Origin of the sequence: Micromonospora sp. NPDC050686, from assembly GCF_040654475.1 — a bacterium.
Classification (GTDB): domain Bacteria; phylum Actinomycetota; class Actinomycetes; order Mycobacteriales; family Micromonosporaceae; genus Micromonospora.
Genome location: NZ_JBFAID010000007.1, coordinates 56,679 through 111,608, shown reverse-complemented (window position 1 = coordinate 111,608; position 54,930 = coordinate 56,679). Strand labels below are relative to the sequence as shown.

The following is a 54,930-nucleotide window of genomic DNA, read 5'->3' as shown; positions in this document are numbered from 1 at the left end:
CTGCATGAACGGGAGGTCGCGCTGATCGGCGCTGACACCCCGCAGGACGTTCAGCCGTCGGAGCACGAAGACGTGTTGATGCCGGTTCACGCCGTGAGCCTCGTTGCGATGGGTCTGTGGCTGCTCGACAACTGCGACCTGGAGGGGTGCGCGACGACGGCTGCCGAGCTCCGCCAGTGGGACTTCCACCTCAGTCTTGGCACCTCTACCGCCCGCGAGTGGGGCAGGTAGACGTGGTGGGCAATTTGATCTCGTAATGCGTAGAGCGTCGCCGCGGGCAGACGACCTTGGAAGCCGTGCACCGGACGGCGTCGCGGTGCCCCTCCCGGTAGGCTGCTCCGCCATGACGTCTGAGGTCACGGCCGGCCCGATCGAGCTTCGTTACACCCTCACCTCGGATGATCTGCTCGATGGCATTGCCGCCCAGCTACGCGGCATCCGGCGCCGCTGGCTGGTCGCCCTGCTGACGATCCCCCCGCTGGTCGGACTTGCCATAGGCTTCGTCCGTGCAGAGGTCTGGGAACTGTCAGCGGCTACCGTCCCAATCCTCGCAGTCGCTTCCCTCGTCTTGTTGCTCGTCACCGTTGGATTCAGCCTGTTGCTGAGCCGGGTTCTCCTCCGCTGGGTCTATCGGTGGCAGGCGCGACTGATCCTGCGCGGAAACCCGTGGCTGTCCCAGTCCATACGGGCCGCGGTTGCTGACACCGGAGTACATGTCGGCAACCCTGCAGCGGAATCAACCTCGGCGTGGTCCCAATTCCCGCTGTACGTCGAGACGGATAGGTCATTCGTCCTGCTTGCATCAGAGAAGATTGGTGCGGTGGCGCTCGTGCTACCGAAGCGTGGGCTGGTCGGGGAGGACGCAGCGCCGCTGCGAGCGTTGCTCGACACCCACAGCAACCGGCGGAGCCGATCGTGGCCGGCAGCTACCTCGGCCGTTAGCGCTGGGGCCCGCACCCCCTGCATGAGGAACGGCGCCAAGCCGACCCAGGCTGAGCCGTAGAAGGTCTGCGCCGTCAATCTGGTCGCCGCATCGCGGCACCGAGGGCGGGTAGCGCCAGTGGATGAACGCAATCCAGCTCCACCCCGATACATGACGCACCGTGCCACCCTCGGCGGCGGAGCCGTCATCCAGCGTGATGATAGGCGAGGAAACGGCACTGGGGGCGAGCCTGCTCATACCAGCCCGCCCCCGAGGCCGCACCCAGCTCAGCCCTGCCGAAGTTCACCCGCAGCTCCCTGTGCCTGCCCCCGTACGTGTTGAGCAGACGACTTGGCCTGGCCCTGAACAGCGGACGCCCCGCGCGCAGCCGTGGACCCCACCGACTGGGCTGCCTGCTTCGCGGGTTCGCGCAGGTTGTCCCGCATGTGGTGGCCGACCTCGCTGGCCTGCTCGCGCAGTTCGCCGGAGTGCTGGCGGGCCATCTCCTTGGCCTGACCGGCCCATTGCCGCTCGGGGCGGCTGGGCGGGATCAGTGTGGAGAGCAGCAGCCCGGCCCCGAAGGCGATCAGGCCGGCCGCGAGCGGGTTGCCTTGAGCCTGCTGCCGGGACTGCTGCCCGAGTTGGCGGGCCTCGTCGCGCATCGAGCCGGCGGCGGAGGACATCTTCTGGCCGGCGCCGTGCCCGTCCGTGGGTGTGCCCATGACCTTCTCCTTGACGCTGGTGAGTGCGCCCCGCGCCTGGCCGACACGGTCGCTGGCGATCCTCCGCGGATCGACCTTGTCGGTGAGCGCGTCGACGTCGTTCATCAGTTCGTTGCGGGTCTGTTCAATTCGTTGCCGGATCTGATCCGGATCGGTCGACATCGTTTGCTCCCTCCCGGTGGTTCATCGCCCACGTAGGGCGTCAGGCATCTGCCGTGCGGTCTGTTGTGTCCGGGGCAGCACCGCCCGGAGCTGCCGCAGCTTCGTCCGCCCGGTGGCGAGGAGGGTGGCGGCGACGATCGCCCACACTCCCGCCACGATCAGCGCGGCCCAGCTCTGGTCCATCACGTTGGACAGGCCCCACCAGGCTGCGTACGAGACGAACAGGACGGTCAGGAGACCGGCGAGCGTGGCACCGGCGAACATGCCGCCGGCCTTGCCGGCTTGGCTCGCCTCCTCGCGCAATTCCGCCTTGGCCAGTTCGATCTCCTGGCGGACCAGCGTCGACATGTCACGGGTCACGTCACCCAACAGCTCACCGACCGACTGGGTGCGCTCCTTTTCCGGGGCGCTCACGGCGCCACCCCACCCGGAATATCTGATTCCCGTCGGCCCGTTGGCGAGACGCTCTGTGCCCGCGCCGCCCCGGTGTAAGGGGTTTCACCCGTGTATGGAGCCTCGACCGCCCGCTCCTGCGGCTGCGGCATCGGCTGGCTAGGCTGTGCAGCCTGACCCATCTGTTCGCTCGCGCGCTGCCCGTTCCCCGAAGTTAGGTTTCGGGTGAGACGGCCGACCAGTACTCCGGCCACCGCTGCGCCGGCGAGGAACATGCCCGGGTGCTGGCCGGCGTACCGGCGCACGTCATCCATCACCTCGCCGGGTTCACGCTCGTCGAGCCACCCGGCGGTCCGATCCGCGACCATCGCCACCCGCCGTACAGCCTCACCGGCCATGCCGTTATCCCCGCCGCGGTCGGCCATGGTGTCGAGCTCGCGACCGAGGCCACGCAACCCATCCGCGGCTCGATGTTGCTGAGTGCGGGCCTGTTCGTGCAGCTGGGAGGTGGTCTCCCCAGTCAGGTTCCGCGCCTGCTGCCGCGCCTGCTCGGCCACCTGCCGGCCCTGCTCGGCAGCGGCGTGACCGACCTGGCCACCCGCGTGCGCGGCCTGCTGGCCCACCTGGGATGCCGCCTGCCGGGCTTGGTCAGTGGTGCCGCCCGGCGGTCTGCTCTGGTTGATCGCCGTCATCGCGCGCTCCTCTCCTCGGCTCCCGGCCACGGTGCAGCCCGGAGCACCACCCGCCTACCCCCCACCGGCCCACCACATTCGCCTGCCGCGGTCGTGGAAGATTGGTGACCCGGCGTGCGGCAAATGAGCCGAAGCGTCTGTGGATGAGCTTGGCGCCTGAGATTGGACACGGCTGAGACGCGCGACGGGGCGGTGCGAAGGGCTGTGGAGCGTCGACATGGCTGCAAATGGGCGATAGCGCATGCGATGGCAGCGGCGACAGATGTGGCCCCGGCGCGAGCTGCACTCTTAAGCCTTGATTGGTGCGGCCGACCTGGCGGCCTGCTCGATCTTCGCGCAGTAGGCTGCACGGGCTTCCTCGTCGATCTGCTTCTCGTGTTCGGCGCGCAACCCGGTCCGGCCGTCGAGGCCCTCGCGCAGGATATCGGCGTGCCCGGCATGCCGGATGGACTCGCCGAGGACATGGACCATGATGGCGAACAGGTTCGTTTCGGCATAAGGCTCCGGCCACCACGGCACGTGGCCGGGGGCGTCGAGGGGAAGCTCGTTGATCGTCGCGTCCGAGTGTTCCCACGTGCGCCGGTAGAACGCGATGATCTGATCGCGGGTCTCGTCCTCGGTCGCCCACAGATCGCTACCGTTGGAGTCCTGCCACCGGGGCAGCGGTTTCGGGGAAGGGCGGTCGAAGACCTCGCCGAAGTACCTGGCCTCGATGGTGGCCACGTGTTTGACCAGGCCGAGGAGGTTGGTCCCGGTCGCTGTCAAAGGTCGGCGGGCGTCGTATTCGGACAAGCCGTCGAGTTTCCAGAGCAGCGCCTTGCGGTCCCGCCGCAGTCTCCCGTGCAGGTTGTCTTTCGCGAAATCATCGATCATGCGGCATGAGCCTGCCATGGGTTGCTCGTGGTCTCAAGATCCGGTACGTGGCCCGCAACGACCGGCAGAGCGGAGGCCTGGCTATGGCCGCCGCCCTGCTACAAGAAGCACGCGAAACTTGCCACGTGAGACAACCTCTTAGTGAGAAATAGTGAACCGGGTGCCGATTGAAGTCGTTTGCGTTCCCCTCCGCCGGGAAGGCGACGGGCGACAGCAGCGCGGAGCCGCCCGCGCCACGGCACCATAGGGAGGCCGACATGGGTAACCGGGAGAAGCTGCACGATCTTCGCCAGCAGGCCCACGACGCGGGCATCGAGGGCAATTCCAAGATGACCGAGGAGCAGCTCCGTGAGGCGCTGCGAAAGGTCGGTAAGGGCGAGCGGCCGCAGATGGCCAAGCACGAGGCCAAGCGGTGACGGGCGCGGGCGGTGCCGGCACCCTCGGGCGCCGGCACCGCCCGCATGTGCTCAGCTGATGGCGGCCAGCAGGTCGCGGCAGGCCCGCTCGCGGGCGCGGCACGCCTCGGCGCAGATCTGGCAGTGCTCGTGCTTGTCGGCGTGGCCGGCGCACTCGTCCCCGCACGACGTACACGCCGTGACGCACGCCTCCAGCAGGGTGCGGCTGATGTTCGCGTCGTAGCCGGTATGTCGGGACAGCACCCCGGCCGTGGTGGCGTAGATGTCGGCGCAGTCGGGCGCCCAGGCCATCGACACCTCCGCGTAGCGGAGGCCGTCGCCACCGCCACGCTGGTAGGCCTGAACCAGGTCGGGCTCGGGCTCGGGCTGTTCGCCACCGCGATCACCGGGCTGGTCCGGCAGGTCGAACACCCGCGCGTGGCTCATCGCAGAAGAAGACCCCCGGCCACACCGCTAGCGTTTAGACCCTGGTAGATGCCGCAATCACCAATCTCCCTTGCCGGCGGCGGTCACCGCATCCGGCGCCTCGTCCGCGTTGACCTGGGCCTCGCCCGCTGTCCCGGTCGCGGATACGTGCCGGAAGGCGACCGCGGCGAGGACGGCGAGGCCGACGAGGGCGGCGACGCCGACCCCGGCGACGGTGGTCAGCCCGGTGGTGAAGGCGGCACGGGCCGCATCGAGCAACTCGGCGCCGAGCGCCCCGGGAAGGTGCTGGGCGGCGCTCTCGGCGTTGGTGATGCCCTGACGGGCGGCCTCGTCGACGGCGGTGGGGGTACCCGCGGGGAGGGTGAGGTGGGCGCGGTAGACGACGGTGGCGAGACTGCCGAGGGCCGCGATACCGAGGGCGACCCCGAACTCGCCACTGGTCTCCGAGATCGCCGCCGCGGATCCGGCCTGCTCGGGCGGGGCGGCGCCGAGGAGCAGGGGCATCGTCAGGGCCATCGCGGGGGAGATACCCAGGCCGGCGAGCGTGAGTCCGACCACCACCGTCGCGACGCCACCGGCGGCCTCGGTACGGGTCTGCACGAGCAGCCCGGCGCCGGCGACCAACAGGCCGCCCGCCATCAGGTAAGCCGGGCGGATGAAGCGGGCCAGCGACGGAGCGACCATCAAGCCGGCGACCATGGCGATGTTCTGCGGTATCAACCAGAGCCCGGCGTTCAGCGGGGACAGCCCGCCGACGGCCTGCAGGTACATGATGGACGTGAACGAGATACCGGCCATGACGATGCCGGTGGCCATGCCGATCGCCAGCGCGCTGCTGAACGTACGGTTGGCGAACAGTCGCAGGTCCAGCAGCGGGCTGGTCAGCCGGTGCTGCCGCCGCACGAAGACCGCACCGACGAGTACGCCGGCCACGACGGCGGCGACGGAAGCGATACCCCAGCCGTTGCGGGCGATCCCCTTGAGCCCGTAGATGACCGGCAGGATCGTAGCGAGGGACAGGGCCACGCTGGTCAGGTCGAGCCGGCCGGCGCTGGCGTCGCGGTACTCGGGCAGCAGTGCCGGCCCGGCCACGAGCAGCAGCGCCATGAACGGCACGCCGAGCAGGAAGGCCGAGCCCCACCAGAAGGAGGTCAGCAGCGCCCCACCGACCAGCGGGCCCAGCGTCATGCCGCCCATGAAGCAGGCGAACCAGATCCCGATCGCGGCGGCCATCTGCTTCGGGTCGCGGAACATGTTGCGGATCAACGCCATCGTCGAGGGCATCAGCGTGGCGCCGAAGATCCCGAGCAGCGCCCGGGCGGCGATCAGCATGCCGGGGCTGGTCGCGTACGCGGCCACGACCGAGGTGACGCCGAACGCGGCGGCGCCGATCAACAGCAACCGGCGGCGGCCGATACGGTCGCCGAGGGTGCCCATGGTGACCAGGAAGCCGGCCAGCATGAACGAGTAGATGTCCAGGATCCACAACTGCTGGGTGCTGTCCGCGCCCAGGTCGGTGCTCAGGTGCGGCAGGGCCAGGAACAGCACGCTGACGTCCAGGGACAGCAGCAGGGTGGGCAGCGCGAGTACTGCCAATCCCAGCCACTCGCGCCGGGTGGCGCTGGTCGTGTCCATCGCGGTTTTCCTCCGGTCGTCCGTCGTCTAGCCTTCCGACGAACGACCGGATCCAGAATCGACAGCCTCGGCGAGGCGGGCCACGAGGAATCGCCGTTCCGCCTCGTTGTCCGCTAGGTCCAACGCCGCGCGGTAGGCCGCCGCGGACTCGTGGTGGCGGCCGAGGCGGCGCAGCAGGTCGGCTCGGACGGCCGGAAGATAGTGGTACCCGGCGAGCCGGCCGCCCTGCTCCAGGATCTCGATCTCGTCGAGGGCGGCGGCCGGTCCCCGCACCATCGACACCGCTACCGCCCTGTTGAGCGCGACGACCGGCGAGGGCCAGACCTTCAGCAGCTCGTCGTAGAGCCCCAGCACCTGGCGCCAGTCGGTCGTGGCGTAGCTTGCGGCCACGGCATGCAGCGAGGCGATGGCGCCCTGGAGGGCGTACCGGCCGACACGTCCGGTCCGGAACGCGCCGACGAGCAGGCGGTTGCCCTCGGCGATGGCGGTCCGGTCCCAGGCGGACCGGTCCTGCTCCGCGAGCACCAGCAGCCGCCCCTCGACGTCGATCCGGGTGGCCCGGCGGGCGTCGGTGAGCAGCAGCAGCGCGAGTAGCCCGCGGACCTCCGGCTCGTCGGGCATGAGGGCCAGTAGCATGCGGGTCAGGTGCAGCGCCCGGTCCGCCAGGTCCGCGCGGACCAGGTCGGAACCGGACGGGGCCGTGTGCCCGGTCGTGAAGAGCAGGTGGATGACGGTCAGCACCGAGTCCAGCCGTTCGGGCAGCTCGGCGGCCTCCGGCACTCGGTACGGGATCCGGGCTGCGGCGATCTTCTTCTTGGCCCGGGTGACCCGTGCGGCCATGGTCGCCTCGGATACCAGGAACGCGCGGGCGATGTCGCCAGTGCTGACGCCACACACCAGGCGCAGGGTCAGCGCCACCTGGGCCTCCCGGGCCAGTGCAGGATGGCAGCAGGTGAAGACCAGACGCAGCCGGTCGTCGGGCACGGCGTCCTCGTCGGGCACCTGCAGGACCTCCTCCTCCGCCGGCTCCACGAGCAGGGGCATCTTCGACCGGAACACCTTCTCCCGGCGCAGGACGTCCAGCGCCTTGCGCTTCGCGGTGGCGGTCAGCCAGGCGCCGGGCCTGTGGGGTACGCCGTCCCGCGCCCAGGCGACCAGCGCGGCGAGGTACGCGTCCTGGACACACTCCTCGGCGAGGTCGAGGTCACCGGCGATGCGAGCCGTCGCGGCGAGCACGAAGGCCCACTCGCGGCGGTGCGCGTCCGCCACGGCGTATTCGGCCGCGATCGTGCCGCCGTCGTCGCCGCCGCTCACTCCATCGGCGGGACGAACAGCGGCCGGACCTCCGCGCCACCGTCCCGGGTGGCCGGGTTGAGCCTGGCGATCTGCAGGGCGATGTCCAGATCGGGCGCCTCCAGGATCATGAACCCGGCGATGACCTCCTTGGCCTCGATGAACGGGCCGTCCGTGATGACGTCGCCGCGAACCGACGTGGCCGTAGTGCTGGATTGCAACGCGAACCCTGTGACGGCTCGGCCGCCCAGCTCCTCGACCTGGGCCGGATACCGTTCGAGCAGCTCGACGTAGTCGGGCGTGAGGTCCATCGGGTCGGCCGGCGCCGGCGAGTAGATCAAAATTGCGTACTGGGGCATCAGATCCTCCTCGAATCAGTGTCCATCCTCTCCCCGACGAACGGGACCGGCCGAATTCAACAGACTTCCGGGAAAGGCTTCCCGCGAGCCGGTACCGGGCCCCACCGCCAGCGGTGCGGCCAGGTCTGTTCATCCGGCCCGCGGGCCGGCGAAAGGTGGTCGATGGTGGCGGGCACGGCGGTGTCCGCCCTCGTGTTGGGTGGCGGCTATCGGTAGCCCTGCTGGTCCGCCACAGCGGGACCAGCTCGGCACGTGACGCGTCCTTGAGCAGGTAGCCGGTGGCGCTGGCGGCGACCGCGCGCAGGATGTCGGCGGCGGACTGGTGGGTGGTCAGCACCATCACCCGCGACGGCGCGGGCCCGGCCAGGATCTCCGCCGTGGCGGCACGGCAGTTGGGCTGTGCGGATGCCTACCCCCGCTCGGGCCACCGCCGATCCGGGAGATGGCCGGGGAGGAGCGGCACGCGACCATCGACCGGTCGCTGCATCTGCTCGGCCTCGGCGTGGACGTGGTGGACCGGCGCCTGCCGGGCCGAAGGGGCGCCATCGGGGCGTCAGGTCCCTGCGGGAGGTGCCGCAGGCCGCTTGCCCCCACCATCGCCTGGCTTCAGGCCGGCAACGGGTGGTGGGCGGCGCGTCCACCGAGACACTGCTCCCACCGCGCAGTGACCTACTTCCCCAGCGACGGTGACACCTACAGCGCCCCGCCCGGCCTCAGCCGAGCAGTGCGAGGAAGCGACGCAGGGCCGGGTTCGTGCTGTCGCGGGGCCAGGCCAGAGCGACGTCCACGGTGGGCACCGGGGCGGTGAACCGGCGCAGCCGGACGCCACGCAGCCGCAGCGCGCGGGCGCGGCCTGCCGGGACGGCCGCGACCACGTCTCCCTGCGCCACCGCCCGTAGCAGTTGCTCGTCGTCCGGCTCCTGCCGGACAAGCTTGAAGCCGCCGTGCGGCCAGACCTGGGCGATCGTGCGGTCGAACATGCCGGGGCCGTTCTCGCGCGGCCACATCACAGCCGGCAGGTCGACCACCTCTGCCCGGCTGATCCGTCGGCGGCCGGCGGCGAGGGGGTGGCCCGCGGGCAAGGCCAGCAGCAGTTCCTCGGTGTCGACGATCCGGCGGGCCAGCGCCGGCTCGTCGACCGGCGGGCGGACGAACGCCGCGTCGAGCCGGCCGGCGAGCAGACCGGCCACGTTCGGCGCCGTCCAGGCCGTTTCCGGGACCACCTCGACTTCCGGGTGGGCGGCCCGGAACCGGGCGACCAGCGCGTCGACCCGGCCGCCACGCGCCGACCGGGTGTACGCCAGCCGGAGCCGGCCGCCCCGCCCGCGTACCACGTCCCAGATGCGCGCGGTCCCCGCGTCCACCTCCGCGAGCAGCCGGGCGGCCTCGCCGGCGACCCGCGTCCCGACCTCGGTCAGCGTGCAGCCCCGGCTGGTGCGGTGCACGAGTGGCACGCCGAGTTGGCGTTCCAGGGCGCGGATCTGCTGGCTGAGCGCGGGCTGGGCGACGCGCAGCCGGGCGGCGGCCCGGGTGAAGTGCAGTTCCTCGGCGAGCACCGTGAAGTAACGCAGCCGCCGTAGGTCCGACCAGGCGGCCCGGGTCGGCGCGTCGGACATGGGCCAATCATAAGCGCCGCTTATCGCCGGCTGCCCGATTCGTCTTGGACGGCGACCTGTCGCGACGGTGACGATCCAAGACCAACGGCACGAGCGAAGGAAGCCGACGGTGACGGCAACGGCGGACGTGGTGGTGATCGGGGGTGGGGTCGTCGGGATGACGGCGGCGCTCACCCTGCAGCGGCGTGGGGCGCGGGTGACCGTGCTGGCCCCCGATGATCCGGCGGACACGGTGTCCACGGTGGCCGCCGCCGTCTGGTATCCGAGCCACGCCGAGCAGGACCCGCGGGTGTTGCGCTGGGCTCGGGAAACCCGCGCCGAGCTGGGCCGCCAGGCGGCGGCCGGGGTGCCGGGGGTGGTCGAGCGGCCGACCCGGATGCTGCTGCGCCGGCCCTACGCCGGGCCGCCGTGGTGGGCGCCGGCGTGCCCGGACCTGGTGGCGGAGCTCGCGCCGCCGCCGTACACGGGTCAGTTGCGGTTCACCGCGCCCACCGTGGAAATGACGCCCTACCTGGCCTGGCTGCGGCAGCGGCTGGCGGCCGGCGGCGGGCGGATCCTGCGCCGCCGGGTGCGGCGGCTGGCCGACGCGTTCGACACCGCGCCGACGCTGGTCAACGCGACCGGCCTGGCCGCCGGGCGGCTCGCCGCCGACCCGGCCGTGCACCCGGTACGCGGACACGTGGTGCTGGTGGCGAACCCGGGCCTGACCGTCTCGGTCCGCGACGAGGACGACCCGGCCGGGATCACGTACGTGCACCCGCGCCGGCGTGACGTGGTGCTCGGCGGCACGTACCAGCCGGGGGTGAGGCACACCGGGCCCGACCCGGACACGGCGGCGGCGATCCGGCGCCGCTGCGTGGCGCTGGTGCCGGAGCTGGCGGCGGCGCCGGTGCTCGGCGAGCGGATCGGCCTGCGTCCGGCCCGGCACGGCGGCCCGCGGGTCGAGGTGGACCCGGCGGGCCCGCCCGGCGGCCGGCTGGTGCACGCCTACGGCCACGGCGGGGCCGGGGTGACCCTGTCCTGGGGGTGCGCCGCCGAGGTGGCGGAGCTGGCCCTGGGCCCCGTCGGCAGGAGGCTGGCAACTCCGACCGAAGGTTGGATCCACCACACCATGTAACGGAGCGTGGCGGCCGGTCGCAGGCAGATCCGTGCATTCGGCCTTGGCTGACGTGCGTCAACCGCGCGCGAGCGGTTGGTCGGCTGGCTGCCGGTAGGGCAGCGCGGCCAAGCCCAGCGCGAGGATCAGCATGAGACCGCCGAGCAGGAACGGCAGCGACATGGTGGGCTGGCCGAGCCATTCCCAGAGTAGATGCCAGCGGACATGCGGCTCGCTCAGGTGGTGCGAAAGCATCAGCGGCATGCTCAGCAGGATCGGTGCCCACCACAGGAACATCGCGAAGCCGCACAGGAACTCCGCCAGTCGTTGGACCAGCGGATGGCGCCCTTCCGTGCGCCGGCTAGCCCAGCCGAATAGCCACCAGCCGCTCAACGTGCCCAGGACGAAGGCGACAACGCCGGCCGGATACGCGCTCCAGGGGGTCGAACGGGTCAGGGTGAAGCCCATCAACGGAGTCGTGTTGTCGGCGTTGATCTCTACTTCAAGGATGTTGTCGCTACGTTGCGCGTAGACGGTGATGTTGGAGGGTATCGAAGCGGGGTCGCATCGCATGTCGCCGGGAATGCAGTCGTACGCGTTGGAGTAGACCGGTTCGGCGTATTCCCATCCGGCGGCATGGAGCCGCTGCCGGAGCTCGGCCAGGACGAGCGGGCGGCTGTCGGCCGGCAGTTGCTCGAAGGACGCGCCAAGCTCGGCCAGCGAATATTCGGCACCGTCACCCAACAGCAGCTCCGAAGCGAAGCTCCAGCTCAGCGGGCTGCCGTAGATGATGAACACGGAGGGCGGGCCGTCCTCGTCGATGTGGCTCACCTCTTTGTCCGGATAAAGTTGGCCGACCGCTGCGGCAAGCTCGTTGTGGTCAAGCGGGCGGGAGCCGAGCCAGGTGAGCCAGGTGCCGAAGGATGCGGCGAACAGACCGCAGGCCACCGCGAAGATCGATGCCCAGACGACCACGGTGCGACTGGCCGGCCGTCCGAGGCGGGCGCGCAGACCGTGGCGTACGAGATCCGCCGCCACACGCGGACCTCGGCCGGTCGGCGCGATGTCGTGCACCGTCTCGAGGATTTCAGCGGCGCGCTTCCGGCGGTAGTCGCGCGGGTAGGACAGCAGTAGCCAGCGATGCATGAATTCTCCCAGGACCTACAACAGTCGGGGTCAGGCGAGGTCAGGCCGTAGGGCGCGCAGCCGGGATTCCGCGGCGGACGCTAGCTGGCGCAGCCGCTCCGTCTGGCGCGCGAGTTCGGCGCGGCCGTCGGTGCATAGCCGGTAGTAGCGGCGCAGCCGGCCGTCAACGACCTGCTCGTGGCTGAGCTCGACCAAGCCCTGCGCGACCAGCCGGTCCAGGGCAGCGTAGAGGGTTCCCGGCAGCAGGGTGACGCGGCCGTCGGACAGGACGCCGACCTCCTGGATGATCCCGTAACCGTGGCGCGGCTCGTCGGCCAGCGCAGTCAGGACCAGAAGGGTGGCCTCGCGCATCTCAGACACGGCGGCAACGTATATTGCTGATCAATCTATCGTCAACGGTTTGGCGCGGGAAGGGCCTCGGCTACGCCCTCGCCCGGTCGCCCTGTTCACCGGTGGTCCCCGGCTCGGCGAGCGCAGGCCGGCCGGAGAATGCCTGGTGAAACTGGACGGGCGTCAGCCCGATGAACCCACTCCGGTGCCTCGCGGTGATCACCTGCACCCTCGTGTCAGCGATGACCGTCCTCAGGCGACGGACGCGGCGGGACGAGACATCCTTCAGGCGCGCAGCTGGTAGTCCCAGTCCAGTTCCCAGCACTGGATGTGGAAGGTGCCGAGGACGGCCAGGAAGGCGCTGCCGTCAGCGGACATCTCTACCGCGTCGATGTCCTGGGTGCACTCGACCGCGGTGACGAGCTCGCCGGTCGGCAGATGCCACAGGCGGATCAAACGCCGGGACGCGGTCAGCAGGAGGTCGCCGTCGGCGCTCAGCGCCAGTGACACCACGGCGTCGTCGGCCACCGTCGCCACGGCCTCGGGCGACCCCGCCACGGACAGCACGACCTGTCCGCCGTTCCAGAAGGGGTGCCGCGCGGTGACTACCACCCGGCCGTCGGCGCTGACCACGACGGGCCCCTCGTCGGCCGTCTCGACCCCGCCGCCCGGGTGGGTTCGCCGCATTCGGACGACCTCCCCGGCGAAAACGAGCGCCTGGCGCACAGTGGTGAGGTCGTGGGCGTCGAGGACGGACGTGCGCCCGTCGTCCTTGACCACGACGGCGACGTCCCCGGACAGCACCACGCGCTCGTCCGGGTGCGCGGACCACCCGCACACCCGCTGGCCCGTCAGCCGGTTACGCAGGACGCTGATGGCATCCCGGCGCACGAACTCGAAGGTGGGGTTCTCCACCTCCAGCGCGGGGTTCCCGCTGGCGTCGCGCACGACCACGCCGACGCGGCGGGCCGTCTTGAGATCCCACAGCACCTCGACGCGCTCGGAATCCTCCACGAGCACGTGCCGGTCGTCGGCGCAGGCGCTCGCGTGCTCGAAATCCCGCTCGTGGTGGTCCTGGCTGTCCACCACCTCACCGGTGCGCAGGTTGAGCACGCGCACACCCCGGCGGCCCTCCGCGAAGGCGTAGCGCAGGTCCCGGGTGACCGCCGTCCGACCGCGCAGAACGTCGTCGAAGCGGCGAGTGGGCCACACGCCCGCGAAGGCGGTCCGCTCGCCGACCGCGCCCACCCGCCGCCACAGCGCCCGAAGCCGCGGATGCCTGCGATAGGCGGGCATCCGGCGCACGATCTGCAGCTGACGCCAGGCGTCGGTGAGCCGGCCGGTCTCGAAGAGGTCACCGGCCAGGTCGAGGTTCACCTCGGCCACCAGCGCGTCCCCCGCGATACGGTCGGTGGGCTGCGGGCGGGCGTAGCTCCACGGGGCGGCAGGCCCCGGCTCGGGAAGGTGAACCACACTGGTGGTGCGGGTCGGAGAACCGGTGCTGAGTTCGACCAGCACGACCCGGCCGTTCCCGCCCAGGGCGACGTGCATCGGGTTACGGGACTCGACCGCCGTGGTGAACGCGCACCGGCGCTGGTCGAGGCGCCACGCCTGGACGACGCTGCCGAACGCGTTCACCGCGCTCCGGCCGTCCTCGCTGACCGCCAGCCAGCTGAAGCCACCGTTCCACCGCCCGGCGCCGCCGAGGTCGGTGACCTCGAACGCCGTGAGGTCCAAAAGACGCATCTCGTTGCCGGGCGTGGCGGACAGGGCGAACCGGGCGGTGGGGCTGATCGCGCAGTGCGCTCGCAGGTCGCCGACTGCCCACAACAGCTCACCGGTGCGGCTGTCCAGCACCCGCAACGCCCACACGTACTCGTCGAAGACGACCACCCGCTGGTTGTCGGCGGTGATCGCGATCGCGCCACCACGCCCGCCGCCATACTCTGCGCCGTATTCGTCGAAGGCATCGCCGATGATGTGGGTGGTTTCGCCCAGCAGCCGCACGGACCCGTCGACCCCGACGGCGGCGACCACCGTCCCATCGGGACTCACTGCGACGGACCGTACCGCGATCGGCGGGAAGTCGTAGATGCGAATGCACCCGCCGCTCGTGGTGTCCCAGACCCGGACCTGCCCGACCTCGTCCGATGACGCCAGGACCTGCCCGTCGGCGCTCAGCGACACCGACCGGATGCGGCCGTCGTGGCCGGGTAGCTGCTGCACCATCCGACCGGTTTCCAGCGACCACACGCGCAGTTCCCGGTCCCGGAACGTCACCGCGGCCAACCGCCCGTCGGCGCTGAGGGCGAACGGGTGCCGCTGGTCGACGTAGATCGGGCTGGGCCCCTGGGAGACGCGGCGTTCCGGTAGGGCGTCCGCCGCCTCGCGGGCGGCGGCGATGTCCGGGCTGTTCGGCAGGTCACGCAACAGACGCACGGCGGCTTCCTTGTCCCCGCGCTCGATGTGGACCAGGGCGAGCAGGTGGTCGGCGACCCGGTCGCCCTTCTGGCCCAGGCGCACCGCGTCCAGCTCGGCGATCAGCTCGCGGTCGGTCTGCTGCCCCGACCGCCATCCGCGCAAACCCCGGTTGTAGGTGGCATGCGGGTGGTGCGGGTCGACCCGCAGGGCTTCCTCCCACAGCTGGTCGGCCTGGTCAGTACGCCCGAGATCAATCAGGGAGAGCGCCCGGTTGGACAAGCCGTCGGCCAGCAGCGGAGCCTCGTCCGGACGCTGACGCGGGTACGGCTCGAACACCGTGTCGCGGTAGATCTCCGCCAACTCGTCGGCGATGACGCCGAATCCGGCCGGGCGGGACGCGGGGTTTTCGGCGAAGCAGCGTCGCAGGAGGTCGCCGACGCCCGGCGGCAGCGGAGGGACGGCCGGGTCCTCGGCACCGACCTCGAGGAACTGCGCGAGTACACCCGCCGCCGCCTGCCCGAACACCGTCGGCGGCCGGCCCACGAACATTTCGAACACGCTCACCGCCCACGACCACACGTCGGTCGCGGGACTGAGGCGCTCACTGCGGGCCTGCTCCGGCGAGCAGTACTCCAGGGTCATGCCGTTGGCCCGGACCAGCGGCTCCTGCCCACCGCCGGGAACCCGGACGTTGGCGAGTCCGAAGTCGGTGACCTTCGCAGCGCCGTCCCGGTCGAGCATGACGTTGGCGGGCTTGACGTCCTGGTGCACCAGGCCCCGGTCGTGCGCGTGCCCAAGGCCCCACGCGCACTGGATCGCCAGGTCGAGGATGCGGCGCAGCACCGAGCGGTGGTCGCCGCGGTAGAGCGCACCGTCGCGGACGGCCTCTGCCAGGTTGCCGCCGTCGACCCACTCGGCGAACACCCGCGGCGTGCCGTCGATGCGCCGGACGTAGGCGCAACTCACCACGTGCGGGTGGGCGCCAAGACCCACCCACGCCTCCGCCTCGGCCTCGAACCGCTGCGCATCGGCCGGGGAGGCGACCAGCTCCTGGCGCGGGGTTTTGACCGCCAGCTCCATCCCCCACTGGCGGTGCCACACCCGGTACACCAGGCCCATACCGCCGGTGCTGACGACGTCGCGAACCTCGTACACTCCGAGCACCACGTCCCCCGGGGACCACATCTAGTCAACCAGCGCCACGTACAGCGGGGTGCCGAGCAACACGTCCACGCCCTCGGTCGTAGGGCTGGGCCCGTGCAGCAGGCGCTTGGCGACGAACTCCAGGTTCTGGTGCGGCCCCGGCATGACATCGTTCGCCCGGTGCACCGCTGCCAGGGCACCGCGCTCCTGCGCCACGTCCTCCTGCTTGATCGTCTCGGCCAGCACGTCGATCTGCGGGTCGGTGCGCAGCCCGGCCAGCAGCGACGGGGTCAGCGACCGGGGGATCGCCGGCGCGGCCGCGGCGGAGGCACCCAGCACGTGGTTGCCCGACCCGCCGAGTCCCATCACGGTGCGCTCGGTGGCGCCGCCGAAGTACACCAGCGTCGGCTCGGTCGGGAAAGGCCCCCAACGCAGCGGCACCAGCCCCCAGAAGAACTGGCCAGGCTCGTCAACGGTCCCGAGGTCGCCGTGTTCCTCCAAGTGGCGCACCACCCGCTGCAGACGCGCCGTGCGTTCGCCACCCGCGGGTGCCTCCGAGGCGCGCTTGCCCGCGAGGATGGTCAGATTCAGGCTCAGCTCAGTGGTGCGCTTACGCGTGAACGCCGGGTCCATCTGGGCGAGCAGCATGTCGACCTTGCTGTCACTGACGTACAAGTAATACCGGAACGACACGGGTGCTCCCATAAACTACGACGCCGCGACGATCATACCGGTGCGGCGGGCGAGATTCCGTGCAGTCGCAGGCGGAGCAGCCCGAGCAGGGCGGCCAGCGGGGTGACCGCCGGCGGGCCGGACGAGCAGATCAGGACACCGGTCGATCATCGAGAACGTTCGACTCCTTCGGTGACGACGAGGGCGGCGACGGAGAGGCCTGAGCCCCAGGGCGATTGCCCCGCTTGCGCCGTAGGGCAATGATCGAAGCTGACAACAACCCCTTGCGGAGGGACGGCTCTCATGGAAGTCACCGGCTTCTTCACCGCGCTCATCATCGGTCTGATCATCGGCGCACTCGGCCGCCTCGTCGTGCCCGGCAGACAGAACATCCCGATCTGGCTCACCCTGCTTATCGGCGTGGTCGCCGCGCTCCTCGGCACCCTCGTCGCTGGCGCGCTCGGTGTCGCCGACACCCGCGGCGTCGACTGGATCGAGTTGGCCCTCCAGGTCGCCTTCGCAGCGATCGGCGTCGCGATCGCCGCGGGCGCCTACGGCCGCCGCCGCGTCCACTGACCGTCGCACCGCCTCTCCCGCCCGCCGACACGACCTGACCGAGGCGTACGGGTTCTTCAACGAACCCGTGCGCGTCGGGAGGCCCTCGCACTGGGAGATTTCGGCTCCCTACCGGGGCATCCTCGACGGCCTGCGGCGGCCGGACCGGTGGCCGGCATCGGCGTCGACTCCTGGGCTGTCGCCTGCGGGCTGCTCGACGCGACCGACGCGCTGCTTGGCAATCCGGTGCGCTACCGCGACGCCCGCACCAACGGAGTCGCCATGCGGAGGCCGAGAAACTGGGGAAGGAGCGGCTGTACGCCACGGAGACATCCATGGCCACCGAAACCGTTCCGGGTCCATCGACGCGGCGAGGATTGCCCGAGTGGCCGATTCGCCGTCGCACCGATCCGCAGGAGGGTGACGGCACGACCATCTTCGATTGAACGACAGTAACGAAGGGAGCCACGATGGACCCACTGAGGAGGACCTCGCTGATCGCGGGCGCGTTTTACCTGCTCACCTTCGTCTCGATTCCGACCCTCGCCCTGTACGGTCCGGTGCACGATGCGGACTACATCGTCGGCACCACGTCGGAAACTCCAGTCGTCATCGGTGGCGTCCTCGAGGTGATCGTTGCCCTCGCCGGCATCGGCACCGCCGTCGTGCTGTATCCCGTGGTCAAGCGGCAGGGCGAAGCCCGAGCGCTGGGATTTGTCAGCGCCCGGGTTCTCGAAGCCGCCAGCATCTTCGTCGGCGTCGCGAGCCTTCTGACAGTCGTGGCCTTGCGGCAGGCCGGAGCCGGAGCAGGTGCGCTTGTCACCGGCCAGGCGCTGGTCGCTTTCTATGACTCGATCTTCCTGCTCAGCCAGGGCTTCATACCGGCCGTGAACGCCCTACTGCTGGGTTCCCTGCTGTACCAGTCACGCCTCGTGCCGCGGATTCTTCCTGTGCTCGGACTCGTCGGGGCGCCCCTGCTCGTCGTTTCCGACGCCGGCACACTGTTCGGCCTCTGGGACCGACTCTCGCCGGTGACGGCGGTCGCGGCCATACCCATCGCTGTGTGGGAGTTCTCGTTGGGCCTCTACCTGATCGTCAAAGGCTTCAGGCCCTCCCCGGTCACCGCAGGAATGGTCGCCGCCAGCACCCGGCCCGTCCAGGGCGCCGCCGTCTGACCGTCGAGGACGGGCCTTCACGGCCGGCCGCTGTTCGCGCAGCAGCCAACCGCCGACCGGGTGGGCGGCGGTTGAGTTGGCCGGCTACAGGTGGGCGATCGGCGGCGGTGCCTGCGGGTCGACGTTGTACCCCGCGGTCCCAGGGAACCGGCCCTGCTGGTCGGGCCACACCAGCTGCTGAAGGTGGATCTGGTGACGGCCGTAGTGGGCGATCGCCATTCCGGGCAGCAGGCCGTCGGTGGGGCCCGTCGATGATGATCGCGTCGTAGCCGGCGATGAGGTTGCTGAGGCGCTGGCCGTGGACAGGCAGGTCACGGCCGGACGGGAGCGTGAGACCGCGCGCCGCGCTACCTGCGGAGTTGCCGGCGTTGGTGGGACAGGTCGGTGTGGTGGTGGCGGCCGGGGTGACTGTGCGGATCGGTGTGAACGGTGGCCGTGGTAAGGCGGGACACGGCATGAGTGAGCTGGTGTTCGGCGTCCGCGGCGATCTCGTGGGCGGCGACGAGGCTGAGGTCGGCGTCGACGACGAGGTCGGCTTCGGCGTGCAGCCGGTGGCCTATCCACCGCAGCCGCACCGCGGCCACTCCGCGCACGCCGTCAACTGCTCGCAGTGCGTTCTCGGCCTGGTCAACGAGGTCGGGGTCAACGGCGTCCATGAGCCGCCGGTAGACCTCGCGGGCGGCGTCCTTGAGCACGAAGGTGATGGCCACCGCGATGGCCAGCCCGACGGCGGGGTCCGCCCAGCGCCAACCGAGGGCGGCGCCGCCTGCGGCGGCTAGCACGGCGAGGGAGGTGTAGCCGTCGGTGCGGGCGTGCAGGCCGTCGGCGACCAGGGCGGCGGAGCCGATGCGCCGGCCGACCCGGATGCGGTACTGCGCGACCAGCTCGTTGCCGATGAACCCGACGAGACCGGCGGCGGCGACCCAGGGAAGGTGGGTCACCTCGGCGGGGTGTAGGAGCCGGTCGACAGCGGTCCAGGCGGCGGCGACGGCGGAGCCGGCGATGACGACGACGATGATGATGCCGGCGAGGTCTTCGGCGCGGCCGTATCCGTAGGTGTAGGCGCGGGTGGCGGCTCGGCGGCCGAGCAGGAAGGCGATGCCCAGCGGTACGGCGGTCAGCGCGTCGGCGACGTTGTGCAGGGTGTCGCCGAGCAGCGCGACCGACCCGGAAAGCACCACGATGACCGCTTGGGCGAGTGCGGTGATCCCGAGGGCGACCAGTGAGATCCATAGGGCCCGTAACCCGTCGCGGGAGGTCTCCAACGTGGGGTCGATCTTCGCGCGGGAGTCGTGGGAGTGCGGCGTGACGGCGTGGGTCAGCCGGTGCCACCAGGTGGCGAGCCGGCCGCCGTGGTCATGCCGGTGGTTGTGCTCGTGGTCGTTCACCGTTCCCCCAGGTTTCCGTCGGTCGCGCCGATGCTCCTACCCGTGACGGCGGCGATAATATGTGCTCATGTACGCACGCGACAACGTTGCAGATGCCAAGGACCTGCAACAACGCCTCCCCGGCGCGCCGGAGGTCGAGGCGGCCACGGACATGCTACGGATGCTGTCCGACCCCACCCGTCTACGGCTGATGGCGCTGCTCCGAGACGGCGAGTACGACGTCACCGCGCTCGTCGGAGCCGTGGCGACCGCTCGGCCAGCGGTGTCGCAGCACCTGGGCAAGCTGCGACTGGCCGGGCTGGTCAGCGCGCGGCGGGAGGGCCGCCGGTCCCTCTACCGGGCCAAGGGAGGACATGTGCGTCGGCTGGTCACGGAGGTGCTGTACGCAGCCTCACACCGGGTAAGTGGCAGTCCGGAGCATGACTGACCGAGCAGACGACCGTGACCCACGCTGTGCGCCTGGTCCAGGCGTCGGTGCAGGATGGACGGCATGGCGAAGCTCTTGGAACACGTCCTTGACGCCTTCTTCGGCCATCCTCGTGGGCTGCCGGGACGCATCGGCGGCGCGATCATGGCCAGAGGAAACGCTGAGCAGGAACGTGAGGCAATCGAACGGCTAGCACCATCAGCGGGCCATCACCTGCTGGTCGTTGGTCACGGGCCGGGCGTCGGCCTCGCTCTTGCCGCCGACCGCGTTGGCCCGACCGGACAGGTGATTGGCGTGGACCCCTCGGCGACCATGCGCCAGCTTGCCGCCGAGCGCTGCACCGCAGCGGTCGCCGCCGGCGTGGTCGACATCCGCGATGGCAGCGCCGAGCACACCGGCTGCGCCGACCAGAGCATCGACGCCGTGGTCTCGGTCAACAACGTGATGCTGTGGGACCGGCAGGCAGGCCTGGCTGAGGCGTACCGGGTGCTGCGGCCCCACGGGCAGCTGACAATCACGGTGCATCGCCACGTACTGAACACCTCACCACAGCAGCTGACCGATGATGTCGAACGAGCCGGGTTCGTCGACGTCAGCCTCCACGTCCGCCCCAGGCGCATGAACAGCCCTGCCGTCGACCTGGTGGCCCGCCGCGCCGTCCCACCGGTTGACCAGCGAGCCCAGCCCGACCGCCGCAAACAACGATCGCAGTATGAACCTGGCGTTCCCCGCACGGCATGCGCTGCCCACAGTGAATCCCACCCACCTCCGGGAGAGCCGGCCGCTGTCCGTTGCGGCCGGATCCGGCGTTGCCAGCCTGGGACCAGGCACATCTTTGCTTGCGAAGGTAGCGGCAGGTGGAAATATTTGACAGTGTGATCTTCACCTGGGTGATCGTGTCACCCGGCGACACGTCCGACGTAAGGGGCTCGCCGTGCATACACCTTCTCGAATCCGATCACTCGCCGTCGCCGGTGCGGTGGTTCTCCTCGCCCTTACGGCATCTCCGGCCCAGGCGCACGAGCCGTGGGACGACGGGTCCGTTCCGCCGCCCCCGCCGAGCAGTCCGGCCGATGGTTACAGCAAGAACATGCACCTGCTCTCCACCGACGCGCACACCGGAGGCGTCAACTCCGACCTCGCCTTCTCCGGCAGCCTCGTCTACGCCGGCCACTACGGCGGCTTCCGCATCATCGACATCTCCGAGCCCGGCGCACCGGTCGCGCTGGCCGACGTGCACTGCAACGGTCCCCAAGGCGACGTCTCGGTTTGGGGGGACCTGCTGTTCCTGTCCGTGGACACGCCGCAGAGCACGCCGGGCTGCGAGGGATCCCGCAACGTCACCGCCGCCGACCCCGGCGCCTGGGAAGGGGTACGCGTCTTCGATGTCAGCGACCCGAGGGCGCCGCGGTTCCTGCAGGCGATCCGGACCGACTGCGGCTCGCACACCCACACCCTCGTGCCCCGCTCCGACGGCGGCACCTACATCTATGTCGCGTCGTACCCGCTGAGCGCCAGCAACATCGGGCCGGACTGCCAGGCCCCGTTCGAGCGGATCTCGGTGATTGACGTGCCGGGTGGCGACGCCGCTGCCGGCCTCGCCGCGAAGGTCGTCGCCGAGCCCACCGTCAAGGGAATCGACCCCTTCTCCGGCGCATCCGGCGACTTCTTCGCCTGCCATGACATCCAGGTCCTGACCCCGCGCAAACTCGCCGCCGCGGCCTGCCTGTCCCAGGGACAGCTCTGGGACATCAGCAACGCCCTGGCACCCCGAGTGATCGCCAACATCGACACACCGGACGTGGACATCTGGCACAGCGCGGCGTTCACCCACGACGGGAAGTACGTCACCTTCGGCGACGAGTACTTCGGGCCCGCGCAGGAGCCGTACGGGGCGCTCTGGACCTACGCCGTCGACGACCCCAGCACGCCGCTGAGCCACCTGCGGATCCCGCGCGCCGAGCCGAGCACCTACCACAACTTCAACTTCGTTCCGGTTGCCGGACGGAACATTCTGGTCTCCTCCGCGTACGGCTCGGGAACCTCGGTGGTCGACCTGACCGACCCGCGCAGCCCCAAGGAGATCGGCTACTACGACATGCAGTCCAACCAGTGGTCGACCTACTGGTACAACGGCCTGATCGTCGCCAACGACATCTCCCGCGGCGTGGACGTGCTCCGCTTCAGCGGCCGCGAAGCGGCAGGCGCCAAGAAACTGCCGATGCTCAACCCACAGACCCAGACGTTCCTGCTCAACTGACGCCGCTTCAGCAGAGCGGGCGGGGCTCCGTCGGCGCCCCGCCCGCTTTCGCGTCGTACCCGCGAACCGCACGTCGCCCACCCACGGCCATGCTCGCCCGGCGACGGCGAGGATGGCGCCCGTGGTGAAGCACTTGTTGTCTCGTCTGGACCTGCCGGCCGCAGCCCGGTTGCAGGGCCGCCTACGGGCGGCTGGACTCGACGGTCAGGGCGTTGAGCACACCGGTGACATCGAGAATCCGGTGGACCTGGGGGCTGGGGTTGACCAGCGAAAGGTGTCGTCCTGTTGTCACCGCCGTGTTCCGTGCCGTGATCAACGCACTGATGACGCTGGAGTCGATGAAGGTCACGGCGGCCGCGTCGACTTCAACGACATCAGCGTCATCGACCGCCGCGTGCAGGAGGTCCTGCAGCCGCGGGGCGCCGTTCATGTCGATTTCGCCGGACAGCACAACGATTCTCCGGTCGCCGTCGGTGTGGATCTGGTGCTGCCACGTCAGCTCCTGAATCATTCCTGCTCACCCTCCATCGCCGGCGCGTCGAGCATACTGTCCGCCCCGGCGGCAGCGGACTGCTTCGCCACGGCGGCGGCCGTCTGCCGGGTCACGCAGACGCTCACTGTCGCGGTGACCCCGCCCGGTCTGCGGGTCAGCATCAGCGCGCCGGTCAACTGGTGGGCAAGCCAGAGCCCCCGGCCGCCCGGCACGTGCGAGGGCGGCAGGTCCACGGGCAGGGTGTCGGCGGCGGTGCCGTGATCGGAGACCTCACACACCAGCACGTCGTCCACCTGCCGAAGTTCCAGGCGTCCTGACCCGCCGCCGTGGCGCACCGCGTTGGTCACCAGTTCGTGAACGGCCAGCACGAAGTCGTCGCCGTCGTGGCTGGACAGGCCGGCGGCCGTGACCCGGGCGGCGAGGAGGTGCCGCAGGGGAGTCACTGTCTCAGCGGTGAAGTGCTGCGACAGCAGCACGACCGGCTGTGCGGCGATGCGCCCGCTCACCCGGTCATCCTCATTGAGCTGCCCGTCGCTCATGACCGGCACGCTACCTACCCCCGACAGTTCCGCCACCGTTGCCCGGAGGCAAGTATCTGCAGGGTGCGAGCCCTCCATTCAAAATATGACACCGGCTCGGGCCAGCGGGCCGAGACGGCCGCGGTGGATGGGCGTGCTCGACGTGTTCACCCGATGACCTCACCTGACGATGGTGCTCGGGTCTCCACCGCAGAAGCGCCAGGGCCGGCGGCTTGACGGCTGCAGCTGCCTGTATCAGGCGGTGCCGGATCGGGTGTGCGGCCTGGGGCCGCCCAGGTCTGCGGGTGCAGCTGAAGATCGGCTCCCTGTACGGGGCCTTGGCCCGCCTCGTCGGCGACGGCTTGGTCGAGCTGGACCGAGAGGAGGCATGGCAAGGGCGGTTACGCCGCTACTACCGATTGACCGAGCGGGGACGCGACGTCCTCACCGCCGAGGCGCAACGGTTGGCTGCGAACGCGCAACTCGCCTCGACCCGGCTACGGAGCCAGCGGAACCCGATCACAGGGCCGACGCCGTCATGAGCCGGCTCGAAGAGCGCTACCGCCTCGTGCTGCGGCTGCTGCCCGCCGCCTATCGGCAGCAATGGGAAGACGACATGGTCGCCGCCTTCCTGGACAGCATGAACACCAGCGACCCGGAAACCGCCGCGTACCTCGCAGACTACGGCCGGCCGAGCCTGCCGGAGGTCGCCAGCATCGTGTCCCTGGCTGTCCGGTTGCGTCTCGGGGGCCCCGACGCGCCAGCCCGTTCCTACGCCTGGGGACAAGCCGTGCGACTGGCGACCCTGATGGCGATGCTGACCCACGCCGTCATGGTCACCGCCAGCGTCGCCGTCACACTGTGGCTGTCCGGGAAGCTCGCCTGGTTGCCGACGCCCGCACCCGAGTGGGCGCTCACACCGCCGGGAAATATCTGGCACACCGCGTGGAACCTGGCCGGCTACGCCTGGCTGCCGGCCTACATCGCGCTCGTCCTCGGACACCGCCGCGTGGCCCAGGCCGTCGGCCTGCTCGCCATCGTGCCCCCCGCCATCACCACCGCCGTGGAACAAGCCACCGGTGGCCTACCGCTGTCCGTGACGCCTTGGGCGCTGCGGCTCACCGACGTCGTCCTGGTACTCGCCATGGCGGTGTTTCACCGCGGCGCCCCACCGGTGCCGCGCCGCCCCTGGCTCCTCGCGATACCGATCGGCATCCTGCTCGTTCCCCTGCCGCTGTTCGCCATCCAGGCCACCATCGAGGCAGCGAGGCTCCTGGACTGGCCTGGCCTGTCCTGCGCCATGGTCGCCGCCGCCATCGCGGTCCACCTGGCCGGACGGGCACCCAGGCAGCCAGCTCGCGCGTTGCCGTGGTCACTGGCGCTCACCCTGCTCGCCGCGACCACCCTCGCCCTACGAATCGTCACCCTGCCTGACTACATCGGCCAGGCACAACGCACCACACTCGTCACGATCGCAGCAACGGAAGTCATCGCCGTCCTGGCGATGGCCCTACCGCTCGCCCGACGAGCCATCCGAGCACTGCGCCGACTTCCACCGATCTCCGCCGACGCCCAATCGCGCACCACACCGGCCGAGTAGCCCCCATCGCGGTGCATCGATCCATTCAACCGCGCACCGGAAAGCCCTGCCGGGAATCAGCGCGCTACGGAACGTCACGACGAGTGGGGCCGTCCAGCTCCCCGGATGTGCCGATGACAGGACACCGGGGTCGGTTCGGGCGGTCACCCGTTGTCGAACCGGCCAAAAGTACGGTCCGAAACGGCGTGGACCGTGCCTCGGACTGATGCCGGGGCCCGACCACGCGAGCATGGTGAACCCATGCCATCTACCCGTCGACGTGGTGTCCTGGTCGCCACTGCATGTCTCCTCGCGCTCGTCACCTTCGCTGTGTCTGCGACGACTCCCTCGGCCTCGGCCGGCGACACCGACGCTGATCGCGCACTGGGGATGCCGTCGAGCACACCGCGGCTGCCCGAGCCGACCGGTCGTCAGCCGGTCGGCATGACGTCGCTGTACCTGAAAGACCTCTCGCGGCCGGATCCCTGGATTCCTACGAGCAAAGCGCGAGAGCTGATGGTCTCGCTGTGGTACCCGGCGAAGAACAAGGACGGCCGGCGGGTGCAGTATTTGACGCCGAAGGAGTCCGAGCTCATCCTCCAGGGCACCGTGGGTACGCCGTCGGATGTGCTCAGCAGAACACGGACCAACGCCATCAGCGACGCCGAGCCGGCGGGAGGCAGGCGCAAGCTGCCCATGGTCGTACTCTCGCCTGGCTTCACCTGGCCACGTAGCTCTCTGTCGGCCCTGGCCGAGGACCTGGCCAGTTGGGGCTACGTGGTGGTGGGCATCGACCACACGTATGAGACCTTCGCTACCACCTTTCCGGACGGACGGGTCACCACGTGTGTCGCGTGCGAGCTGGAAGATGCTGATGACTTCGGCCGGAAGGCGGAAGAGAGCAGAGCAGCGGACGTCTCGTTCGTGCTCGACCAGCTCACCGGCGTTCATTCGAAGTGGAAGGGTGGCAGCCTGCTCGATCCGTACCGGATCGCGATCGCGGGCAGCTCCCTCGGCGGCGCGAGCAGCAGTGAGGTCCTGCTGCGGGACCCGCGGGTGCGGGCCGGGGTCAACATGGACGGCCACATGTTCGCCCCGCTGCCCCCGAGCGGGCTGTCGCGGCCGTTCATGTTGCTCGGTCAGCAGGCGTTCCACAGCCCCGGCAGCGGGGACGACCCGACATGGGACGACAACTGGCCGCTGCTGACAGGCTGGAAGCGCTGGCTCGTGGTGGCCGGGTCGGTGCACGCCTCCTTCACCGACTACGACCTCCTGGCCGAGCAGATCGGCGTCGATCTGGGCAGCGACCTGACCGGCCTTCGGTCCGTGGAGATCACTCGCAGGTATGTCCGCGCGTTCTTCGACCTGCACCTCCGTGGAGTGGCACAACCGCTGCTGGACCGTCCTTCAACGCGCTATCCCGAGGTCAGGTACTGCTCCCCGCCGGCAACGACCTGCCAGTAGGCCTGGTAGCGGAATCCCGGCCCGCGGGCGTCGGACGCCTCGCGGGCCGGGCTCCTGGACACCATCGGCCCGTACAAGACCGCGAGGAGGGGAGCCCGATCGGGCGTTCGCTGAAGTGATCTCCACGGATCCGGGTCTGGACGCGGACCCGCACCACCGCCCGTCGCGACGAGTTCAGCCGCCTGGCCCGGACGGTTTTCCGGCACCCGATCAGCAACTCCTGCGGGCTACGCACACCCGTCACCTCGCCAACCGGCGCCGCCGACAAGGGACCAGCAGTTGGGAATGTCAGACTGAACGACGACGAAGTGCCGGCAGGGACAAGGTCCGTGAGAGGATTTCGTCCTGCCGAAGCTTCTCGCTCAACGCGCCGAAGCATCCGTACCACGACAGGTCGTTGCCTACAGCAACGTTGCTCTTGAAGTGGTCGTGCCGGGTGGGCGACTCCTGGGTCGCCTGGCGTGGCGTAAATCGGCCACGGTTGCACATGAGGAGTATCCATGTCGATGCAGGACAAGCTTGACTCGATCTTCACTTCCGTGGTGCGGCGCAACCCTGGCGAGGACGAATTCCACCAAGCGGTGCGGGAGGTGCTCGAGAGTGTGGCGCCGGCCCTGGAGCGGCATCCCGAGTACGCCGAAGCGAAGATCATCGAGCGGATCTGCGAGCCGGAGCGGCAGGTCATCTTCCGGGTGCCATGGGAGGATGATCGCGGCGAGGTCCACATCAACCGCGGCTTCCGGGTGGAGTTCAACAGCGCCCTGGGCCCGTACAAGGGAGGTCTTCGCTTCCACCCGTCGGTCTATCTGGGGATAGTGAAGTTCCTCGGTTTCGAACAACTGTTCAAGAACGCGTTGACAGGCATGCCGATCGGCGGCGGCAAGGGCGGGGCGGACTTCGACCCGAAGGGGCGCTCGGATCGGGAGGTGATGCGGTTCTGCCAATCGTTCATGACCGAGTTGTACCGGCACATCGGTGAGTACACGGACGTGCCAGCGGGCGACATCGGAGTCGGTGGGCGAGAGATCGGTTACCTGTTCGGGCAGTACAAGCGGATCACCAACCGGTACGAGTCCGGGGTGCTGACCGGCAAAGGCCTCAGTTACGGCGGTGCCCAGGTGCGCCGGGAGGCCACCGGCTACGGTGCGGTGTTCTTTGCCGAGGAGATGCTACGCGCCGACGGCGGCGACAGCCTCGACGGAAAGCGGGTGGTGGTCTCCGGCTCGGGCAACGTGGCGATCTACGCGATCGAAAAGGTGCATCAGTTCGGCGGCATCGTGGTGGCATGCTCGGACTCCTCTGGCTATGTCCACGACGAAAAGGGAATCAACGTCGAGGTGCTCAAGCAGGTCAAGGAGGTCCGCCGGGCACGGATCGACGAATACGTCGAGGCCCATCCGCACGCCACATTCGTCGCCGGTCGCCCGGTCTGGGAGGTGCCCTGCCAGGTGGCGATCCCCTGCGCGACGCAGAACGAACTCACGGCCGTCGACGCGCTCAGCCTGATCGCGGGTGGCTGCACCACCGTGGTGGAGGGGGCCAACATGCCTACCACGCCGGCGGCGGTGCGGGGCTTCGCCGAGGCCGGGGTGCGGTTCGCGCCCGGTAAGGCGGCCAACGCCGGCGGGGTCGCGGCAAGCGCACTGGAAATGCAGCAAAACGCCAGCCGCGACTCGTGGACCTTCGCCCATTCCGAGCAGCGGCTGCGGGAGGTCATGCGGACCATCCACGCCCGCTGCCACGCCACCGCCGACGAGTACGGAATGCCGGGCAACTACGTCGCTGGAGCCAACATCGACGGCTTCCGGCTCGTCGCCGAGGCGATGCTCGCCCACGGTCTCATCTGAGACGTCGTCGTAGCCGTATCGAGGACGCTGGGCGGAGTCGGAGAGTTCTGCGGCACGGATGCCGCGCCGACCGCCGCTGGGGCGCCGGGTGGAGCCCGGAACAGGTCAGCCAGTCCGCGGAATCCCCAACGCAACGGCCGCTTCGATCGCCAGGGCGTCGAGGTGGTGTGCGATGGCGGCTCTCAGCGATTGGGCGGTGTGGATGTGGGGCCGGATGGCTGCATGCACGGCGAGGCCGTCGAGCAGGGCGTGCAGGCGTTCGGTCTCAACGGGTATGTCGGTCGGCGCCAGACCCGCCGCCGAGAGGTCCGTGAGGATCACTTGACAGCCGGCCCGTAGTGCGTCGTATCCCTCGTCGCGCAGGTCCCGCAGCGTCGGGTCGACCAGCGCGCGGGATGTGAAGGCCAGCCAGATCTCGTTCTCGGCGCGCCGTTCGTCGTCGAGTGGGAGCAGCTCAGCCAACACGCGCTCTGCTCTTCGTCGGGGATCGGGCTCGGGCTCCAAGCTGGCGAGGCGGGACTCGATCCGGTCGATGATCGTCCGGAACGCGAAGACCATGAGTTCCGACTGGCTCGCGAAGTAGTGGCGCAGCGATCCCATCGACAGCCCTGCCTCCCGGGCGACGTTCCGGACTGAGGCCTGCTCCAGGCCGTCGCGGCGGATCACCCGTAAGACCGCTTCGACGAGCTCTCGGCGGCGCTCTACCGGGTCCACAACTTTGGGCATTGGCCTGTTATAGCACGGCCGTGCTAGCTTGTCGTTCTAGCACGGCCGTATTACCAAACCGTTCTCGGAGGTCATGTCGTGACGCTCATCCAAAACCCTGAAGCGCGGCCACGACGGGCCCGCCGCGGCCTTGCCGCGCTGCTCTGCCACCGCGGCGTCCACCTCTCGGCCCTGGGCTGGCTCGCGGGCAACGCGGTGGTCCTCGCCGTGGCGGGTGACGCGCTGCCGTTCGACTGGCCGGCTGCCGCGGCACGGACTTCGGTCGACCGCCTGGTGGACGCGAACCTGGCCCTCGTCGAGGTGCTTCTACTCACCGCACTGACCTTCTGGCTGACCCGCAAACGGGCCCTGCCCAACCTCGCCGACCGCGCGCCGGAGCGCTCGGTGGCCGCCCGAGAAACGCTGTTCCTGCTGCTTTACGGCGCCGGCGGACTGGGCCTTGGCTTCATCCTCGCCCGACTCGCCGGATGGCATCCATTCGGCCTTCACCTCGCCGGGTCGATCTACGGAACACATGAACACGTCAGCCCCGCCGAATCCATCGCCTGGGCCGCCTACAACCTTGTCGTCTACGCGGTGGTCCCGCTCTTGTTCTTCCGCCGGCGCTACTCGACCGAGGCGCTCAACCTGCGCTCGAACAACCGCCGCGCTGATGCCGTCCTCATCGGCGTGATCCTCCTCATCGAATCACTCGTTCAGATCGCCGCGCTCGAACCGCAGTTCTTCCATCTCACCGCCGGTCAACTCGCGCTCGGGGTTCCCCTCACCTTCACGCTGTATCTCGCTGGCGCCGTGCTACCCGCCATGATCTTCGTCTACGCGATTCTGGTGCCACGCTTCCTGCGACTCACCGGATCAACCGCGACCACGGTGATCCTGGGCGGGCTCACCTACACCGCGCTCCATATCTGGGACGCGTGGACGGTCTTCAGTTCACCGGGCAACGCCGCCCTGTCGATCGTCTTCCTACTGCTGACCTACTTCGCGCCGGGAATGTTCAAGACCGTTCTCACCGTGCGCACCGGCAACGCGTGGGTCCACATCTGGGCCTACCACGCGCTGGCGCCGCACACCTTCGCCGACACACCACACATGGTCCACGTCTTCCACCTCAAATAAGGACCGAGCCCAGCGTTGCTTCCGCCGAAGATGTCGTCAACATTTTGGGACGATGCTCAAGGAAGATCGGCGGGACTGCCGCCGTGGGCGCGTAACCCGGCGATCCGGTGCCGACAGCGCCACCACGGGCACCGGAGCGCCGCTGTATGTCCGTTGCTCGCATCAGCCGTGACCCGGCCGCACACAGCGGCCACCGGAGGTGCCGAGGCCAGCGCCGTCACGACGGCGGATCGGCGAAATCGGCCGGGTTGAGATTGAGGGTCGCGAGTATGCCTGAATGCTGGGCGGTGTCGACGTGGTCCGGCAGCTCCCGGTCGACCCAATCGGCTCGGCTGTGTTGGCCGCGATGGCGCAGGGCCTCAACGATTTTACTCTTATCGATCTTCATCGTCTGTATCGGCTCTCCTCGCGCACAACGAATCTGGATGCTGTCGGACTCGCCCATGCCCGCCCTGACGCGAGCCGTCGGCCAGACGGGTTGCCGAGGGGCACCGGCTGGAGACCTGCCGCACGGTCAGGGCGATGCGGTGCGAGACCTGATCGCCACGAACCGTTCTCGGGGGCCTCCAGCCACAACATACCCACGCGGGCCTGCCCGTGCGCCTTCTGCGCGGGGGCCAGGAGAATTGCCGGGCGCATCACGCCCGCAGCCGCGTGGCCCGGCCCCGCCGGCCGTCCACCTGGCCGCGTCGTGGCTTGAGCACGCTCGTCAGGTGAAACTGCGCGTCTTCCGGAGCGCTGCTCACCGGCACCTTGTAGGTCGCCACCCGCTCCAGCCAGTCATGGGGCACGTGGCCCCGGTCCGGATCGCCGACGAGGACCTGACCTCCCTTCGCCGCGACACGGGCGAGGAACGGCAGCATCCGGGCGGCCACAGACGGGTGGTAGAGCGCGTCACCGGTCAACACCACGTCCACGCCGTCACCGTCGCCGTCCAGCAGGTCACTCGACGACACGGCCACGTCGACGCCGTTGGCGTGGGCGTTGGCACTTATCGCCGTGATCGAGTACGGGTCGATGTCGTTGGCCGTGACACCGACGGCGCCCGCCATCGCGGCGGCGATGGCGACCAGTCCGGAGCCGGAGGCGACGTCGAGGACCTGGCGACCGGCCACCGTGTCCGGATGATCGAGGAGGTAACGCGCGAGGGCCTGCCCGCCGGCCCAGGCCGACGCCCAGAACGGGGGCGGGAGGACGTGCCCCGCCTCGGCTTCGAGCCGGGCCCAGAGGACGATCGCGTCCTCGGCCATGACCAGTCGCACCTCTGGCACCAGCGGCACCGGGGCCAGCCGGAGCCGATCGATGCTGGCCGTCCCGGTCGCGCGCGCGGACATCGCGTACGACACCAGCGGAGCAAGGCCGGGCACCGCAGCGTCGGAACGGACCATCCGCCGGTCCGCGGTCTCAGCCGCCGCCGTGGCGACGGCTGAGGCCTCGCCGCCACGGCTCGGCGGAGCCAACATCAGACCGGACGGATGTTGGCGGCCTGCAGCCCCTTCTGGCCCTGCTCGACGTCGAACTCGACCCGCTGGTTCTCGTCCAGGCTGCGGAACCCGCTCGATGAGATGGCGGAGAAGTGGGCGAAGACGTCAGCGCCGCCGTCATCCTGCGTAATGAAGCCGAAACCCTTGTCCGCGTTGAACCACTTGACTGTACCGAATGCCATGTCTTCTCCTCTGAGTAGCTGATGGAGCCACCTACGGCCCCGGTTGTCGCCGCTACCGGTCCGGAAGAACCGGCAGAACAAAAAGCGCCTGGCGGGTTGGATACCCACCAGGCGCTGGCAAAGTATGCGACAAACCAAAGCTTGCAATGCGCTCACGCTAGCACGGACGCGCCGTCCGCCAACCGGCGCCGTCGCTGCCAGGGATGGTGTCACGGGCCGGGGGCGGCGGGCCGCCTTCGAATCTCCAACATGGGTGACCCATCGGTAGTGGCGCGTGGTGGTCAGGTCAGGCCGTGCTCGAACGGGGGGCGCCTGATCCTCCCAACGGCACTCGGCCCAAGCCGTACACGATGGAGGTTTTGGGTTAGGGTTTGGCGGGCCGAGCGAAACGGATCCGACGCTGCCCCGGCGAGCGGCCGGGTCCACCCCGCTCATTTTCCGCACCCGCCTCGCAGATGTGAGCGGGTGAGTCGCGCGCGTTGACGCGCAAACTCTGGAGCAGCTGTTGACTGATGTGACCGTGCATGACTCGAATCCATTCCGTGAAGCACCAGGAGCAGACGGGTCTTCCGACCACACACCTGCCGTCGACGTGAGTTCGGCTGCGATGACTCGGCTGCGCACCCCGTTCGAGGCCGCGGGTGACGCCGACCGGCAGCCGCCGGCCGACCCCATCGCCGCTCACTAGCCCTGCTCGTCCTTCCACGACTCGTGCGAGGACGTGCCGAGGCAGAGGGCCAAGGCGTCGGGCGGCGCCGCGGTCGCCGGCCGGAGGTCGGGGAGCACGTGGGGGAGCGGCCGGGCGGTGGGCAATGTCGGCAGTCAAACCCGCTAATCGCCACTATCGGCATAAAAGGTGTGTTTAGCTTCCCGGTGCGTGCCGCCGACGAGAGGGGCTGACGTGCACCGACGTGACCTACGTGGCCCGGAACGCGAACTCATCGGTGCCTGTCTGCCGCGCTCGAGGGACGCCCTCGCGGGGTCGTCCGGCGCGCATCGTGGCCCGTACAGGGCTTCCCGGCGCTGAACGGAGAACCATGCCTTCGTCCGTGTTTCCGGCAGTTCACCGGGCGTTCGCCCGCCGGGTGGCACCCGGCGAGTCCCTCGCCGGCGACGCCGCGCGCATCGCGCGAGCCTGCCACGAGATGGCCATACGTTTCCATCGCGGCGGAAAGTTGATCGTCTTCGGCAACGGCGGGCCGGCGACGGATGCGCAGCACGTCGTGGTGGAGTTCGTTCACCCGGTGATCGTCGGCAAGCGGGCGTTGCCGGCGATCTCGCTGACGAGCGACGCCGCGAGCCTCACCGGGATCGCTCGGGTGGACGGCTTTGACGAGGTGTTCGCCGCCCAGCTGCGCCTGCTGGCGGCACCGGAGGACATCGCGCTCGGGTTGTCCGTCGACGGCCGGTGCGCCAACGTCCGGCACGGGCTGACCACGGCCCGCGACCTCGGTCTGCTCACGGTCGGGCTCCTCGGCGCCGACGGCGGTGACATCGCTCGCGACGCGGTCGCCGACCATGTCGTCGTTGCCCGCACCGACGACCCGTGCATCGTGAAGGAGGTGCACGTGACGATCTATCACATTCTCTGGGAGTTGGTGCACGTGTTCTTCGAACAGCCCGGCCTGCTGAAGTCGGAGGCCGCCCGGTGACCTCGCAACCCGTGCCGCCAACCGGAACTCCGCCCGAATGCCACGACGACGTGTGCATCACGTGCTCGGATGCGGCGGTTGCGGTCCGCGTACGGGAAGTGACGGCAGACGGACTGGCCGTGGTGGACACGGACGCCGGGTGGGAAGAGGTCAGCGTGGCCCTGGTCGAGGCGGCACCTGGCGACATCGTGCTGGTACACGCCAAGGAGGCCATCGCCGTCGTGGAGAAGAACTCATGAGCGCGCCGGTCGAGGGCGCCCTCGGTGCGCTCTACCCGTTCCTCGACACCCAGCCGGCCGACGTGGACGCGGTGCTCGCCGCGGTGGCGAGGTCCACCGCGGAGAAGGCGGCGCAGATCGTCGCCCTCCGCCAGTCCCTGGTCCCCCGGCACGGGCAGCGGTTGCTCGACTGCGCCCAGCGATGTGCCACGGCGTTCCAGGCCGGCGGCACGCTGTTCGCCTTCGGCAACGGAGGAAGCAGCACGGACGCCCAGGACATCGCGCAGTTGTTCCTGCACCCGCCGGCGGCCGCCCGTCCGCTACCGGCCGTCTCGCTGACCCATGACGTCGCGCTGATCACGGCACTCTCCAACGATGTGGGGTTCGAGGTGGTCTTCGCCCGGCAGGTGGCGGCATTCGGCCGTGCCGGGGACATCGCGGTGGGGTTGTCCACGAGCGGGGGATCGAACAACGTCCTGCGGGCGTTCGGGGAGGCGTCCCGGCGGGGCATGCTCACCATCGGCATCGCCGGGTACGAGGGCGGGCGGATGGCGGAATCCGACGAGATCGACTACCTCTTCGTGGTGCCGTCGGAATCGGTGCACCGGGTCCAGGAGGCGCAGACGACGCTCTACCACGTGCTCTGGGAACTCATCCAGCAGGCGTTGGCCGAGGAACTCTGAGGGGCCTGCCATGGGTCGGGCCGGCCTGCAGCGGGTGCACGTCCGCGTCGAAGGCATCGTGCAGGGAGTCGGCTTCCGGCCGTTCGTACACGCGCTGGCCGCCGAGTACGACCTGGCCGGATTCGTCGGCAACGACACCGCAGGCGTCTTCGTCGAGGTCGAAGGGGACGGGGAGCGGCTGGGCGCATTCCTCGCCGACCTCAGCCGGCGGGCGCCGGCACTCGCCCAGGTCGAGCGGCTCACCACCGCGACAGTCCCGCCGAACGGCCAGCCCGGCTTCACCATCGTCACCAGCGTCACCGGCGCCGGCCGGGACGCCCTGATCTCCCCGGACACCGCCACCTGCCCGGACTGCCTCGGCGAACTGACCGATCCGAGGGACCGACGCCACGGCTACCCGTTCACCAACTGCACCAACTGCGGCCCGCGATTCACCATCGTCGAGGACGTACCGTACGACCGTCGTACCACCACGATGGCCGGCTTCGCCCTCTGCGCCGACTGCTCCGCCGAGTACGCCGACCCGGCAGACCGCCGCTTCCACGCCGAGCCGGTGTGCTGCCCCGGGTGCGGACCCGCACTCCGGCTCGTCGGCGCGGACGGCGCCCCGGTCTCCGGCGATCCGCTGGACAACACCGTACGGTGGCTGCGCGACGGCCGGATCGTCGCGGTCAAGGGGCTGGGCGGCTACCACCTGGCCGCCCGCGCCGACGACGAGCGGGTCGTCTCGACGCTGCGCTCCCGCAAGCACCGCGAGGAAAAACCCTTCGCCCTGATGGCCGCCGACCTGGCGGCGGCACGCGCCCTGGTCCACGTGCCGCCGGCGGCCGTGCCGGTGCTCACCGGCCCCCGCCGACCCGTGGTGCTGCTGCCGCGCCTACCCGGCGCCCCGGTCGCCGCGTCGGTGGCGCCGGGCAACCGCGACCTGGGCGTGCTGCTGCCGTACACGCCGCTGCACCATCTGCTGCTCGGGCGGCTCGGCCTACCGATCGTGCTGACCAGCGGGAACGTCTCCGACGAGCCGATCGTGCACCGTGACGACGAGGCCCGCCAGCGGCTCGCGGGGATCGCCGACGGGCTCCTGACGCACGACCGGCGGATCCACGTTCGGACCGACGACTCGGTGGTGCGCGTCTTCCGGGGCCGTGAGCTGCCGGTGCGGCGGTCCCGTGGCTACGTACCCGCGCCGATCACCCTGCCGTGGCGCTTCGACCGGCCGGTGCTGGCCTGCGGCGCGGAGTTGAAGAACACGTTCTGCGTGGCGAAGGGGCGGCGCGCGTTCGTGTCGCACCACATCGGGGACCTGGAGAACTTCGAGACCCTGCGGGCGTTCACCGACGGAATCTCGCACTTCACCCGGCTCTTCGACGTCCGGCCGCAGGTCGTCGCCCATGACTTGCATCCCGAGTACCTGTCGACGAAGTACGCGCTGCAGCGCACCGACGTCGAACTGGTCGGCGTCCAGCACCACCACGCCCACATCGCGTCCTGCCTGGCCGACAACGGCGACCCCGGCCCGGTGATCGGCGTCGCCTTCGACGGGCTCGGATTCGGCACCGACGGCACCCTGTGGGGAGGTGAGCTGCTCGTCGCGGACCTGGCCGGGTTCGAACGGGTCGGCCATCTGGCCGCCGTGCCGATGCCGGGCGGGGTCGCGGCGGTCCGCGAGCCGTGGCGGATGGCGGCGGCCTACCTGGACGAGATCTACGGCGACGCAGTGCCCGACCTGGCGGTGGCGCGCCGGCACGGGCGGCGGTGGCGGGCGGTGGTGACCCTGGCCCGAAGCGGCACGAACTCACCCCGTACCTCGAGCGTCGGTCGGCTGTTCGACGCCGTCTCGGCGATCCTCGGCCTGCACGACCGGGTCACGTACGAGGGGCAGGCCGCGATCGCACTGGAGCAGCGGGCCGACCCCGACGAGCGGGGCGGCTACCCGGTCGAGGCGGCCGGTCCGGTTCCACTGCAGGACGTCGGACGCGGGCTGGTTCGCTGCGTGGTCGACGACCTGCTCGCCGAGGTGGATCCCGGCCGGATCGCCGCGCGGTTCCAGCACGGCCTGGCCGACGCCGTGGTACGGGCGGCCGGCGCCGTGCGGGAAAGCAGTGGCCTGACGACGGTCGCGCTCTCCGGCGGGGTCTTCCAGAACGTGCTGCTGCTGGAACGGACGATGAGCGGGCTGGAGCAGGACGGCTTCCGGGTGCTCGTGCACTCGCGGGTGCCACCGAACGACGGCGGGATCTCCCTCGGCCAGGCCGTGGTGGCCGCAGCCCGGGGCGTTCCCGCCGGCTGAGCCGGAACCGGCGTCAGCAGATGCGGGGGAGTGGATCCCCGACCAGCATGTCGACCACCCGTGTGCCGCCGAACGCCGTCCTGAGCAGCACCATGCCGGGCGGGTCGGCGGCGACGCGGCCGATGACCGCCGCGCCGTCGCCGAGCGGGTGGCCGCGCAACGCCGCCAGGGCGGCCTCCGCCTGCGCGCCGTCCACCACGGCCACGAGGCGTCCCTCGCAGGCCACGTAGAGCGGGTCGATGCCGAGCAACTCGCAGGCGCCGGTCACGGCGGGACGTACGGGGACCGAGGCCTCGTCGACCACGACGGCGAGCTGGGCCGCCTGGGCCACCTCGTTGAGGATGGTCGCCACCCCGCCCCGGGTGGCGTCCCGCATCAGCCGCACCCCGGGAGCCGCGTCCAGCAGGACATCCACCAGACCATGCAGCGCCGCGGTGTCCGAGGCGAGGTCGGCCGCGATGTCCAACTCGCCGCGGGCGAGCATGATCGTGACGCCGTGGTCACCGATCGGGCCGGAGACGACCACCGCGTCACCGGGGCGGACGTGCGAGGAGCCCAGCGCCACCGGCCGCTCCAGCACGCCGATGCCCGACGTGTTGACGTAGCAGCCGTCGGCCTTGCCCCGCTGCACCACCTTCGTGTCGCCGGTGACCACCTGGACCCCGGCGCGCTCCGCCGCGGCGGCCATCGAGGTGACGATCCGCTGCAGCTCGGCGACCGGAAAGCCCTCTTCCAGGATGAACCCGGCCGACAGGTACAGCGGGCGGGCTCCGCTGACCGCCAGGTCGTTGACCGTGCCGTTGACGGCGAGGTCGCCGATGTCCCCGCCCGGGAAGAACAGCGGCGACACCACGTACGAGTCGGTGGTGAAGGCCAGCCGGTTGGCGCCGACGGAGAGCACCGCGCCGTCGTCGAGTTCCTCCAGCGTCGGGTTGCGGAACGCCTCGACGAACATCCCTTCGATCAGGCTGTGCGTCGCCTTGCCGCCCGCGCCGTGCGCGAGCGTGATCCGGCTCTCCCGGATCTTCGGCGGGCGCCGTCGCGCCCGTTCGATGCGCTGCAGCACCTGCTGCTCCCGCGACAGCCGCCCCACCTCGTGACCAGTCGTCACCTCGGCCTCGGCCACCGCCCGCTCGGCGCGTCCGGCGGTACGTTCGGTCGTCATACCCGCGTCGCCTCCGTGAGCCGCTGCCGAGTGAAGCGGCCGAAGTTGTAGTAGGCCGCGCACGCGCCCTCGGAGGAGACCATGCACGTGCCGATCGGCGTCTCCGGGGTGCACGCGGTGCCGAACACCTTGCATTCCCAGGGCTTGAGCACCCCCTTGAGCACCTCTCCGCACTGGCAGGCCTTCGGGTCCGCGACCCGCACTCCGGGAACCTCGAAGAGGTGCTCGGCGTCGTAGGCCGCGTACTCGTCGCGCATCCGCAGCGCGGAGTGCGAGATGAAACCGAGGCCCCGCCACTCGAAATACGGTCGCAGCTGCATGACCTGGCCGATCGCCGCCAGCGCCCGCAGGTTGCCGTCCCAGGGCACCACCCGCGTGTACTGGTTCTCCACCTCGCAGCGTCCCTCGGCGAGCTGTTTGAGCAGCATGAAGACCGACTGCAGCAGATCCAGCGGTTCGAACCCGGCGCACACCAGTGGCTTGCCGTAGTCGCGCGCGATGAACTCGTACGGCCGGCAACCGATGACGGTGGAGACGTGCCCCGGCCCGAGGAAACCGTCCAGACGCAGATCCGGTGAGTCGAGAATGGCCTTGATCGCCGGGAGAATGGTGACGTGGTTGCAGAAGACCGAGAAGTTGTCGATGCCCTCGGCGGCGGCCCGCAGCACGGTCATCGCGGTCGACGGCGAGGTGGTCTCGAACCCGATCGCCATGAAGACCACCTTGCGGTCCGGATTGGTCCGCGCGATCTTCAGGGCGTCCAGTGGCGAGTACACCATGCGGATGTCCGCCCCGGCCGCCTTGGCGTCCAGGAAGGAGCCGTTCCCGCCCGGGACCCGCATCATGTCGCCGAACGCCGTCATGATGACGCCCGGCTCGTGGGCGATGGCGATGGCGTCGTCCACCCGGCCCATCGGGATGACGCAGACCGGGCAACCCGGCCCGTGCACCAGCGAGACGCTCTCTGGCAGGTAATCCTCGATCCCGTGCTTGTAGATGGTGTGCGTGTGCCCGCCGCAGACCTCCATGAACTTGTACTGCCGCCCCGGCTCGCACAACGCGGCGATTTCCGTGGCCAACGCCTGGGCCTTGTCCGCGTCGCGGTACTCGTCGACGAAACGCATCTCATTCTTTCCTAAGTGATGTCGGATTCGGCGAGCGCCTGCAACTCGTCGGTGTACGCCTGTCCGAGACCGGTCAACAATTCCAATGTGGCGGCCGCTTCTGCTTCATCGATCTTCGACATGGCGAACCCCACATGAACGAGCACCCAGTCGCCGATACCGATCTGGTCCGGGCCGAGCAGACCGATGTTGATCGCCCGCCGGACGCCCACGACGTCGACGATGGCGAGGTCGTCGCGGCCCGCCTTGATCTCGACGATCTCACCCGGGATGCCAAGGCACATCGCCCTACCCGTCCTCTCCGATCACATCTTCTCGATCTTGATATAGCGGCGCAGCGCGGGAAGTTCCTTCCAGAACATCCCCGCCACCGCCACGCCGGCCAGCAGCACCAACAGCTTCCGCACAGCTCACCTCCTTCGGCCTGGTCCGCCCGCTCAACCCGGCGGCAGGTTCGGCATGATCGGTAGGATCGGGTCGTGCTTCTCGGGCCGGATGCCGGTCGAGCGGCGCGCGTCGACCGTCCCGTCGTCCTGATGGCCGGACTGCTTCCTCCGCCGCGAGTTGCCCTCCTCCACGCCTTTGGTGTGCGCCGGCGCATCGAGTTCGACATCGGGATCGCCCACTCGGATCTCGCCCATCCCCGCCTCCTTCATCGGTCGTTGCCCGCCGGCCGGTCATGTCGCCGGCCGAGTTCGTCGAAGAATCGGGGAAGCTCACCCCACACCGCGCTTCCCCCCGACATGCCCGTCCAGTGCTGGCGGATCAGCGCGACGAGCCGGAAACAGTCGTCGACCGGCACCACCCACAGTTGGTCGCTGCCGCGCCGCCTGCCGGTCCACACCAGGAACGCCTCGACCCGCGGCTCCAGCTCTGCCAGCTCGGGTGAACGCGCCTCGACGGCCCGCCACGCGCCGGCATCGATCTCCGACTCGGTGGTGCCGAGGGGACTCGGGTAGTGCGCGAGAACCTGGCCGTCCTGCTGCTTGACGAAGAACACCAGTCCGACCGGCACACCGAGCTCGTCGACGGACAGGCCCGTCAACCGTCTGCCCCGGGCGGGGACGAGCCGGTACCGCCCGGCGCCGGCCGCCTCGCGGGTGAACAGCAGGGAACACGCCGTGCACGCGCACATCAGCTCCCCGTCCTGTTCGTCCCACACGTGCCGGTGCTCCGGCCCGACCGGCCCGGCGCACATGCCGCAACGCTCGACCGAGGTCGTGCGTTGCCTCGCGCGCCGGATCGCCCGGTGCAGGGCACCCGCCGTCATGCCATGTCACCCGACGGGAGTGCCCCCGCAACCTGCCCCACCTCGTGCATTCCCGCCGCATCGGTCCGATCCGGCCGCTGCCACAGGGCGGCGAGCGGGATCAACGCCGGCGCCGGTGCGGGCGCCACCACGTCGACCGCGGACAGCTCCGGCGCGAACGTCAACACCTGTTCCCGTACGAGGTCACGCAGCGCGGCCCCGCCACCGCCGCACGAACTCGCCGACAGGCTGATCCTCGCCACCCCGTCCTGGACACCGGCCAACATGATCTCGGCGCCCTGGGTGCGCAGCTGCGGCCGCAGATCGTCCACCGCCCGGGCCACGCGTCGCTCGGGCGGGTCCGGGTGGATGTGGTGCAACAGCAGCAGGTGCCGCAGCAGGTCGTCGTTCGTGAACCCCCCGAGCGCGCGGGGGCTGTCGGCGGCGAGATCGATGATCCGGGCCAGCGCCTCGCCGTACACCTCGGTCAGCGTCTCGACCGCTTCCAGGGCCAGTTCTGCCGTGCGGCCGGGGGTCTGCTCGAGCTGGCCGAGCACGGCGTCCAGGCGGGCCAGCCGCGGATCGAGGGCCGCATCGTCGAGTCGCTCGGTGTCCGGGGCCTCACCCATGGGACGCGCCGAACATCGGCGAGTGGATCTTCTTGAGGGTACGGCCGCCGCCGACGTACATGTGCACCCCGCACGGCAGGCAGGGATCGAAACTGCGTACCGCCCGCATGATGTCCACGCCCTTGAAGTTGTCCGGGCCGTTCTCTTCGAAGATGGGCGTGTTCTGGATCGCGTCCTCGTACGGACCGGGGGTGCCGTAGCTGTCGCGGGGACTGCCGTTCCACGGCGTGGGCGGGTACGGGTGGTAGTTGGCGATCTTGCGGTCCCTGATCACGAGGTGGTGCGAGAGAGCGCCCCGGACGGCCTCGTGGAAGCCACAGCCGATGGCGTCGTCCGGCACCTCGAACTCGGTGAACACCCGCATGTCGCCACCGCGCATCCGCTCCATCGCCTGTTCCAGGAAGTACAGCGACATCGCCGCCGCGTACGCGATGAAGTAGGCCCGTGAGCGGTCCCGCTCCAGCGCGTTCGACCAGCGCGGGATCTTCCACTCCAACGTCATCTCGGGCAGCCGCTGGCTCTTCGGCAGCGAGATCAGCACGCTGTTGCCGGTCGACTTGACGTACGGGGTGTCGACCATCTTCGCCAGCGCCGTGGTGTACAGCCGGGCGAAGCAGCCACCGCCGGTGTCGAGCGCGAGGTGCTCTCCGCTGTTCTTGTCGAACCACCGCGGGCTCATCACCCAGCTGTACTTGTCGCCGAAGTCGCGCTTGCCAGGATCGGGGAGGGTGGTCTGGTTCCAGGGGTGGCGGATGTCGACCGGGTTGCCCAGCGGGTCGTGGCTGACGAACGGCTCCTCCGCACCGGCCCAGTCCTTGTAGTAGGAGCTGCCGAGCAGGATCCGGATGCCGAGGTTGATGTCGACCAGGTCAGTGGTGAGCAGCTTGCCGTCGACGACGATGCCGGGCGTGACGTGCATCGCCCGCCCCCAGTTCGTCATCGTCTCGTACCGGTAGTCGACGACGTCGGGATTCTGGAACGCGCCCCAGCAGCCGAGCAGGACGCGGCGGCGGCCGACCTCCTCGTAGCCGGGCAGCGCCTCGTACCAGAAGTCGAAGATGTCGTCGTTCAGGGCGACGGACTTCTTGACGAAGTCAAGGATGCTGATCAGCCGGCTCAGGTAGTCGGTGAACAGGGTCGGCTGGGGCATCGTGCCGACACCGCCGGGATAGACCGTCGACGGGTGGACGTGCCGGCCCTCCATCAGGCAGAACATCTCCCGGGTCGTCCGGCTGACCTGCAGCGCTTCCTTGTAGATCTCGCCCTCGAACGGGTTGTAGGCCCGCATGGTGTCGGCGATCGTCCGGTAGCCGTGGATGTCCCGGCCGGGTGCCGCGGTCTTCTCCGCAAGGGCGAGCACACTCGGATTGGTCTGTTTGACCATCGCCTCGCAGAAGTCGACGAAGACGAGATTGTCCTGGAACAGGGTGTGGTCGAACATGTACTCGGCCGCCTCGCCGAGGTTGATGATCCACTCGGCCAGGGGCGGGGTCTTGATGCCGTACGCCATGTTCTGCGCGTAGACGGAGCAGGTGGTGTGGTTGTCGCCGCAGATGCCGCAGATCCGGCTGGTGATGAAGCCGGCGTCACGCGGGTCCTTCCCCTTCATGAACACCGAGTAGCCGCGAAATAGCGACGATGTGGTGTGGCATTCGGCGACCACCCGGTTCGCGAAGTCGATCTTCGTGTAGACCCCAAGGTTGCCGATGATCCGGGTGATCGGGTCCCACGCCATCTCCACCAGTTCGCCGGGCTTCTCGCCGACGGCAGGCTTCGGTTTCGTCGCAGTCACGGTGTGTTCCTCTCGATTGCGGCCTGGCGCCGGGGATCCGCCGGACCGTACGCGCGCCACCGGGGGTTGTAGCCGCTGGTGAGTTCCGGACCGTTGTGGTGCCACTTCGGTTCCCGGTTGGCGGTGACGTTGGTGATGCCGCGCAGGCGGCGGATCAGAGCGCCGTACGGCTTGATCAGCAACGTGGACAGGCTGCCACCGGGCGGCATGTCCATGAACGGCATGAACTTGTCGGGGAACCCCGGCATCGTGCAGCCGATGCAGATGCCACCGACGTTGGGGCAGCCACCCACGCCGCCCATCCAGCCGCGCTTGGGGACGTTGCAGTTGATCACCGGCCCCCAGCAGCCGATCTTCACCTGGCACTTGGGCGAGTTGTAGTCCTTGGCGAAGTCGGCCTGCTCGTAGTAGGCGGCCCGGTCGCAGCCCTCGTGCACGGTCTTGCCGAACAGCCACTGCGGCCGCAGCATGTGATCCAGCGGCGGGGGCGGCGCCGAGCCGGCGGCGTGGTAGAGCACCCAGGTCAGGGTCTCCATGAAGTTCTCCGGCTGGATCGGGCAGCCGGGCACGTTGACGATCGGCAGGCCGCCCTGGGACCGGAAGTCCCAGCCGAGATAGTCCGCCAGCCCCATGCACCCCGTCGGGTTGCCCGCCATGGCGTGGATCCCGCCGTACGTCGCGCAGGTGCCCGCCGCCACGACCGCCCACGCCTTGGGCGCCAACTGGTCGATCCACCAGTTCACGGTCAGCGGCTCACCCGACTTCTCGTCGTTGCCGAACGACGTCCAGTACCCCTCGCCGTTGATGTTCTCGTTCGGGATCGAGCCCTCGATCACGAGAATGAACGGCTCGGTCATCTCCCCGCGGGCCGCCCGGCGGTACGGCGCCAGGAACTCCTCGCCGCCGGCCGTCGGCGACAACACCTTGTTGTGCAGGTTGACCTTCGGCAGACCGGGAATGAGCCCGAGCACGATGTCCTCGATCGCCGGCTGACCGGAGGCGGTCATGGACACGGAGTCGCCGTCGCAACTCATGCCCTCGGAGATCCACAGGACGGTGACCTCGTCGAACCCGTTCTCCTGCGGGATCACCGCGGCGGTGTCGCGCATGTTCTGGCTCATGTGCGTGGCCTCCCTTGCATCCGATCGCGCAACCGGTCGTAGATGGCAGCCAACGGCGCCGCGAGGGCCAGCGCCGGGGGCTTGTCCGGCGCGTGCGGATGCGGTCGCGTCGGGGCCCGCTGCTTGCCCTGGTCGATCTCCCGGCCCAGCTCGCGCAGGGCCTGCTCGTCGGCGCGGGCGCACAACTGCGGCATGAGGTCGTTCTCGTCGTCCTGCACGTGCCGAGCGACGGCGGACGCCAGCCGCTGCATCAGCTCGTCCTGGGCCGGGTCGCCGGCCCGGCAGCGGTCCAGTTCGAGGAGCAGCTCCTTGACCGGCGCGTGACCGGCGAGGTGCCTGTCGACCTGCCCGTCCGCCAACACCTTCGCGGCGAACGGGTAGAAGAGAACCTCCTCCAGCGCGGCGTGCTTCGACAGCTCGCGGATGAGGATCTCCACCACGCCGCGTCGCTGCGCGTCCGACTCCGCTGCCCGATAGTCGCGGAACAGCTGTTCCACCACGCGGTGGTCATGCCGCAGCAGCTCGGTGGCGTCCATCAGACCGCTCCCACTTCGACGCTGTCCACCGTGATGGATTCCAGAACCACGTCGTCGTCACCGCTGACCTCGATGTCGATGCCCCCGCAGCCGGAGCAGGCCACCATTGCGAGGTGGTCGTCGACCCGCGCGTTACGACCACAGTCGTGGCACTGCACCGTCATCGGGTCCAGCACCAGATCCACGGCCGCGTCCGCGATCACCGTGCCGGCCGCGGCCACCTGGATGCCCTGCGTGACGACATCACGGTCAACCGCGTGACCGCCGATCCGCACCCGCAGGCCGGTGACCCTGCGCCCCGCGGCCCTGCGAACCGCCGCCGCCACGATCGCCTCGGACAGACCTGTCTCATGCATCGGCCGTCACCCCCTTCTTGGCTGCCGTTCCCGGCGAGATCTCCCGCCGCTTCGGCGCCGTGTCGAGTCGCGCCGCTTCCTCGTGGACGATCCCGACCACCATCCGGACCGCCTCGTCGACCGCGGCGGCGACTGGACCTGACAACCCCATGTGCTCGTCGAGGACGGCGGGTTGGCAACCCACCACGAGGATGCGGTCCACCCCGCCGCCCAGGCCACGCAGCAGGCGCAGCACCGACTCCGGATCCATGCCGTGCCCGTCGGCGGCCGGTGCCTCCAGCACGTCCGCCGGGCGCAGTGTCCAGCCGGGGTCGTCAAGATCCACCTGGAGGACGGCCAGCGTCCCGGGCGGCTCGTCCAGCGGCAGGGCGTCCACCATCACCAGCACGTCGTGGTGGCCGTCCAGCAGATCGTAGGCCAGATGCATCCCGCGGATCCCGTAATCGGACACATCCACCAACGCTGGTAGGGCGGCGTCCCGCAGCCGCCCGACGACCTCCACGCCGAAGGCGTCGTCGGCGAGGAAGATGTTGCCGATGCCGGCGACCAGGATCCGACCTCCGCCGTCGCTGTTCATTGCGCCGCCACCTCTCCGGCCAGCGGCTCCACCTCTTCCGGCCGGAAATGACGCAGGCGCCCGTACCACTGGTGCAGCTCCGCGCCCGGGTCGTCGTCCACGGTCACCGCCAGGAACCGCGACCCGTCGATGTCGAGCAGCACCTGCTCCACCCGACCGGTACGGCCATCCAGAAACATGTCATGCGCGTCGGTGCCACGCCGGCGAGGTCGTAACCGGACCCGGCTACCCCTGGCCAACAGGGTGCCCGCGACGAGGACCCGCTCCGTCTCCGCCGCGTCCCCCGCCTCCGTGCCGGACTCCCGCCAGGGCCGCTCCGGCTCGGTGACCGAGTCGACCGACCGGGGGATGGGCTCCAGGGACCGAATCGCGCCGTGCAACCGTTCGAGCACCTCGGGCGGCATCGCATCGACGCGGTCGAGGATGGCGGCGGCGCGGGGATCGGTCGCCCGGGCCTCTCGCTTCTCGGCATCGGAGAGCGTGAGGGTACGCAGCGACAGGATCTCGTCGATCTCGGTCGCGTCGTGCAGGTCGGCCGGGCTCTCCGGGGCGATCCGGGGATGGTCGTACAGGATGATGGGCGACGAGAGAACCAGGTCAGACGTGCCGGGAGCGCCGGCAAGCACCGGGAACGTGTGCACGTTGCGGCATTCCCGCGCGGCCTGCGCCGCCCACTCCGGTGGGTCGAGCAGGGACAGGAACCGCCCCCGACTGACCGTGGCCAGCGTGTGCGACGCGAGCAGGCAGCAGCGCAACGCCTCGTCCCGAGGGCAGTCCGCCGGCGTCGTCCGATCAGTGTTCTCGACGCGCATGCCGAGCCGCAGCAACCGGAAGGGCGCCGGAGACGCGACGGCGGAGACGGCGACCGACGCGGACAACGGCCACCGCCGGCGCACCACCCGCCCGAGCGGCTCGCCCCGGTCGTCGACCAACGCCTCGACGTCCTCTCCGCCGGGCATACTGACGTGGAAGCGTCGGCCATGCCGCAGCTCGGCGACCGGCGCCTCGACGTCGAACTCCCGCGGCACCGCCTCGTCGAAGCTGAACTCGGTGCGGCCACCGACGTCGATCCGGTCGACCGGCCGATACCCGCCGTCGGTCGTGCGTAACTCGGTCATCTTGCGTTGCAGGTGCAGGAACCGCAACCGGATCCGGACGATCGCACTGTCCTGCGCTTCCATCAGGCACTCGGTCTGCTGCCACGACGACTCGGCCGAGCCCGCGACGCTGCTGTCATTCAGGCCGTGAGCCGCCCCCCAGGCGGGGGGCACGAGGACGCCGAACTGCCAGCGGACCCGGTTCTTGGCCGATGAACGCCGATACGGGTAGAGCAGGTAGCCCTCGTACAGGATCGCGTCCGCGATTGCCTCGGCGCCGTCGAACACGGTGCTGGGCCAGTGGGTCTGCACGGTGCTCACCTCCTCCACGGCACGCAGATGCCTGCTCCGGCATGCGATCACTCTGGTCCAGCGAATCCACCTGGCGAGCCGAAAGCGCGCATCGTCGGGTTTGGTGACGGCAGCATTCACCTGGTCGGGTGAACCGACGAGGCCGCCGTCGGCCGGTCAGCCGGCGGGGCGGAATGCCGGCCGGCCGCCGCGAAGGCCACCGCCCGGGCACCGGTCAACGCCGCCTGCTGAACCGCACCCCGCCCGCTCGCGGCATTCGCCAGATGGATCCCGTGAGTCTCCGTAGGCTCGCTCAGAGAAGGCTGCCGACGGGGCTGTGGAAGGGATAGCACCATGACCGACGACCAGGTCACTCGCAACCTGAAGGGCATGGACGAACTCGACTTCAAGGGGTGGAACCCGGCGGACTGGAAGGGCGTGTTCGCCCACCACCACACGGATGACGTGCTCGTGGACCTGAAAGGGCAACCGCAGACTCACGGCATCCAGGAGCACATCGAGGCCATGCAGGCGTGGGCCGAGAGCACCGGCGGCAGGCCGGTCCAGATCAAGTCGCACCCCATCGGTTTCGGCTCGGGAGAGTGGACCTGTGTGGTGGGCGAGTTGGAAGACGGCAGCCGGATGGTGACGGTGGCGAAATGGCGCGACGGCGCCATCGCCGAGGAGTACATCTGGATGTAACCTGGCCGCGCAATGGTCAGGACGGTCCGCGAGTCGATCACGCCGGCGTCCGAGATACATGCCACCGGCGCGAAGCGCCCGATGCTGCTGTCGCAGTCGGCGGTCCCGGCGTCCAGGTCCTCAGCGGGCACCGGAGCGGCGAGAGTCGACCTCCAGGAGGCCCAGGCTGCCGGGAACCTCGAGTTACCCGGCGCGGAGCTGTCCGGCGAGGAAGTGACCGTGGCCGTCGTGCCGATGCAGCCGGACGAGTTTCGCTGTGCGCGCTGTTTCCTGGCACACCACCGCAGTCAGCTCGCCGGGCAGCCCGACGGCCGGGAGGTCTGCCCGGACTGCTCCTGACGTCCACCGTCAGGCACCATTTCCCGCCACCCTGGGCGGCCGCCCAGCCACGCGTCGGCGAGGATCCGTGCCGACGCCCGACTCGGACAGCGGTGTAGTTTCGACCGGCCCGCGATGCCGCCGGTCTGCGCTTCTACTTCCCATAGCTGGCCGTCGGTGCGGATGTAGACGTCGCGGCGTCCCCGCGGACTCCGGTCGCCGTTCCACCAATGACGATCGATTCTCACGTGCTGACCGTATAGCACCACCTGCGAAAAGACGAACGACAGGGATCTTGACAGACCCCGCGGCGGTTACGGACGGTGAGAAACCAGCTCGTTCGAGCCCACCGCCGGGCCGTCCGCCGGCGCTGGGCTCGGGCGGCGCACCGGCCCGCACTCCGGTAGCCGGTCCAGCGACTCCTCCACGCCCATCAGATGGTTGGCCATCCGGGTGCGAGCCCGTTCGGGGTCCCGTGCCGCCAGTGCTCGCCAGATGGCCACGTGCTCGTCGTGGGTACGCCGATCGGCGCCCGCCTCGTGCAGGCTCCGCCACAGCCGGCCCCGGACGGTGCGTCCGGCGAACGCCTCGATCAGCCCGACCAGCACCGGGTTGTCGCTGTGGACGGCGATGATGCGGTGGAAGGCGATGTCGATTTCTATGAGGCGTTCGTGGTCCTGCGGCGACTGACCGACGATGAGGGCCGCCTCGTCGAGCAGCTCCCCGGCCTGGGCGAGCGCCTCATGATTGATCCTGGTCGCGGCCAGTCGTGCCGCCTCTACCTCCAGCAGGCGCCGGACGCTGTGGATGTGCCGCGCGTCGCCCTGGCCGTGGAAGTCGACAACGAAACCCATCGGAGCCAGCAGCTCGCTCGCGTCGAGGTTCGTGACATACGTTCCGTCGCCCTGCCGGGTGCTGACGATGCCGAGGATCGACAGCGCGGACACCCCTTCTCGCAGCGAACCGCGTGAGACACCCAGCGACTCGGCGAGGTCCCGCTCGATCGGCAGGCGATCTCCGGGGCGAAGTGCGCCATCGAGGATCATGCGCTTGATGCTGTCCACCACCTCGTCGGTGCGTGACATGACCCGTACTCCCCTAACTCGCGACCGCTGCGGCCGGCTCGTCGGTCACGACGTGCAGTTGCGGGGCAGCGGCGGACGCTTCCTCGCGGGCAGTCGCCCAGTACTGGCCGTCCGGGAACCGGTACCGCTGCACCGACTCGGGACGCATCTGGGTGGAATAGCCCGGCGACCTGGGGAGCACGTAGGCGCTTCCCGACCCGGTGTCACGTACGAGACACGGGTCGGTGAAGTGCTCATGCAGGTGATCGACGAACTCGGTCACCCGGTTGGTCAGGTCCCCAGAGACGGCCACGTAGTCGAGCACGGACACGTGCTGGACCATCTCGCACAGCCCGACGCCTCCCGCGTGCGGACAGACCGGTACGCCGAACTTCGCCGCCAGAAGCAGCACTGCGAGGATCTCGTTGATGCTGGCCAGCCGGCCGGTGTCCAACTGACAGAAGTCGATGGCCTCGGCCTGGAACAACTGCTTGAACATCACCCGGTTGTGGCAGTGTTCGCCAGTGGCGACACCGATGGGCGCGACGGCGCGGCGGACGGCCGCGTGTCCCAGGATGTCGTCGGGGCTGGTGGGTTCCTCGATCCACAGCGGCTCGAACTGGGCGAGTGCCCGAACCCACTCGATGGCCTGGTCGACATCCCACACCTGATTCGCGTCGATCATCAGGTTGCGCTGCGGGCCGATGATCTCTCGAGCGATGGCGCAGCGACGGATGTCGTCGTCCAGATCGGCGCCCACCTTGAGCTTGACGTAGCCGTATCCGGCATCGACCGCCTCCTGGCACAGCCGGCGCAGCTTGTCGTCGTCGTAGCCGAGCCAGCCCGCGGACGTGGTGTAGGCGGGGTAGCCGGTGCGGGCGAGTTCGGCGACGCGCTCGCCCTTGGTGCCCTCCCTGGCGCGTAGGATCCCCAGTGCCTCGTCCCGGGTCAGCGCGTCGGACAGGTAGCGCAGATCGGCGATCTCGACGAGTTGCTCCGGCGACATGTCGGTGAGCAACTGCCACAACGGCTTGCCGGCGGCGCGCGCGACGAGGTCCCACGACGCGTTCAGCACGGCCGCCAGCGAGAGGTGGACCACCCCCTTCTCCGGCCCGAGCCAGCGGAGCTGGGAGTCGGCGGTGAGAAACCGGTACACCGCGCCCATGTCCGCCGCCATCGCGTCCACGTCCCAGCCGATGAGGCGCCTGGCCTGGAGCAGCGCCGCCGCGGCGACGATGTCGTTGCCCCGGCCGATCGTGAAGGTCAGCCCGTAGCCGCCGAGTGGTGCACCCGCCGCGTCGACGCCGTCGGTCTGCAGCACGACGTACGCCGCCGAGTAGTCGCCGTCCTTGTTCATCGCGTCCGAGCCGTCCGCGGTGAGTGACGTGGGGAAGCGGACGTCTTCGACGGTGACAGCGGTGATCTGCGGCATAAGGCCCTCGTCTGCTCAGGGAACAAAAGATCAGATGACCGTGGGAAGTATACGAAGATGGCTCTCGGACCGTCAACGAAGGTGTGGCTCGAAACATCTAATGTCTCGGCGCTCACGGAGTGGATCTGGACGGGGTCCACCGTCCCCTCCGGACCGACGAACGAGGCGGACCGGCCGGTCTAGCGCGGCAGACGCGAGTGCGGCGCTGGCCGCCTGGTGCTGGGCCCCTCGCCAGCACCGGCGGCGAGGCCGCAAGAAACATCAGACACCACACCGAATCGGGCGGAGCGAGGGCGCAGTATCAATCAACATCGTTACAGCCATTGACTCGATACATCAAATGTTTGTAGATTCCTCGCACCTTACTCAGAGCCTCGTCCTGCTGCCGGTCACGCCGCACCGCCCCGTCGGTGTCGAGCTCCTAGCCGTACTGGCGCTGCGCCGGCCGGGTGCAAGGCCCCCGCGCGCTGGAGGACCTCCCCATGCCAGACCTCACCCGAAGGCAAGTCATCAAGTACGGATCAGTCGGAGCCGGAGCCCTGCTGTTGCCGATGCAATGGGCGGCGGCCGCCCGAGCCTCGTCGGTACCCCCACCGGAGGTGCGTGCCGCCAACGACATGGCCCTCTGGTACGACCAGAGTGCCGGCACGACCTGGCTCCGGGCGCTTCCCATCGGCAACGGTCGGCTCGGCGCCATGGTGTTCGGCAACGTCGACGCCGAGCGGCTGCAGCTCAACGAGGACACCGTCTGGGCCGGCGGACCATACGACCAGAGCAATCCCCGGGGTGCGGAGGCGCTGCCGGAGATCCAGCGACTGGTCTTCGAGAACCAGTGGACCCAGGCGCAGAACCTCATCAACCAGACGATGCTCGGTAACCCGGCTGCTCAGTTGGCGTTCCAGCCCGTCGGCAACCTGCGGCTCACCTTCCCCGGTGGCACCGCCGGGGTCTCCGAGTACCACCGCCAACTGGACCTCACCACGGCCGTCACCTCGATGTCGTACCTCCAGAACGGGGTGCGGTACCGGCGCGAGGTGCTCGCGAGCGCACCGGATCAGGTGATCGCCATGCGCCTGACCGCTGACAAGCCCGGATCGATCACGTTTTCCGCGCGGTTCGACAGCCCACAGCGAACGACGGCGTCCAGCCCGGACAGCGCGACGGTGGCGATCGACGGCGTGTCCGGAAACCAGCGGAACATCAACGGATCGGTCCGGTTCCTGGCAGTGGCACGGGCCGTAGCCGAGGGCGGCACCGTCAGCAGTTCCGGCGGCACGCTGCAGGTGACCGACGCCGACAGCGTCACCCTGCTGGTCTCCATCGGCTCCAGCTACGTCAACTTCCAGAACGTCGGCGGCGACTACCAGGGCATCGCCTGGCGCCACCTCAGCGCCGTCAACGTCCACTACGACGAACTGCGCCGCCGGCACGTGGCCGACTACCAGGAGCTGTTCGGACGGACCACGCTCGACTTGGGCCGGACCGCGGCGGCCGACCAGCCGACCGACGTACGGATCTCTCAGCACTCGGGTGCCGACGACCCGCAGTTCTCCGCGTTGCTGTTCCAGTTCGGCAGGTACCTGCTGATCTCCTCCTCACGTCCGGGGACACAGCCCGCCAACCTCCAGGGCATCTGGAACGACCAACTGGCTCCCTCGTGGGATTCGAAGTACACCTTGAATGCCAACCTGCCGATGAACTACTGGCCCGCCGACACCACGAACCTGGCGGAGTGCTACGAGCCGGTGTTCAAGATGATCGGTGACCTCACGGTGACCGGTGCCCGCACCGCCCAGCGGCAGTACGGCGCCGGCGGCTGGGTCACCCATCACAACACCGACGCGTGGCGGGCCTCGGCCGTGGTCGACGGGGCGCTGTGGGGAATGTGGCAGACCGGTGGCGCGTGGCTGTCCACCATGATCTGGGACCACTACCTCTTCACCGGCGACCTCGACTTCCTCCGCGAGAACTACCCGGCGATGAAGGGCGCCGCGCAGTTCTTCCTCGAGACCCTCGTGGAGGAACCGACCCTCGGATGGCTGGTCACCAACCCGTCGAACTCGCCGGAACTCGCGCACCACTCGAACGTGAGCGTGTGCGCTGGCCCGACGATGGACAACCAGATCCTGCGCGATCTGTTCGATGGTTGCGTCAGGGCGAGCAAGGTGCTCGGGGTTGACGAGGACTTCCGGGCACAGGCCTCGGCAACCCTGGACCGCCTACCGCCGATGCGGATCGGCTCACGCGGCAACATCCAGGAGTGGCTCTACGACTGGGTCGAGCCAGAGCGGACCCACCGGCACATCTCACACCTCTACGGCCTGCACCCCAGCAACCAGATCACCAAGCGCGGCACTCCGGAGCTCTACGACGCCGCCCGGAGAACGCTGGAACTGCGCGGCGACGACGGGACCGGCTGGTCGCTCGCCTGGAAGATCAACTACTGGGCGCGGATGGAGGAGGGCAAGCGGGCACATGACCTGATCCGCTACCTCGCGACGCCCGCCAGGCTGGCGCCGAACATGTTCGACCTGCACCCCCCGTTCCAGATCGACGGAAACTTCGGCGCGACGTCCGGCATCGCCGAGATGTTGTTGCAGAGCCACGCCGGCGAGCTGCATCTGCTGCCGGCCCTGCCGGACGCCTGGCCGACCGGGCGGATCGCAGGCCTTCGGGGCCGCGGCGGCTACACCGTGGGCGCGGCGTGGAGTCATGGCCAGGCCGACGAGTTCCTCATCAAGCCCGATCACGACGGCGCGATCACCGCGCGCGGCCGGATGTTCGCCGGGCGGTACCGGGTGCTCGACCTCACCGGCAACGGGATCGTCCCCACCACCAAAGCCGAACCCGACCTGATCGAACTCCCTGGGCGGGCCGGTCACACCTACCGGGCATACGCCCTGCAGAAGGTCCAGGTCAGCGCGCCGATCGAGATCAGCGCGGGCACCGCCACGAAGGTCACCGTGACGGTCCGGGCGGTCGACCGGCCGATCGCACCATCGACGAGGGTGACCCTCAAGGCTCCGGACGGCTGGACGGTGACGCCGGCTCAGGCTGACCTGCCGCCCCTGCTGGCCAACTCCGAGCGCACCGTCGAGTTCGAGGTGACCCCGGCGGCGAACGCGGGCGCCGGCGCCGTGGTCCTGACCGCCGAGGCGAGCGGACACCAGAGCGGGCAGGACTGGGTCGCGTCCGCGACGACCAGCACCCGGGTCTGGGACGGCCGGGAGGTCCCGCTGAAGGAGAGCTTCAGCAACATCAGCCTCACCAGTGACACCGACACCAACGCCGGTGACATCGACGGAAGCCGGTCCAGCATCTCCGCCCAGGCGCTGGCGTCGGTGGGGGTCACCCCGGGCAGCATCGTCAGCAAGGACGGGGTGAACTTCACCTGGCCCGACGTCGCGATCGGCACTCCCGACAACGCCATCGCCTCGGGCCAGTCCCTCAAGCTGACCGGCAAGGGCCGGACCCTCGGCTTCCTGGTGACGAGCACGTGGGGAGCGTCGTCCGGGCCGGCCACCATCGTCTACGCCGACGGCACCCGGCAGACCTTCACCCTCGCCAGTCCGGACTGGGCCGGCGCGCCCAGACCGGAAGGCGTCGGCGCCGTCGTGGCTCCCTACCAGAACCGTCCCAACAACCAGCGGGCCAACACCCAGGCGACCATCTACTACGTCGGTGTGCCGCTGCAGGACAAGGAGGTCTCCCGGGTGGACCTGCCGAACATCAGCGCCAGAGCGACGGCGAACGTCCCCACGCTGCACGTCTTCGGGGTGGCGATCGGCGGATAGCACCCGCTGACCAGCCGTCGCGCCCTGCGCGGGCTGCGTCGTGGCCACCGTCACGCCGCAGCCCGCTGCGGCTGCGCCCCGGGCCGTACCGCCGCGAGCCGAGCCGGGCTAGGTCCAGCTAGGACATGCCGGCGATGGCGACCGGACGCGAGAGCCGCGGCCCTCGGCCAGGCCTCCTCCGACACGCAGCCCGCGTCCCGTCGATCGTGCCCGGCCGCCGGGTGCCAGGTAGGGGTCCGCGCGAGCGCGCCATCACCGGTACCTGTGGGCGCGGTGCCTCTGGCCGTCGGCGGCCGGCGGCGGTGTCAGCGGCAGGTGGCTGATGAGTCCGGCCTGATGCAGGGCGGGCCAGAGCGCGGCGGGTATCGCGGCTGACGCCCGCTGGACGGTCTCGTGGACCTGGCGGGCGCTGCCCATCCCGACCGTCATCGACACGATGGCTGGGTGGGAACCGGCGTATGCGAGTGCCGCCGCGGGCAGTGTGGTGCCGTACTCCGCGCAGATTCGTGCGATCCGGTCGGCGCGATCGAGAAGTTCCGCGGGGGCCTGCTGGTAGTTGTAGCTGGCGTTGGTCGGCGGGCGCTCACGGGCCAACAGGCCGGAGTTGTAGACGCCGGCGACGACGACCGCGACATCGTGCCGCCGGGCGGCAGGCAGCAGGTCGTCCAAGGCGCCTTGTTCGAGCAGGGTGAACCGCCCGGCGCACATGACGACGTCGATGTCTGCCTCCTCGACGAATTGCGCCAACAACCGGGACTGGTTCATCCCTGCACCGATCGCCCCGATGACCCCCTGCTCCCGCAGTTCGACGAGAGCGGGTATCGCTTCGGTCATCGCCTGCTCGGCGTGGTCGTCGGGGTCGTGGAGGTAGACGATGTCGATCCTGTCCAGGCCGGTGCGGGTGAGGCTCTCGTCGAGGCTGCGACGTACGCCGTCCCGGCTGAAGTCCCACCCCCGGCGAAGGTCGGCGGGGACGTCGAAGCCTTCCGGGTCCCGCAGGTGCGCGGTGTGCGGGGACGGGATCAGGAGCCGTCCGACCTTGGTCGACACGACATACTCGTCCCGGGGCCGGGAGCGCAGGGCGGCGCCGAGTCGTCGCTCCGACAGGCCGAGCCCGTAGTGCGGTGCGGTGTCGAAGTATCGGATGCCCGCGTCCCAGGCGGCGTCGATCGCGGCCGCAACGTCCTCGTCGGTTCTCACGCGGTAGAGGTTGCCGGCCTGTGCGGCGCCGAAGCTGAGTGTGCTCACCTCGACAGCGGGCCTGCGTGGCAGTGCTGCCTGCCTGATCACCGGCGCCCCGCGGTGG

General features: G+C 69.7%; 58 protein-coding genes (2 of these 58 running past the window's edge). 22 read left to right on the top strand and 36 right to left on the bottom strand.

From position 1 onward, the window contains the following. The 3 genes from AB0H57_RS08935 to AB0H57_RS08925 form a co-directional block, all read left to right on the top strand. Positions 1–8, top strand: partial view of a cyclase family protein gene (locus tag AB0H57_RS08935; RefSeq protein ID WP_357504214.1) — the 3' portion only. It extends 403 nt beyond the left edge of the window; the window shows 8 of its 411 coding nt (coding positions 404–411); its start codon lies beyond the left edge, outside the window; the stop codon is at positions 6–8. 85 nt (positions 9–93) lie between these two features. Further along, positions 94–231, top strand: a complete 138-nt coding sequence (locus AB0H57_RS08930; RefSeq protein ID WP_357504212.1) for a hypothetical protein — start codon at positions 94–96, stop codon at positions 229–231. Positions 232–343: 112 nt separating this feature from the next. Beyond that, the gene (locus AB0H57_RS08925) at positions 344–1,003 is read left to right on the top strand and encodes a YcxB family protein (protein ID WP_357504210.1); all 660 of its coding nucleotides are present in this window, start codon (positions 344–346) and stop codon (positions 1,001–1,003) included. 206 nt (positions 1,004–1,209) lie between these two features. Here AB0H57_RS08925 and AB0H57_RS08920 read toward each other — a convergent pair whose 3' ends face one another. From AB0H57_RS08920 to AB0H57_RS08905, 4 genes are all read right to left on the bottom strand, one after another. Further along, positions 1,210–1,806, bottom strand: a complete 597-nt coding sequence (locus AB0H57_RS08920; RefSeq protein ID WP_357504208.1) for a DUF3618 domain-containing protein — start codon at positions 1,804–1,806, stop codon at positions 1,210–1,212. A gap of 21 nt (positions 1,807–1,827) precedes the next feature. Next, positions 1,828–2,220, bottom strand: a complete 393-nt coding sequence (locus tag AB0H57_RS08915) for a phage holin family protein (RefSeq protein WP_357504206.1) — start codon at positions 2,218–2,220, stop codon at positions 1,828–1,830. After that, the gene (locus AB0H57_RS08910) at positions 2,217–2,891 is read right to left on the bottom strand and encodes a hypothetical protein (RefSeq protein WP_357504204.1); all 675 of its coding nucleotides are present in this window, start codon (positions 2,889–2,891) and stop codon (positions 2,217–2,219) included. Before AB0H57_RS08910 ends, AB0H57_RS08915 begins: the two co-directional genes overlap by 4 nt. Positions 2,892–3,179: 288 nt before the next feature. Continuing rightward, positions 3,180–3,764, bottom strand: coding sequence for a DinB family protein (locus tag AB0H57_RS08905; RefSeq protein ID WP_357504202.1), 585 nt, complete (start codon positions 3,762–3,764; stop codon positions 3,180–3,182). A gap of 257 nt (positions 3,765–4,021) precedes the next feature. On the opposite strand from AB0H57_RS08905, the gene AB0H57_RS08900 reads away from it, so the two are divergent. After that, entirely contained in the window at positions 4,022–4,180 is a 159-nt protein-coding gene (locus AB0H57_RS08900) for a hypothetical protein (protein WP_357504200.1), read from the top strand. A gap of 51 nt (positions 4,181–4,231) precedes the next feature. Here the strand turns inward: AB0H57_RS08900 and AB0H57_RS08895 are convergent, their stop codons facing one another. From AB0H57_RS08895 to AB0H57_RS08875, 5 genes are all read right to left on the bottom strand, one after another. After that, positions 4,232–4,606 carry a hypothetical protein gene (locus AB0H57_RS08895; protein ID WP_357504198.1) on the bottom strand — a complete coding sequence of 125 codons (375 nt, stop codon included), beginning with the start codon at positions 4,604–4,606 and terminating at the stop codon, positions 4,232–4,234. A 57-nt stretch (positions 4,607–4,663) separates the two neighbouring features. Beyond that, positions 4,664–6,241 (bottom strand): MFS transporter, encoded by a 1,578-nt coding sequence (locus AB0H57_RS08890; protein ID WP_357504196.1) that lies wholly within the window; start codon positions 6,239–6,241, stop codon positions 4,664–4,666. Positions 6,242–6,268: 27 nt separating this feature from the next. Continuing rightward, the gene (locus AB0H57_RS08885) at positions 6,269–7,477 is read right to left on the bottom strand and encodes an RNA polymerase sigma factor (protein WP_357504284.1); all 1,209 of its coding nucleotides are present in this window, start codon (positions 7,475–7,477) and stop codon (positions 6,269–6,271) included. A 74-nt stretch (positions 7,478–7,551) separates the two neighbouring features. Next, a complete protein-coding gene (locus AB0H57_RS08880) occupies positions 7,552–7,893 on the bottom strand; it encodes a YciI family protein (RefSeq protein WP_357504194.1) in 342 nt (113 codons plus the stop codon). Positions 7,894–8,606: 713 nt separating this feature from the next. After that, a complete protein-coding gene (locus AB0H57_RS08875; RefSeq protein ID WP_357504192.1) occupies positions 8,607–9,509 on the bottom strand; it encodes a LysR substrate-binding domain-containing protein in 903 nt (300 codons plus the stop codon). A gap of 109 nt (positions 9,510–9,618) precedes the next feature. Between AB0H57_RS08875 and AB0H57_RS08870 the strand changes: the two genes are divergently transcribed. Beyond that, complete coding sequence (locus AB0H57_RS08870) at positions 9,619–10,626, top strand: FAD-dependent oxidoreductase (RefSeq protein ID WP_357504190.1); 1,008 nt, start codon at positions 9,619–9,621, stop codon at positions 10,624–10,626. 57 nt (positions 10,627–10,683) lie between these two features. On the opposite strand, the gene AB0H57_RS08865 is transcribed toward AB0H57_RS08870, so the two are convergent. The 4 genes from AB0H57_RS08865 to AB0H57_RS08850 form a co-directional block, all read right to left on the bottom strand. Then, on the bottom strand, positions 10,684–11,751 hold the full coding sequence (locus AB0H57_RS08865; protein WP_357504188.1) for a hypothetical protein: 1,068 nt from the start codon (positions 11,749–11,751) through the stop codon (positions 10,684–10,686). Positions 11,752–11,781: 30 nt separating this feature from the next. Then, a complete protein-coding gene (locus AB0H57_RS08860; protein WP_357504282.1) occupies positions 11,782–12,102 on the bottom strand; it encodes a PadR family transcriptional regulator in 321 nt (106 codons plus the stop codon). A gap of 264 nt (positions 12,103–12,366) precedes the next feature. After that, on the bottom strand, positions 12,367–15,687 hold the full coding sequence (locus tag AB0H57_RS08855) for a protein kinase (protein WP_357504186.1): 3,321 nt from the start codon (positions 15,685–15,687) through the stop codon (positions 12,367–12,369). Next, the gene (locus AB0H57_RS08850; protein WP_357504184.1) at positions 15,688–16,338 is read right to left on the bottom strand and encodes an SAVMC3_10250 family protein; all 651 of its coding nucleotides are present in this window, start codon (positions 16,336–16,338) and stop codon (positions 15,688–15,690) included. It lies immediately after the preceding gene. A 282-nt stretch (positions 16,339–16,620) separates the two neighbouring features. Here AB0H57_RS08850 and AB0H57_RS08845 point away from each other — a divergent pair, with 282 nt between their 5' ends. Next, positions 16,621–16,893 (top strand): GlsB/YeaQ/YmgE family stress response membrane protein, encoded by a 273-nt coding sequence (locus AB0H57_RS08845; protein WP_357504183.1) that lies wholly within the window; start codon positions 16,621–16,623, stop codon positions 16,891–16,893. Between the two features lie 449 nt (positions 16,894–17,342). Beyond that, positions 17,343–18,047 (top strand): DUF4386 domain-containing protein, encoded by a 705-nt coding sequence (locus AB0H57_RS08840; protein ID WP_357504181.1) that lies wholly within the window; start codon positions 17,343–17,345, stop codon positions 18,045–18,047. An 84-nt stretch (positions 18,048–18,131) separates the two neighbouring features. Here AB0H57_RS08840 and AB0H57_RS08835 read toward each other — a convergent pair whose 3' ends face one another. Together AB0H57_RS08835 and AB0H57_RS08830 are read right to left on the bottom strand one after the other, a co-directional pair. Further along, positions 18,132–18,266, bottom strand: coding sequence for a DUF4262 domain-containing protein (locus tag AB0H57_RS08835; protein WP_357504179.1), 135 nt, complete (start codon positions 18,264–18,266; stop codon positions 18,132–18,134). 128 nt (positions 18,267–18,394) lie between these two features. Further along, positions 18,395–19,435, bottom strand: coding sequence for a cation diffusion facilitator family transporter (locus AB0H57_RS08830; RefSeq protein WP_357504177.1), 1,041 nt, complete (start codon positions 19,433–19,435; stop codon positions 18,395–18,397). 67 nt (positions 19,436–19,502) lie between these two features. On the opposite strand from AB0H57_RS08830, the gene AB0H57_RS08825 reads away from it, so the two are divergent. The 3 genes from AB0H57_RS08825 to AB0H57_RS08815 all read left to right on the top strand — a co-directional run bounded on the left by AB0H57_RS08825 (position 19,503) and on the right by AB0H57_RS08815 (position 22,122). Continuing rightward, the gene (locus tag AB0H57_RS08825) at positions 19,503–19,862 is read left to right on the top strand and encodes a metalloregulator ArsR/SmtB family transcription factor (protein ID WP_357504175.1); all 360 of its coding nucleotides are present in this window, start codon (positions 19,503–19,505) and stop codon (positions 19,860–19,862) included. A gap of 63 nt (positions 19,863–19,925) precedes the next feature. Then, positions 19,926–20,741, top strand: coding sequence for a methyltransferase domain-containing protein (locus AB0H57_RS08820; RefSeq protein ID WP_357504173.1), 816 nt, complete (start codon positions 19,926–19,928; stop codon positions 20,739–20,741). 211 nt (positions 20,742–20,952) lie between these two features. Further along, positions 20,953–22,122, top strand: a complete 1,170-nt coding sequence (locus AB0H57_RS08815; protein WP_357504171.1) for a hypothetical protein — start codon at positions 20,953–20,955, stop codon at positions 22,120–22,122. 181 nt (positions 22,123–22,303) lie between these two features. Here AB0H57_RS08815 and AB0H57_RS08810 read toward each other — a convergent pair whose 3' ends face one another. Then, a complete protein-coding gene (locus AB0H57_RS08810) occupies positions 22,304–22,633 on the bottom strand; it encodes an STAS domain-containing protein (protein WP_357504169.1) in 330 nt (109 codons plus the stop codon). Then, positions 22,630–23,154, bottom strand: a complete 525-nt coding sequence (locus tag AB0H57_RS08805) for an ATP-binding protein (protein WP_357504167.1) — start codon at positions 23,152–23,154, stop codon at positions 22,630–22,632. The genes AB0H57_RS08810 and AB0H57_RS08805 overlap by 4 nt, the downstream gene beginning before the upstream one ends. Before the next feature lie 284 nt (positions 23,155–23,438). On the opposite strand from AB0H57_RS08805, the gene AB0H57_RS08800 reads away from it, so the two are divergent. The 4 genes from AB0H57_RS08800 (at position 23,439) to gdhA (ending at position 28,023) form a co-directional block, all read left to right on the top strand. Continuing rightward, complete coding sequence (locus tag AB0H57_RS08800; RefSeq protein ID WP_357504165.1) at positions 23,439–23,675, top strand: helix-turn-helix transcriptional regulator; 237 nt, start codon at positions 23,439–23,441, stop codon at positions 23,673–23,675. Further along, on the top strand, positions 23,672–24,733 hold the full coding sequence (locus tag AB0H57_RS08795) for a hypothetical protein (RefSeq protein WP_357504163.1): 1,062 nt from the start codon (positions 23,672–23,674) through the stop codon (positions 24,731–24,733). The genes AB0H57_RS08800 and AB0H57_RS08795 overlap by 4 nt, the downstream gene beginning before the upstream one ends. Before the next feature lie 240 nt (positions 24,734–24,973). Continuing rightward, the gene (locus AB0H57_RS08790; RefSeq protein ID WP_357504162.1) at positions 24,974–26,176 is read left to right on the top strand and encodes a hypothetical protein; all 1,203 of its coding nucleotides are present in this window, start codon (positions 24,974–24,976) and stop codon (positions 26,174–26,176) included. A 506-nt stretch (positions 26,177–26,682) separates the two neighbouring features. Further along, entirely contained in the window at positions 26,683–28,023 is a 1,341-nt protein-coding gene (gene gdhA, locus AB0H57_RS08785) for an NADP-specific glutamate dehydrogenase (protein ID WP_357504280.1), read from the top strand. A 105-nt stretch (positions 28,024–28,128) separates the two neighbouring features. Here the strand turns inward: gdhA and AB0H57_RS08780 are convergent, their stop codons facing one another. Next, on the bottom strand, positions 28,129–28,749 hold the full coding sequence (locus tag AB0H57_RS08780; protein WP_357504160.1) for a TetR/AcrR family transcriptional regulator: 621 nt from the start codon (positions 28,747–28,749) through the stop codon (positions 28,129–28,131). Positions 28,750–28,827: 78 nt separating this feature from the next. Between AB0H57_RS08780 and AB0H57_RS08775 the strand changes: the two genes are divergently transcribed. Beyond that, positions 28,828–29,868: a hypothetical protein gene (locus AB0H57_RS08775; RefSeq protein WP_357504158.1), complete on the top strand. Its 1,041-nt coding sequence runs from the start codon at positions 28,828–28,830 to the stop codon at positions 29,866–29,868. A gap of 217 nt (positions 29,869–30,085) precedes the next feature. On the opposite strand, the gene AB0H57_RS08770 is transcribed toward AB0H57_RS08775, so the two are convergent. From AB0H57_RS08770 to AB0H57_RS08760, 3 genes are all read right to left on the bottom strand, one after another. Beyond that, entirely contained in the window at positions 30,086–30,313 is a 228-nt protein-coding gene (locus AB0H57_RS08770) for a hypothetical protein (RefSeq protein WP_357504156.1), read from the bottom strand. A 193-nt stretch (positions 30,314–30,506) separates the two neighbouring features. After that, positions 30,507–31,202 carry a 50S ribosomal protein L11 methyltransferase gene (locus AB0H57_RS08765; RefSeq protein ID WP_357504278.1) on the bottom strand — a complete coding sequence of 232 codons (696 nt, stop codon included), beginning with the start codon at positions 31,200–31,202 and terminating at the stop codon, positions 30,507–30,509. A gap of 128 nt (positions 31,203–31,330) precedes the next feature. Continuing rightward, positions 31,331–31,534 (bottom strand): cold-shock protein, encoded by a 204-nt coding sequence (locus tag AB0H57_RS08760; RefSeq protein WP_357504154.1) that lies wholly within the window; start codon positions 31,532–31,534, stop codon positions 31,331–31,333. Between the two features lie 1,085 nt (positions 31,535–32,619). Here AB0H57_RS08760 and AB0H57_RS08755 point away from each other — a divergent pair. The 4 genes from AB0H57_RS08755 to hypF are packed head-to-tail and all read left to right on the top strand — an operon-like array spanning position 32,620 to position 36,377. Next, positions 32,620–33,186: an SIS domain-containing protein gene (locus AB0H57_RS08755; protein ID WP_357504152.1), complete on the top strand. Its 567-nt coding sequence runs from the start codon at positions 32,620–32,622 to the stop codon at positions 33,184–33,186. Then, the gene (locus AB0H57_RS08750) at positions 33,081–33,425 is read left to right on the top strand and encodes a HypC/HybG/HupF family hydrogenase formation chaperone (protein WP_357504150.1); all 345 of its coding nucleotides are present in this window, start codon (positions 33,081–33,083) and stop codon (positions 33,423–33,425) included. Before AB0H57_RS08755 ends, AB0H57_RS08750 begins: the two co-directional genes overlap by 106 nt. Then, complete coding sequence (locus AB0H57_RS08745; RefSeq protein ID WP_357504148.1) at positions 33,422–34,087, top strand: SIS domain-containing protein; 666 nt, start codon at positions 33,422–33,424, stop codon at positions 34,085–34,087. The genes AB0H57_RS08750 and AB0H57_RS08745 overlap by 4 nt, the downstream gene beginning before the upstream one ends. A 10-nt stretch (positions 34,088–34,097) precedes the next feature. Continuing rightward, a complete protein-coding gene (gene hypF / locus AB0H57_RS08740) occupies positions 34,098–36,377 on the top strand; it encodes a carbamoyltransferase HypF (protein WP_357504145.1) in 2,280 nt (759 codons plus the stop codon). Positions 36,378–36,390: 13 nt separating this feature from the next. Here the strand turns inward: hypF and hypE are convergent, their stop codons facing one another. The 12 genes from hypE to AB0H57_RS08680 form a co-directional block, all read right to left on the bottom strand. After that, positions 36,391–37,542, bottom strand: a complete 1,152-nt coding sequence (hypE, locus tag AB0H57_RS08735) for a hydrogenase expression/formation protein HypE (RefSeq protein ID WP_357504143.1) — start codon at positions 37,540–37,542, stop codon at positions 36,391–36,393. Next, positions 37,539–38,666 (bottom strand): hydrogenase formation protein HypD, encoded by a 1,128-nt coding sequence (gene hypD, locus AB0H57_RS08730; RefSeq protein ID WP_357504141.1) that lies wholly within the window; start codon positions 38,664–38,666, stop codon positions 37,539–37,541. Before hypD ends, hypE begins: the two co-directional genes overlap by 4 nt. Positions 38,667–38,677: 11 nt before the next feature. Next, positions 38,678–38,950 carry a HypC/HybG/HupF family hydrogenase formation chaperone gene (locus AB0H57_RS08725; RefSeq protein WP_357504139.1) on the bottom strand — a complete coding sequence of 91 codons (273 nt, stop codon included), beginning with the start codon at positions 38,948–38,950 and terminating at the stop codon, positions 38,678–38,680. Positions 38,951–39,103: 153 nt separating this feature from the next. Next, positions 39,104–39,307 (bottom strand): hypothetical protein, encoded by a 204-nt coding sequence (locus AB0H57_RS08720; RefSeq protein WP_357504137.1) that lies wholly within the window; start codon positions 39,305–39,307, stop codon positions 39,104–39,106. Positions 39,308–39,318: 11 nt separating this feature from the next. After that, the gene (locus AB0H57_RS08715) at positions 39,319–39,936 is read right to left on the bottom strand and encodes a DUF5947 family protein (RefSeq protein WP_357504135.1); all 618 of its coding nucleotides are present in this window, start codon (positions 39,934–39,936) and stop codon (positions 39,319–39,321) included. Then, on the bottom strand, positions 39,933–40,544 hold the full coding sequence (locus AB0H57_RS08710) for a hypothetical protein (protein ID WP_357504134.1): 612 nt from the start codon (positions 40,542–40,544) through the stop codon (positions 39,933–39,935). Before AB0H57_RS08710 ends, AB0H57_RS08715 begins: the two co-directional genes overlap by 4 nt. Further along, a complete protein-coding gene (locus tag AB0H57_RS08705; protein WP_357504132.1) occupies positions 40,537–42,336 on the bottom strand; it encodes a nickel-dependent hydrogenase large subunit in 1,800 nt (599 codons plus the stop codon). Before AB0H57_RS08705 ends, AB0H57_RS08710 begins: the two co-directional genes overlap by 8 nt. Continuing rightward, positions 42,333–43,457 carry a hydrogenase expression protein HypE gene (locus AB0H57_RS08700; protein ID WP_357504130.1) on the bottom strand — a complete coding sequence of 375 codons (1,125 nt, stop codon included), beginning with the start codon at positions 43,455–43,457 and terminating at the stop codon, positions 42,333–42,335. The genes AB0H57_RS08705 and AB0H57_RS08700 overlap by 4 nt, the downstream gene beginning before the upstream one ends. Further along, on the bottom strand, positions 43,454–43,993 hold the full coding sequence (locus AB0H57_RS08695) for a hemerythrin domain-containing protein (protein WP_357504128.1): 540 nt from the start codon (positions 43,991–43,993) through the stop codon (positions 43,454–43,456). The genes AB0H57_RS08700 and AB0H57_RS08695 overlap by 4 nt, the downstream gene beginning before the upstream one ends. Next, positions 43,993–44,319 (bottom strand): hydrogenase/urease maturation nickel metallochaperone HypA, encoded by a 327-nt coding sequence (locus tag AB0H57_RS08690; protein ID WP_357504126.1) that lies wholly within the window; start codon positions 44,317–44,319, stop codon positions 43,993–43,995. The genes AB0H57_RS08695 and AB0H57_RS08690 overlap by 1 nt, the downstream gene beginning before the upstream one ends. Before the next feature lie 22 nt (positions 44,320–44,341). Continuing rightward, a complete protein-coding gene (locus AB0H57_RS08685; RefSeq protein WP_357504124.1) occupies positions 44,342–44,926 on the bottom strand; it encodes a hydrogenase maturation protease in 585 nt (194 codons plus the stop codon). Continuing rightward, a complete protein-coding gene (locus AB0H57_RS08680) occupies positions 44,923–46,344 on the bottom strand; it encodes a hypothetical protein (protein ID WP_357504122.1) in 1,422 nt (473 codons plus the stop codon). The genes AB0H57_RS08685 and AB0H57_RS08680 overlap by 4 nt, the downstream gene beginning before the upstream one ends. A gap of 324 nt (positions 46,345–46,668) precedes the next feature. On the opposite strand from AB0H57_RS08680, the gene AB0H57_RS08675 reads away from it, so the two are divergent. Continuing rightward, a complete protein-coding gene (locus AB0H57_RS08675) occupies positions 46,669–47,016 on the top strand; it encodes a hypothetical protein (RefSeq protein ID WP_357504120.1) in 348 nt (115 codons plus the stop codon). Positions 47,017–47,097: 81 nt separating this feature from the next. After that, positions 47,098–47,355 (top strand): DUF4193 family protein, encoded by a 258-nt coding sequence (locus AB0H57_RS08670; protein ID WP_357504276.1) that lies wholly within the window; start codon positions 47,098–47,100, stop codon positions 47,353–47,355. Between the two features lie 293 nt (positions 47,356–47,648). On the opposite strand, the gene AB0H57_RS08665 is transcribed toward AB0H57_RS08670, so the two are convergent. Further along, a complete protein-coding gene (locus AB0H57_RS08665; protein WP_357504118.1) occupies positions 47,649–48,419 on the bottom strand; it encodes a FadR/GntR family transcriptional regulator in 771 nt (256 codons plus the stop codon). A 13-nt stretch (positions 48,420–48,432) separates the two neighbouring features. Beyond that, positions 48,433–49,830, bottom strand: coding sequence for an enolase C-terminal domain-like protein (locus AB0H57_RS08660; RefSeq protein WP_357504116.1), 1,398 nt, complete (start codon positions 49,828–49,830; stop codon positions 48,433–48,435). A gap of 482 nt (positions 49,831–50,312) precedes the next feature. Here AB0H57_RS08660 and AB0H57_RS08655 point away from each other — a divergent pair, with 482 nt between their 5' ends. Continuing rightward, positions 50,313–53,624 carry a glycoside hydrolase N-terminal domain-containing protein gene (locus AB0H57_RS08655; RefSeq protein WP_357504114.1) on the top strand — a complete coding sequence of 1,104 codons (3,312 nt, stop codon included), beginning with the start codon at positions 50,313–50,315 and terminating at the stop codon, positions 53,622–53,624. Positions 53,625–53,876: 252 nt separating this feature from the next. Here AB0H57_RS08655 and AB0H57_RS08650 read toward each other — a convergent pair whose 3' ends face one another. Beyond that, positions 53,877–54,930, bottom strand: partial view of an aldo/keto reductase gene (locus AB0H57_RS08650; RefSeq protein WP_357504112.1) — the 3' portion only. The gene runs 29 nt beyond the window's last position; only the last 1,054 of its 1,083 coding nucleotides appear in the window; its start codon lies beyond the right edge, outside the window; the stop codon is at positions 53,877–53,879.

Bases quoted from the DNA above. Each gene is read 5' to 3' on its own strand.
- AB0H57_RS08925 (WP_357504210.1), top strand. From the start codon at position 344: ATGACGTCTGAGGTCACGGCCGGCCCGATCGAGCTTCGTTACACCCTC.
- AB0H57_RS08920 (WP_357504208.1), bottom strand. From the start codon at position 1,806: ATGTCGACCGATCCGGATCAGATCCGGCAACGAATTGAACAGACCCGC.
- AB0H57_RS08910 (WP_357504204.1), bottom strand. From the start codon at position 2,891: ATGACGGCGATCAACCAGAGCAGACCGCCGGGCGGCACCACTGACCAA.
- AB0H57_RS08905 (WP_357504202.1), bottom strand. From the start codon at position 3,764: ATGATCGATGATTTCGCGAAAGACAACCTGCACGGGAGACTGCGGCGG.
- AB0H57_RS08900 (WP_357504200.1), top strand. From the start codon at position 4,022: ATGGGTAACCGGGAGAAGCTGCACGATCTTCGCCAGCAGGCCCACGAC.
- AB0H57_RS08895 (WP_357504198.1), bottom strand. From the start codon at position 4,606: ATGAGCCACGCGCGGGTGTTCGACCTGCCGGACCAGCCCGGTGATCGC.
- AB0H57_RS08890 (WP_357504196.1), bottom strand. From the start codon at position 6,241: ATGGACACGACCAGCGCCACCCGGCGCGAGTGGCTGGGATTGGCAGTA.
- AB0H57_RS08880 (WP_357504194.1), bottom strand. From the start codon at position 7,893: ATGCCCCAGTACGCAATTTTGATCTACTCGCCGGCGCCGGCCGACCCG.
- AB0H57_RS08875 (WP_357504192.1), bottom strand. From the start codon at position 9,509: ATGTCCGACGCGCCGACCCGGGCCGCCTGGTCGGACCTACGGCGGCTG.
- AB0H57_RS08865 (WP_357504188.1), bottom strand. From the start codon at position 11,751: ATGCATCGCTGGCTACTGCTGTCCTACCCGCGCGACTACCGCCGGAAG.
- AB0H57_RS08860 (WP_357504282.1), bottom strand. From the start codon at position 12,102: ATGCGCGAGGCCACCCTTCTGGTCCTGACTGCGCTGGCCGACGAGCCG.
- AB0H57_RS08855 (WP_357504186.1), bottom strand. From the start codon at position 15,687: ATGTGGTCCCCGGGGGACGTGGTGCTCGGAGTGTACGAGGTTCGCGAC.
- AB0H57_RS08845 (WP_357504183.1), top strand. From the start codon at position 16,621: ATGGAAGTCACCGGCTTCTTCACCGCGCTCATCATCGGTCTGATCATC.
- AB0H57_RS08840 (WP_357504181.1), top strand. From the start codon at position 17,343: ATGGACCCACTGAGGAGGACCTCGCTGATCGCGGGCGCGTTTTACCTG.
- AB0H57_RS08835 (WP_357504179.1), bottom strand. From the start codon at position 18,266: ATGGCGATCGCCCACTACGGCCGTCACCAGATCCACCTTCAGCAGCTG.
- AB0H57_RS08825 (WP_357504175.1), top strand. From the start codon at position 19,503: ATGTACGCACGCGACAACGTTGCAGATGCCAAGGACCTGCAACAACGC.
- AB0H57_RS08820 (WP_357504173.1), top strand. From the start codon at position 19,926: ATGGCGAAGCTCTTGGAACACGTCCTTGACGCCTTCTTCGGCCATCCT.
- AB0H57_RS08815 (WP_357504171.1), top strand. From the start codon at position 20,953: ATGCACCTGCTCTCCACCGACGCGCACACCGGAGGCGTCAACTCCGAC.
- AB0H57_RS08810 (WP_357504169.1), bottom strand. From the start codon at position 22,633: ATGATTCAGGAGCTGACGTGGCAGCACCAGATCCACACCGACGGCGAC.
- AB0H57_RS08805 (WP_357504167.1), bottom strand. From the start codon at position 23,154: ATGAGCGACGGGCAGCTCAATGAGGATGACCGGGTGAGCGGGCGCATC.
- AB0H57_RS08795 (WP_357504163.1), top strand. From the start codon at position 23,672: ATGAGCCGGCTCGAAGAGCGCTACCGCCTCGTGCTGCGGCTGCTGCCC.
- AB0H57_RS08790 (WP_357504162.1), top strand. From the start codon at position 24,974: ATGCCATCTACCCGTCGACGTGGTGTCCTGGTCGCCACTGCATGTCTC.
- gdhA (WP_357504280.1), top strand. From the start codon at position 26,683: ATGCAGGACAAGCTTGACTCGATCTTCACTTCCGTGGTGCGGCGCAAC.
- AB0H57_RS08780 (WP_357504160.1), bottom strand. From the start codon at position 28,749: ATGCCCAAAGTTGTGGACCCGGTAGAGCGCCGCCGAGAGCTCGTCGAA.
- AB0H57_RS08770 (WP_357504156.1), bottom strand. From the start codon at position 30,313: ATGGGCGAGTCCGACAGCATCCAGATTCGTTGTGCGCGAGGAGAGCCG.
- AB0H57_RS08765 (WP_357504278.1), bottom strand. From the start codon at position 31,202: ATGTCCGCGCGCGCGACCGGGACGGCCAGCATCGATCGGCTCCGGCTG.
- AB0H57_RS08760 (WP_357504154.1), bottom strand. From the start codon at position 31,534: ATGGCATTCGGTACAGTCAAGTGGTTCAACGCGGACAAGGGTTTCGGC.
- AB0H57_RS08745 (WP_357504148.1), top strand. From the start codon at position 33,422: ATGAGCGCGCCGGTCGAGGGCGCCCTCGGTGCGCTCTACCCGTTCCTC.
- hypF (WP_357504145.1), top strand. From the start codon at position 34,098: ATGGGTCGGGCCGGCCTGCAGCGGGTGCACGTCCGCGTCGAAGGCATC.
- hypE (WP_357504143.1), bottom strand. From the start codon at position 37,542: ATGACGACCGAACGTACCGCCGGACGCGCCGAGCGGGCGGTGGCCGAG.
- hypD (WP_357504141.1), bottom strand. From the start codon at position 38,666: ATGCGTTTCGTCGACGAGTACCGCGACGCGGACAAGGCCCAGGCGTTG.
- AB0H57_RS08725 (WP_357504139.1), bottom strand. From the start codon at position 38,950: ATGTGCCTTGGCATCCCGGGTGAGATCGTCGAGATCAAGGCGGGCCGC.
- AB0H57_RS08720 (WP_357504137.1), bottom strand. From the start codon at position 39,307: ATGGGCGAGATCCGAGTGGGCGATCCCGATGTCGAACTCGATGCGCCG.
- AB0H57_RS08715 (WP_357504135.1), bottom strand. From the start codon at position 39,936: ATGACGGCGGGTGCCCTGCACCGGGCGATCCGGCGCGCGAGGCAACGC.
- AB0H57_RS08710 (WP_357504134.1), bottom strand. From the start codon at position 40,544: ATGGGTGAGGCCCCGGACACCGAGCGACTCGACGATGCGGCCCTCGAT.
- AB0H57_RS08700 (WP_357504130.1), bottom strand. From the start codon at position 43,457: ATGAGCCAGAACATGCGCGACACCGCCGCGGTGATCCCGCAGGAGAAC.
- AB0H57_RS08695 (WP_357504128.1), bottom strand. From the start codon at position 43,993: ATGGACGCCACCGAGCTGCTGCGGCATGACCACCGCGTGGTGGAACAG.
- AB0H57_RS08685 (WP_357504124.1), bottom strand. From the start codon at position 44,926: ATGAACAGCGACGGCGGAGGTCGGATCCTGGTCGCCGGCATCGGCAAC.
- AB0H57_RS08675 (WP_357504120.1), top strand. From the start codon at position 46,669: ATGACCGACGACCAGGTCACTCGCAACCTGAAGGGCATGGACGAACTC.
- AB0H57_RS08670 (WP_357504276.1), top strand. From the start codon at position 47,098: ATGCTGCTGTCGCAGTCGGCGGTCCCGGCGTCCAGGTCCTCAGCGGGC.
- AB0H57_RS08665 (WP_357504118.1), bottom strand. From the start codon at position 48,419: ATGTCACGCACCGACGAGGTGGTGGACAGCATCAAGCGCATGATCCTC.
- AB0H57_RS08660 (WP_357504116.1), bottom strand. From the start codon at position 49,830: ATGCCGCAGATCACCGCTGTCACCGTCGAAGACGTCCGCTTCCCCACG.
- AB0H57_RS08655 (WP_357504114.1), top strand. From the start codon at position 50,313: ATGCCAGACCTCACCCGAAGGCAAGTCATCAAGTACGGATCAGTCGGA.